The 57,671-nt window shown below is 71.7% G+C and carries 29 protein-coding genes and 1 pseudogene (2 of these 30 running past the window's edge); 9 read left to right on the top strand and 21 right to left on the bottom strand.

Going from position 1 to position 57,671, the window contains the following annotated elements:
* The 4 genes from BJ979_RS04520 to BJ979_RS04505 all read right to left on the bottom strand — a co-directional run.
* Window positions 1-1,133: the 5' portion of a mechanosensitive ion channel family protein gene (locus BJ979_RS04520; RefSeq protein ID WP_343046596.1), read on the bottom strand. It extends 124 nt beyond the left edge of the window; the window shows 1,133 of its 1,257 coding nt (coding positions 1-1,133); it begins with the start codon at window positions 1,131-1,133; the stop codon falls past the left edge of the window.
* A gap of 271 nt (window positions 1,134-1,404) precedes the next feature.
* Window positions 1,405-8,259 carry an ExeM/NucH family extracellular endonuclease gene (locus tag BJ979_RS17510; RefSeq protein WP_246286684.1) on the bottom strand — a complete coding sequence of 2,285 codons (6,855 nt, stop codon included), beginning with the start codon at window positions 8,257-8,259 and terminating at the stop codon, window positions 1,405-1,407.
* A gap of 290 nt (window positions 8,260-8,549) precedes the next feature.
* Window positions 8,550-8,879, bottom strand: coding sequence for an AzlD domain-containing protein (locus BJ979_RS04510; RefSeq protein WP_179565614.1), 330 nt, complete (start codon window positions 8,877-8,879; stop codon window positions 8,550-8,552).
* Window positions 8,876-9,730, bottom strand: a complete 855-nt coding sequence (locus tag BJ979_RS04505; RefSeq protein ID WP_218853433.1) for an AzlC family ABC transporter permease — start codon at window positions 9,728-9,730, stop codon at window positions 8,876-8,878. The genes BJ979_RS04510 and BJ979_RS04505 overlap by 4 nt, the downstream gene beginning before the upstream one ends.
* A gap of 316 nt (window positions 9,731-10,046) precedes the next feature.
* Between BJ979_RS04505 and BJ979_RS04500 the strand changes: the two genes are divergently transcribed.
* Together BJ979_RS04500 and purL are read left to right on the top strand one after the other, a co-directional pair.
* A complete protein-coding gene (locus tag BJ979_RS04500) occupies window positions 10,047-10,925 on the top strand; it encodes a hypothetical protein (protein WP_179565613.1) in 879 nt (292 codons plus the stop codon).
* A gap of 236 nt (window positions 10,926-11,161) precedes the next feature.
* Window positions 11,162-13,531: a phosphoribosylformylglycinamidine synthase subunit PurL gene (gene purL, locus BJ979_RS04495; protein ID WP_179565612.1), complete on the top strand. Its 2,370-nt coding sequence runs from the start codon at window positions 11,162-11,164 to the stop codon at window positions 13,529-13,531.
* 93 nt (window positions 13,532-13,624) lie between these two features.
* Here purL and BJ979_RS04490 read toward each other — a convergent pair whose 3' ends face one another.
* Window positions 13,625-14,128, bottom strand: a complete 504-nt coding sequence (locus BJ979_RS04490; RefSeq protein ID WP_179565610.1) for a MarR family winged helix-turn-helix transcriptional regulator — start codon at window positions 14,126-14,128, stop codon at window positions 13,625-13,627.
* Window positions 14,129-14,443: 315 nt separating this feature from the next.
* On the opposite strand from BJ979_RS04490, the gene BJ979_RS04485 reads away from it, so the two are divergent.
* Both BJ979_RS04485 and BJ979_RS04480 read left to right on the top strand, forming a co-directional pair.
* Complete coding sequence (locus tag BJ979_RS04485) at window positions 14,444-15,070, top strand: M73 family metallopeptidase (protein WP_218853432.1); 627 nt, start codon at window positions 14,444-14,446, stop codon at window positions 15,068-15,070.
* 384 nt (window positions 15,071-15,454) lie between these two features.
* On the top strand, window positions 15,455-16,960 hold the full coding sequence (locus tag BJ979_RS04480; RefSeq protein ID WP_179565608.1) for a LamG-like jellyroll fold domain-containing protein: 1,506 nt from the start codon (window positions 15,455-15,457) through the stop codon (window positions 16,958-16,960).
* A 549-nt stretch (window positions 16,961-17,509) separates the two neighbouring features.
* Here BJ979_RS04480 and BJ979_RS04475 read toward each other — a convergent pair.
* From BJ979_RS04475 to BJ979_RS04445, 7 genes and pseudogenes are all read right to left on the bottom strand, one after another.
* A complete protein-coding gene (locus tag BJ979_RS04475) occupies window positions 17,510-18,961 on the bottom strand; it encodes a cadherin-like beta sandwich domain-containing protein (protein WP_179565606.1) in 1,452 nt (483 codons plus the stop codon).
* Window positions 18,962-19,190: 229 nt separating this feature from the next.
* Window positions 19,191-20,837, bottom strand: coding sequence for a DHA2 family efflux MFS transporter permease subunit (locus BJ979_RS04470; protein ID WP_179565604.1), 1,647 nt, complete (start codon window positions 20,835-20,837; stop codon window positions 19,191-19,193).
* On the bottom strand, window positions 20,834-21,421 hold the full coding sequence (locus BJ979_RS04465; protein WP_179565602.1) for a PadR family transcriptional regulator: 588 nt from the start codon (window positions 21,419-21,421) through the stop codon (window positions 20,834-20,836). Before BJ979_RS04465 ends, BJ979_RS04470 begins: the two co-directional genes overlap by 4 nt.
* Before the next feature lie 280 nt (window positions 21,422-21,701).
* Window positions 21,702-22,073, bottom strand: a complete 372-nt coding sequence (locus BJ979_RS04460; protein ID WP_179565600.1) for a chorismate mutase — start codon at window positions 22,071-22,073, stop codon at window positions 21,702-21,704.
* 93 nt (window positions 22,074-22,166) lie between these two features.
* Complete coding sequence (locus tag BJ979_RS04455) at window positions 22,167-23,507, bottom strand: FtsX-like permease family protein (RefSeq protein WP_179565598.1); 1,341 nt, start codon at window positions 23,505-23,507, stop codon at window positions 22,167-22,169.
* A 260-nt stretch (window positions 23,508-23,767) separates the two neighbouring features.
* Window positions 23,768-24,439: pseudogene (locus BJ979_RS04450) on the bottom strand (ABC transporter ATP-binding protein); the annotation flags it as partial.
* A 196-nt stretch (window positions 24,440-24,635) separates the two neighbouring features.
* On the bottom strand, window positions 24,636-25,274 hold the full coding sequence (locus BJ979_RS04445; RefSeq protein ID WP_179565588.1) for a hypothetical protein: 639 nt from the start codon (window positions 25,272-25,274) through the stop codon (window positions 24,636-24,638).
* 208 nt (window positions 25,275-25,482) lie between these two features.
* On the opposite strand from BJ979_RS04445, the gene BJ979_RS04440 reads away from it, so the two are divergent.
* The gene (locus tag BJ979_RS04440) at window positions 25,483-26,343 is read left to right on the top strand and encodes an NAD-dependent epimerase/dehydratase family protein (protein WP_179565586.1); all 861 of its coding nucleotides are present in this window, start codon (window positions 25,483-25,485) and stop codon (window positions 26,341-26,343) included.
* A gap of 170 nt (window positions 26,344-26,513) precedes the next feature.
* Here the strand turns inward: BJ979_RS04440 and BJ979_RS04435 are convergent, their stop codons facing one another.
* The 3 genes from BJ979_RS04435 to BJ979_RS04425 form a co-directional block, all read right to left on the bottom strand.
* Entirely contained in the window at window positions 26,514-26,813 is a 300-nt protein-coding gene (locus BJ979_RS04435) for a Dabb family protein (protein WP_179565584.1), read from the bottom strand.
* 281 nt (window positions 26,814-27,094) lie between these two features.
* Window positions 27,095-27,757, bottom strand: coding sequence for a GNAT family N-acetyltransferase (locus tag BJ979_RS04430; protein ID WP_179565582.1), 663 nt, complete (start codon window positions 27,755-27,757; stop codon window positions 27,095-27,097).
* Between the two features lie 433 nt (window positions 27,758-28,190).
* Entirely contained in the window at window positions 28,191-29,477 is a 1,287-nt protein-coding gene (locus tag BJ979_RS04425) for an adenylosuccinate synthase (RefSeq protein WP_179565580.1), read from the bottom strand.
* 147 nt (window positions 29,478-29,624) lie between these two features.
* Here BJ979_RS04425 and BJ979_RS04420 point away from each other — a divergent pair, with 147 nt between their 5' ends.
* The 3 genes from BJ979_RS04420 to BJ979_RS04410 are packed head-to-tail and all read left to right on the top strand — an operon-like array spanning window position 29,625 to window position 33,384.
* Window positions 29,625-30,380: a TetR family transcriptional regulator gene (locus tag BJ979_RS04420; protein ID WP_179565578.1), complete on the top strand. Its 756-nt coding sequence runs from the start codon at window positions 29,625-29,627 to the stop codon at window positions 30,378-30,380.
* Window positions 30,377-31,207 carry a hypothetical protein gene (locus tag BJ979_RS04415; protein WP_179565576.1) on the top strand — a complete coding sequence of 277 codons (831 nt, stop codon included), beginning with the start codon at window positions 30,377-30,379 and terminating at the stop codon, window positions 31,205-31,207. The genes BJ979_RS04420 and BJ979_RS04415 overlap by 4 nt, the downstream gene beginning before the upstream one ends.
* Window positions 31,208-31,209: 2 nt before the next feature.
* Window positions 31,210-33,384 (top strand): YhgE/Pip domain-containing protein, encoded by a 2,175-nt coding sequence (locus BJ979_RS04410; RefSeq protein ID WP_179565574.1) that lies wholly within the window; start codon window positions 31,210-31,212, stop codon window positions 33,382-33,384.
* A gap of 109 nt (window positions 33,385-33,493) precedes the next feature.
* Here the strand turns inward: BJ979_RS04410 and BJ979_RS04405 are convergent, their stop codons facing one another.
* From BJ979_RS04405 to BJ979_RS04390, 4 genes are all read right to left on the bottom strand, one after another.
* Complete coding sequence (locus BJ979_RS04405; protein WP_179565572.1) at window positions 33,494-34,828, bottom strand: Glu/Leu/Phe/Val family dehydrogenase; 1,335 nt, start codon at window positions 34,826-34,828, stop codon at window positions 33,494-33,496.
* A 111-nt stretch (window positions 34,829-34,939) separates the two neighbouring features.
* Window positions 34,940-35,395, bottom strand: coding sequence for an FxLYD domain-containing protein (locus tag BJ979_RS04400; RefSeq protein WP_179565570.1), 456 nt, complete (start codon window positions 35,393-35,395; stop codon window positions 34,940-34,942).
* On the bottom strand, window positions 35,392-53,790 hold the full coding sequence (locus BJ979_RS04395) for a DUF7507 domain-containing protein (RefSeq protein ID WP_179565568.1): 18,399 nt from the start codon (window positions 53,788-53,790) through the stop codon (window positions 35,392-35,394). The genes BJ979_RS04400 and BJ979_RS04395 overlap by 4 nt, the downstream gene beginning before the upstream one ends.
* A 251-nt stretch (window positions 53,791-54,041) precedes the next feature.
* Complete coding sequence (locus BJ979_RS04390; protein ID WP_179565566.1) at window positions 54,042-54,698, bottom strand: TrmH family RNA methyltransferase; 657 nt, start codon at window positions 54,696-54,698, stop codon at window positions 54,042-54,044.
* Between the two features lie 72 nt (window positions 54,699-54,770).
* Between BJ979_RS04390 and BJ979_RS04385 the strand changes: the two genes are divergently transcribed.
* Window positions 54,771-55,766 (top strand): DNA-methyltransferase, encoded by a 996-nt coding sequence (locus BJ979_RS04385; RefSeq protein WP_179565564.1) that lies wholly within the window; start codon window positions 54,771-54,773, stop codon window positions 55,764-55,766.
* An 18-nt stretch (window positions 55,767-55,784) separates the two neighbouring features.
* Here BJ979_RS04385 and BJ979_RS04380 read toward each other — a convergent pair whose 3' ends face one another.
* Window positions 55,785-56,207, bottom strand: a complete 423-nt coding sequence (locus BJ979_RS04380; RefSeq protein WP_179565562.1) for a DUF5684 domain-containing protein — start codon at window positions 56,205-56,207, stop codon at window positions 55,785-55,787.
* Between the two features lie 127 nt (window positions 56,208-56,334).
* On the bottom strand, window positions 56,335-57,671 hold the 3' portion of the coding sequence (locus tag BJ979_RS04375; RefSeq protein WP_179565560.1) for an MFS transporter. 289 nt of this gene lie beyond the right edge of the window; the window shows 1,337 of its 1,626 coding nt (coding positions 290-1,626); its start codon lies off the right edge, out of view; the stop codon is at window positions 56,335-56,337.

The raw sequence follows: 57,671 nt of genomic DNA, 5'->3' as shown, positions 1-57,671 counted from the left end.
GCCGGGGGCTCGCGGCGGCGGGCCGGCGCGGCATCCACCATCTCGACCCGCTGACGCGGCAGCCCGGCGGGCTCGCTGTGCCGCACCCACTCCACGAGCTGCTCGCGCACGTAGCAGCGCAGGTCGAAGAGGTCTCCGGCGTTCTTCGCCGAGACGAGGATGCGCACGTGCACCTGGCCGCCCACGGCATCCGTGACCTGCAGCACCTTCGTGCGGCGGTCCCAGAGCTCGGTGCGGCTGAGCACGAAGTCGAGCTCGTCGCGCATGGCCGTCGGGCTCACGCCCCAGTCGAGGTCGAACTCGACCGCGCCGAGCAGGTCGCTGCTGTGCCGAGTCCAGTTCTCGAAGGGCGTGGTCGTGAAGTAGGTGCTCGGCAGCACGAGTCGGCGGTCGTCCCAGAGGTGCACGACGACGTAGCTCAGCGTGATCTCCTCGATGCGGCCCCACTGCGTCTCGACCACGACGACGTCATCGACGCGGATCGCATCCGAGAACGCCAGCTGCACGCCCGCGAAGAGATTGGCCAACGTCGACTGCGCGGCGAGGCCCGCGACGACGCTGACCAGCCCGGCCGAGGCGAGCAGACTGCCGCCGAGCGCCTCGACGCCGGGGAAGGTCAGCAGGATCGCGCCGACCGCGATCACGACGAGCACGACCATCGAGATGCGGCGCAGCAACAGCACCTGGGTGCGGATGCGGCGGGCGACCCGGTTGTCCTCCACGTCGGTGGGGTAGCGCGCGAGCACCCCGCCGAGCGCCGCGGACACCGCTCCGGCGATCAGCCAGGCGGTCGCCGCGATCACGAGGATCTTCGCGCCGTGCTCGAGGCGCGGCAGCCACGTGCGCTCAGGCAACGCGACCTCGACGGCCGACCACAGGAGGATCACGAGCAGCAGCACCCGGAACGGTCGGCGGATGCGGCGCAGCGCGGTCGGCTCCCACTGGCGGCGCTTCGCGAGCAGGCGCACCGGCAGGGTCACGACGACCGTGATGATGAGCGCCACGACGATCGCGACGGCGACCGCGATCGCGAAGGCCGGCCACGACGGCACCGGGATGAGCGGGGCGGCGGCGGGCATGGCGGCGGACTGAGCGGATGCGGATGCGGATACGGCGAGCACGGGGTGCGTCACGGGTGGGACCTCCTTCGGCGACCCGTGTTCGGCGACAGGCCGCCGCATCCACGCTAGGAAGCTCCGCCCCGCGCCCGCAGGCGGTTCAGCACCTACGGAGGGGACGCCCACGTTCGGCCGCATCGTCTCCGCGAGAGTACGCAGTTTGTCGTCGCCCGAGCTGGTCCGGCCCCGCAAAGCACGTACTTTCGCGGAGAAGCCAGCGGGAGAACGCGGAAGCGGCCCGCCCCCGGTCGGGGACGGGCCGCTTCGCGTGCGGGGTGAGGCGAGGTTACCGCTCGACCGCGGCGCGGCGACGGCGGATGACCACCAGGGCCGCACCGGCCAGGAGCAGCGCCAGGGCGCCGATCATGCCGGCCGTGGCGTCGACACCCGTCGCGGCGAGGCCGCGCGAGCCCGAGGCGGTCGCGTTCGACGAGCCGGAGCCGGTCGAGCCCGTGCCGCCGTTGCCGGCGCCCGGGGTGCCGGGGTCGGCCGCGGCCAGGACGGTGAAGGCCGTCCAGCCGAGCACGTTGCCCTGCGCATCCTGAACCGCGATGCGGTGGTCACCGGCGGGGGCGTCGGTCGGGATCGTCACCGAGATGGTGCCGTCCGGCGCCACCTGCTGCCAGCCGCCCAGGGCGACCGGGGTCGAGTGCAGCCAGGCCGAGACCCAGGTGCCGGCGAACTCGATGCCGACGTAGATCTTGATCGTCGCGCCCGGCTTCGCCGAGGTGATGTCGATCGTGATCTTGCCCTGCAGGTCGATCGTCAGCTTGCTGTCGTCGGCGCCCACCGGGGGCGTCGTCGGCTCGGTCGGGTCGGTCGGCGGGATGACGACGGCCTGCTTGACCGTGACCGGCACCAGCACCTTCGTGCCGCTCTCCGTCGCGGTGAGCGTCACGAACTGGGCCCCGAAGACATCCTTCGGCACCGTGATCGTGGCCGTCGCGGCGCCCGCCGAGACCGGGAAGGTCTGCGGTGCGGCGGTCGAGCCGGCCCAGGTCGCGGTGAGCTCGGTGTTGACCGGGCTGCCCTGCGAGGTGAGGTCGAGCTGCGCGACGTTCACCGTGAACTGCGAGCCCTGCTCCTGCTCGCCCGTGGGCGTGCCGGTCAGAACCGCCGAGCGGCGGGCGAAGTCGGGCGAGACCGGCTTGTTCGCCGTCAGGTAGTCGATCCACGCGTCGCGGTCGACCAGACCCGAGTCACGTGCAGCCGAGCCCAGAGCCAGGGTGCGGAAGTTGTCTCCGCCCGAGGTCAGGAAGCTGAACGTGCCGATGCGGTAGGTCGCAGCCGGGTCGATCGCCTTGCCGTTCACGGTGATGCTCGTGATGTGCGAGCCGCGAGCCGCGTTCGGGTCGTAGGTGTAGGCGACGTTCTTCGACAGGCCCAGCTTCAGGAACGGACGCGAGGGAACCGTTCCGTCGGCGTTGGTCTGCCACTGCTCCTCGAGAACCGTCTTGAACTGGGCGCCGGTGAGCGACGTGGTCCAGAGGTTGTTCACGAAGGGCAGCACCGCGTTGGCCTGCTCGTAGGTCACGTCGCCCGCCGGGAGGTCGGCACGCAGGCCGCCGGGGTTGACGACGCCGATCTCGGCGCCGCCGCGGTCGGCCGACTTGAGGCTGGCCACGAGGGAGTCGGCGACCAGGTTGCCCAGGGTCGACTCGCTCGCGCGGTCGTCACGCGCACCACCCGAGAAGGCGGTCGTGATCGGAGCCGTGGTCTTGCCGATCACCTGGCTGCCGATGACCTTCGCGTCAGCGAGGGCCTTGTCGACGATCTTCTTGACGTCGGCGACGGCCGGGTACGCGCTCACCAGAGCGGCGTCGTCGGTCGTGACGCGGGCGACGTTCGCCGTGGTGTACGAGAGCACGCTCTTCGACTCCGGGTCGATCGTCAGAACCGTCTGGCCGATGTTCTCGCCGTAGCTGCCGGTCTGCAGAACCGGACGGGTCTTGCCCGCCTGGCCGGTGATCGGGGCATCCCACGCGTACTGCTTGTGCGTGTGACCCGTGAAGATCGCCGCCACCTTGGGGCTCGTCGCGGTCACGATCTTCGCGAAGGCGCCGCCCGAGGCGATCTCCTTCTCGATCGTGGCGCCCTCGGGGGTGCCGAAGCCGGCTCCCTCGTGGTACTCCGCGATCAGCACGTCGGCCTCGCCGTTGCTGAGGTCGCCGTCGGTGAGCTTCGTGGCGACGCGGTTGACCGCATCCACCGGGTCTCCGAACTCGAGACCCTCGATGCCGGCGGGCGACACCAGGGTGCCGGTCTCCTGCGTGACGGCGCCGATGACGGCGACCTTCAGGCCGTTGACCTCGATGACCTTGTACTCCGGCAGCGCCGGGGTCGTCGTGCCCTTCTCGTAGACGTTGGCACCCAGGTAGTCCCACTTGGCGGCGTTCTTCACGCGACCGGTGAGGTCGGCGTAGCCCTGGTCGAACTCGTGGTTGCCGACCGCGGAGGCCTGCAGTCCGAGCGCGTTGAGCACGTCGATCGTGGGCTGGTCCTGCTGCGACGCCGAGGCGAAGAGCGAGGCGCCGATGTTGTCGCCGTCGGAGAGGAAGAGCGAGTTGCCCGCCCCGGCCTCGGCCTTGAGCTTCTCGATCGTGCCGGCGAACTTGACCGTGTTGGCATCGATGCGACCGTGGAAGTCGTTGATGTTCAGCAGGTTGAGCTTCACCGGGGGAACGACCGTCTTCTCCACCGTGACGGGGATGGTGATGGTCGTGCCCGAGGGCTTCGCGACGATCGTGAGCGTGGATGCGCCCGTCACGTCCTTCGGCACCGTCACGGTCGGGGTGGCCGCGCCGTTGGCGACGGTCGCGGTCTGAACCGCGTCCTTCGAACCGGCGAAGCTGATCTCGAGCGAGGTGTTCGCGGGGCTGCCGAGCGAGGTCAGGTCGAGCGACGAGACGGTGAGCGGCAGCTTCGCGCCCTGCTGCAGGCTGCCGGCCGGGAGACCGGTGACCGCGGCGGAGCGACGCGCGAAGTCGGGCGAGACGGGGTTGTTCGCCTTCAGGTAGTCGATCCAGGCGTCGCGGTCGATCAGACCGGAGTCCTTGGTGTCCTTGCCGTTCGCGAACTCGCGGAAGTTGTCACCGCCGGCGAGCAGGAAGCTGAACGATCCGATGCGGTAGTTCGCCGCGGGGTCGTACGCCTTGCCGTCGATGGTGATGCTCGTGATGTGCGAGCCGCGGGCCGCGTTCGGGTCGTAGGTGTACGACACGTTCTTCGACAGACCGAGCTTGAGGAAGCTGCGCGAGGGCACCGTCCCGTCGGCGTTGGTCTGCCACTGCTGCTCGAGCGCCGCCTTGAACTGCGCACCCGTGAGGGTGGTCGTCCAGAGGTTGTTCACGAAGGGCAGCACCGCGTTGGCGTCGGCGTAGGTGATCGTGCCGGCCTTGGTGAAGTCCGCGCGCAGACCACCCGGGTTCACGACGCCGATGGTGGCGGCGCCGCGGTCGGCCGACTTGAGGCTCGACACGAGCGAGTCGGCGACCAGGTTGCCGAGCGTCGACTCGCTGCCGCGGTCGTCACGGGCGGCGGCGATGTAGGCCGTCGTGATGGGAGCGGTCGCGGCGCCGACCGGCTGGTTGCCGATCTCGGCGGCCTTGGCGAGCGCGGCATCCACGATCGTCTTGACCTGCGCGACGCGCGGGTAGGCGTTCACCAGGTCGGCGTCGGCCGTCGTGACGCGGGCGACGTTGCCGACCGAGTAGGTCGTCACCGACTTGGTGTCGGGGTCGATCGTCAGAACGGTCTGGCCGATGTTCTCGCCGTAGCTGCCCGTCTGGAGAACCGGACGGGTCTTGCCGGGCTGGCCGGTGATCGGGGCATCCCACGCGTACTGCTTGTGCGTGTGACCCGTGAAGATCGCGGCCACCTTGGGGCTCGTCTTCGTCACGATGTCGGCGAAGGCGCCGCCGGCGGCGATCTCCTTGTCGATCGTCGCGCCGTCGGGGGTGCCGAAGCCGGCGCCCTCGTGGTACTCGGCGATGACGACATCCGCCTCGCCGTTGGCGGCGTCACCATCGGTGAGCTGCGTCGCGACGCGGTTGACGGCCTCGACCGGGTCTCCGAAGTCGAGGTCCTTGATGCCGGTCGGGGTGACGAGGGCCGGGGTCTCCTGCGTGACCGCGCCGACGATGGCGACCTTGAGGCCGTTCACCGTCTGGATCGAGTACTCCTGCAGGGCCGGGGTCTTCGTGCCCTTCTTGTAGACGTTCGCGCCGAGGTAGTCCCACTTGGCGTTCTTCGTGTCCTTGCCGATCACGCGATCGGTGAGGTCGCTGAAGCCGCCGTCGAATTCGTGGTTGCCCACCGCCGAGGCCGTGAGGCCCAGCGCGTTCAGCACGTCGATCGTGGGCTGGTCCTGCTGCGACGACGAGGCGAAGAGCGAGGCGCCGATGTTGTCGCCGTCGGAGAGGAACAGGGTGTTCGACTCGCCGGCATCCTTCTTCAGCTTCTCGATCGTGCCCGCGAACTTCACCGTGTTGGCATCGATGCGACCGTGGAAGTCGTTGATGTTCAGCAGGTTCAGCTTGATGGGCGCGGCCTTGAGCGACAGTCCGACGATGACCGGGTCGTGGTCGCTCGCGCGGTACTGGTCGGCCGTGTAGAAGTTCGTCGCGTTGTAGTTGTAGCGGCTGTACTCGTAGGCGATCGACTGGCCGGAGTTGATGTTCCAGATGTCGGTGCCCGTCACCGAGGCCTTGCCGGCCGCGTTGGTGAGGATGTGGTCGAGCGAGCCGCTCTGACCGCTGAACGAGTAGCTGTACTTGCCCGAGAGCGGTCCGAGGTCGGTGTAGCCGCCGTCGACGAGCGCCTGGATCGGGTCTTCCTTGCCGTAGGCGTTGAAGTCGCCGAGCAGGAACACGCGCTTGATGCTCGTGGCGCTCTGACGGTCGCTCGCGAACTGCAGCAGGGCCTTCGCCTGAGCGACGCGCGAGGCGTTCGAGGCGCCCTGTCCGTCGTTCTGGTCGGCGTCGGCGCCCGATCCCGAGCCCTTCGACTTGAAGTGGTTCACGATCGCGAGGAACGCGGTCGCGTCGCTCGCGCCCTTGACCTTGAAGCCCTGGGCGAGCGGCTGGCGGGCGTTCGTGAACGCGGCGCTGTCGGTCAGCACGACCGAGTCGCCGACCGTCTCGACGCTGGCCTTCTTGTAGATGAAGGCGGTGCGGATGACGTCCTGCGAGCCGAGGGCCGGCAGCTTGTCGGCGGCGGGCGAGGGGACGTAGGCCCACTCATCCGTGCCGGCGGCCGCGTTGAGCGCGTCGGTCAGGGTCTTGAGCGCGAAGTCGCGGTCCTTGCCGAACTTGACCGAGTTCTCGATCTCCTCGAGCGAGACGACGTCGGCGGTCAGCTTGTTGATCGCGGTGACGATCTTGTCCTGCTGACGCTTCAGGTTCGCCGCGTCCCAGGCGCCGCGGGGGCCGGAGTCGCCGCAGCTGTTCACGGTGACCTTGTTGCCCGCGCGGTCGGTGTAGGCCGAGTTGCAGCCCGCGACCGAGTCGCCCGTGGTGGGGAAGTAGTTGAGCACGTTGAAGCTCGAGATGCGCAGGTCGCCGTTGAGGGTCTTCGGCGCCGGGGTCAGCACGTTCGAGAACGTGGCCGGGGCCGTGCCGGCGGCGGTGAGCTGCGTGGTCGGCTGGAACTTCCAGGTGTTGTTGCGCCAGTCGAAGATCACCGGGGAGGTGAAGGTCGCCGCGGCGCCCACGCTGATGTGGTTGTCCTTGGTCAGGTACGGCAGCGGGATGTCCTTGTTGCCGCCGTTGCCGCTCGCGAGGAAGTTGATGCTCGCGCCGTCGTCGAGGGTCACGCCGCGCTTCGCGTTGTCCGCGACCGCCGCCGTGTACTCGGCGGTGCCGGGGCGTGCGATCTCGGTCGGGGTGATGAGCGGGGTCGTGCCCGACGCCAGGCCGATCTCGGCGTACTGGTTGGTCGAGTAGGTGTTGCTGACCGTGAAGTCGCCCTGCGGCAGCACGAGCATGCTCTCGAGCGACTCGCGCTGGTCGTCGGTGGCCGGGAAGCCGACCTTCGCCGGCGTGACCGGAGCGGTCGCGGCGCCGAGGTTCTTCAGGCCGGCCGCGCTCGAGACGGTGATCTCGGTGAGCGAGCGGCTGTCGGTCGAGCCCTTGAACTCGCTGACGGCGCCGGTGACCTGCACGAGGTCGCCGATCTTCACGCTGCCGACGGTCGAGGCCGAGTAGATGTAGATCGCATCCGAGGCCTTGTGGGTGGCGAGGTCGACGTCGCCGCCGGTGCCCTCCGTCTGGATGGTGTAGCCGTTGAATCCGCCGGTCGCGTACGTCGCGGTGACGACGCCCTGCGTGGTGACCGTCTGGCCGGCGAGCGGCGAGGTGTCGGTCGTGCCCTGGATGTCCTTGATCGCGGTGACCGTGCCCGGGTCGGTCGGGGTGCCCGTGCCGGGGTCGGTCGGGGTGCCCGTGCCGGGGTCAGTCGGGGTGCCGGTGCCCGGGTCGGTCGGGGTCGTGCCCGACTTCTGCGGGGTCGGGGTGCCCTGGTTCGTGATGTCGGCCGAGTTGACGTCGGTGTCCTTGTGGGCCGCGTCGCGGTTCAGCGAGTTCGGCACGCCGTTCGCGCCGTCGACCGCGACAACCGATCCCTCGAAGGTGTTCGAGGCGCCGTAGCCGATGAGGTCGGCGACCTGCGGGTTGCCGGTGACCGAGCCGGTCGGCAGGGTCAGCGCCGCCGTGGTCTTGGCGAGCCAGATGGTGCCGGTCGTGCCGCTGGCATTGAATCCGCCGCCCTGCTGGTCGGAGCCCGCGAGGTCAGCGCCGGTCGTGCCGTTGCCCGTGAACTGGACCAGGAAGTAGTCCTTCGGGGCGATCGTGCCGTCGAGCGCGAAGTTCGCGCTCGGGGCGCCGGCGCCCGTGGCCGAGCGGTACTGCAGCGACCATCCGGTGAGGTTCACCGCACTGTCACCGCTGTTGTACAGCTCGACGAACTTCTTGCTGAAGGGGGCGTTGGCGCTGCCGCCCTTCAGGTAGGCCTCGTTGATGACGACACCCGTGCCGTCAGTGCTGGCGAGGGCGGGCGACGCAGTGAGGGCCGCGGAAGCGACGAGTGCGGCGCCGAGAGCGGCTGCGACCGCACCTCTCAGCACACCGGCACGGCTCGAGGGCATGACTCTCCTTGGGAGGATTCGGGGATTCCTGAGTAGAAAGCCAGAGTCCCCCATCCGGGGGGTGAACGAAAGGGTTACGACAGGTGTCGTCGAGGAATCCGCACGGTCGGACTACCCCCGCATGGGGGATACGCGACATCTGTCGCGCGCGTGTCGTGCCGCGGGGTGCCGTGCGGGGTTCACCCGGCGGGGGTTGCGCGGGGCGCGAGAGCGTGATCCGGGTCGCGCGGCGGAGGCGACGGTGCGGCCGCCGAGTCGGTGCGGCCGCGTCGCCGCCGAGTCGTCGACGCCTACCCGTCGATCCCCGGGAAGATCAGCCGCAGCAGCGCCGTCACGAGCGCCGCGCTCACCACGATCACCGGGAACGGCGCCTTGACGATGGCCAGCGCGCCGGCGACCGCGACGCCGATCGGACGCGCCCATCCCGCGAACTGCCCCGCCTCGAACACCGCGCTCGTCACGGTCAGCGCCGACAGCAGCACGATCGCACCGTCGTCGAGCAGGTCGTCGACGAAGCGCGGCAGCCGCACCCGCCCGTGCACGGCCGGCCCGACGATCCGGAAGGCGTAGGTGCCGACGGCCAGGATGAGGATCGGCAGCAGCAGCGCCGTCGCGCTCATCGCAGACCTCCCGCCGGGCCGAAGGGATGCGCATCCCCCAGCTCGTCGAGGCCGCCGCCCGACCCCGGCCCGCCGCCCGCGGAGCGACGCCCGCCCGGCCCGTCGGGTCCGTCGCCGCCGCGCCGCCGCCACCGTGAGCGCAGCACCACGACGAGCGCGAGCAGCGAGATCAGCACGGGCACGCCGGCCGGCAGGAACGGCGTCGCCCCGACTGCGAGCACGGCGCCGACCGCGGCGGCGATGCGCAGCGCCGCATCCTTCAGCGCGGGCACGACGAGCGCGATCAGCACGGCCGGGAACGCGGCGTCGAGTCCGAGCACGTTCGTGTCGCCGACGATCGTCCCGAGCAGCGCGCCGAGGGCGACCGCGACGTTCCAGGCGAAGAACAGGGCCACGCCGCTGACCCAGAACAGCGCCCGGCGGCGCGCGGGATCGTCGGAGCTCAATGTGAACGCGGTCGACTCGTCGGTGATGATCTGCGCGCCGAGCAGGCGACGCCACCAGCCGGGGCCCAGCGCATCCGCCGCCGCGAAGCCGAAGGCCAGCAGCCGGGCGTTGAGCACGAGCCCCGCCGCGACGGCCGCGGCCGGGTCGCCGCCGGCGAGCAGGATGCCGAGGGCCGCGAACTGCGATCCGCCGGCGAAGACGAGCAGCGACATGGCGATCGGGACCCACACCGGCATCCCGCCGCCGACCGCGATCGCGCCGAACGAGAGCCCCACGATCGCGTCGGCCACGACGACGAGCCCGATGTCCTGCAGGGCGCGCCGATCGAGCAGCCCGATCATCGCCCGCACGCCCCGCGCACCTCGCGCACCCGAGCCCGCCTCGCTCGCGCCGCTCTCGCCCATCCCGCGATCCTCCCAGCCCGGCCCTCCCCCGCGCGCGATCCACCCCCGCGCCCCTGGCTCCCCGTGCTCCCCTGGTCTCGCCTGTCCGCGGGGTGGCCAAAAGCAGCACGCCTGCGCGGCGTGTCGCGTGCACTTTCTGGCCACCCAGGACGAGCCCCCGTCGAGGGTGGCCAAAAGCAGCACGCCTCCGCGGCGTGTCGTGTGCTGCTTTTGGCCACCCCCCGCACAGGGCTGTGGATGATCAACGACGCGGCGAGCGCGACACGAGCACTCTGGGCCGATGAATGCGCTTCGTGACCTCGATCCGGCGTTCACCGTGCGCGCCGGGCGCGATGCAGGGCTCAGCCGGCGCACGCTGTACGGAACCAGCGTGGACCGCCCGCACCAGGGCATCCGCGGCACCCTCTGGCGCGACATCGACGCCGCCCGCGATCTGCTCCCCGCGCTCAGAGACGGCGATCGGCTGAGCCACTCCACGGCGGCTCGCCTCTGGCCGCTGCCGCTTCCGCGCGACCTCGAGAGCGAGCAGTCCCCCGTCCACGTCTCTGGCCCCAAAGACGCCAATCGTCTGAGGCGCCCCGGCGTGATCGGACATCGCACCGTGCACACGACCTCGATCGAGAGGAACGGGTTTCTGCTGAGCGACCCTGCCCGTCTCTTCCTCGAGCTCGCTTCCGAATTGTCGGTCGCCGATCTCGTCGCTGTCGGCGACCAGCTGGTGCGAGAACCGCCGATCGGCGATCCGCTCGATCCTCGGCCCTGGCTGCCCATGCACGACCTCCACGAGGCGGTGCGTCGTGCGCGCACGCCTCGAGCCGAGAAGGCGCGCCGTGCAGTGGCCCTGGTGCGCGAGGGCAGCGACTCCCGACGAGAGACACAGTTGCGTCTCGCAGTCGTCGCGGCCGGGTTGCCCGAGCCCGAGCTGAACACCATGGTGCTCGACCGACGTGGCGACGAGATCGGACGCTTCGATCTCCGGTGGCGGCGATTCCGCGTGCTCGCCGAGTACGACGGAGATCAGCATCGCACCGACCCCGTGCAATATGACCGCGACATCTCGCGCTTCGATCGGGCGACGATGGCCGGCGAACGAGTCCTGCGATTCCGAGCACGCCACCTGCGATCGGGCGGCGGGCAGGCGGTGCACACCATCTCCGAGGCGCTGGCCGAGCGCGGCTATCGCGGTCGGGCCTGACGAGCGGACCGACCGCATCCCGCCCCCTCGCTGATCAGCGGGTGGCCACGAACGACACGCATCTGCGGCGTGTCGCGTGCAGTTCTTGGCCACCCTCGTCTCCCCGCGAGCCGGGGTGGCCAGGAACCGCACGCCATGACGGCGTGTCTCGTGCACTTCGTGGCCACCCTCGGGCTTCGCGGGGCCACCCAGGGCGGGCGCCGCGCGGCCGGAGGGCGCGTGCGCGCGACGGTAGGATGGGCGGGTCCGCGCAGGCGGGCGCCTCCCCTTGCGAAACGGAGCCTCGTCGCGTGTCCGACACCTCGACCGCCCCCGCCATCCCCGCCCCCGATTCGGTCGAGAACGCACTCGCGACGCCCGACAAGGAGCAGCCCTACGGCGCGCTCGGGCTGAAGGATGACGAGTACCAGCGCATCCGCGAGATCCTCGGCCGCCGCCCCACGAGCGGCGAGCTGGCGATGTACTCCGTCATGTGGAGCGAGCACTGCTCCTACAAGTCGTCGAAGGTCTGGCTGCGCCAGTTCGGCCAGAAGGTCAGCGACGACATGAAGAAGAACCTCATGGTCGGCATGGGCGAGAACGCCGGCGTGCTCGACATCGGCGAGGGCTGGGCGGTCACCTTCAAGATCGAGAGCCACAACCACCCGAGCTACGTGGAGCCCTTCCAGGGCGCCGCGACCGGCGTCGGCGGCATCGTGCGCGACATCATCTCGATGGGCGCACGGCCGGTGGCGGTCATGGATGCGCTGCGCTTCGGCGCCGCCGACCACCCCGACACGCACCGGGTGCTGCCCGGCGTCGTGAGCGGCATCAGCTTCTACGGCAACTGCCTCGGCCTGCCGAACATCGGCGGCGAGACCTGGTTCGACCCGATCTACCAGGCGAACCCGCTCGTCAACGCCCTCGCGGTGGGCGTGCTCAAGCACGAGGACCTGCACCTGGCGAACGCCCGCGGCGTCGGCAACAAGGTCGTGCTGTTCGGCGCGCGCACCGGCGGCGACGGCATCGGCGGCGCCTCCATCCTCGCCTCCGACACCTTCACCGAGGGCGGCCCGACGAAGCGCCCGGCCGTGCAGGTCGGCGACCCCTTCGCCGAGAAGGTGCTCATCGAGTGCTGCCTCGAGCTGTTCCAGGGCGGGCTGGTCGAGGGCATCCAGGATCTCGGCGCCGCCGGCATATCGTGCGCCACCAGCGAGCTGGCGTCGAACGGCGACGGCGGCATGCGCATCTCGCTCGACGACGTGCTGCTGCGCGACCCCTCGCTCACGGCCGAGGAGATCCTCATGTCGGAGAGCCAGGAGCGCATGATGGCGGTCGTCTCCCCCGACAAGCTCGAGGGTTTCCTCGCGGTGACGAGCAAGTGGGATGTCGAGACCAGCGTGCTCGGCGAGGTCACCGACACGGGCCGCCTGATCATCGACTGGCGCGGCGAGGTCATCGTGGATGTCGACCCGCGCACCGTCGCGGTCGACGGCCCGGTCTACGAGCGCCCGATCGTCTACCCGAAGTGGCTCGACGACGTGAACGCCGACAGCGCATCCGTTCTCGACCGCCCGACCGAGGGTCCGGCGATCAAGGCGCAGGTGCTGCAGCTGCTCGGCAGCGCGAACCTCGGCGACAAGAGCTTCATCACGAGCCAGTACGACAAGTACGTGCTCGGCAACACGGCCCTCAGCTACCCCGACGACGGCGGCATGGTTCGCGTCGACGAGGAGTCGGGTCTCGGCTTCGCCGTGGCGACGGATGCGAACGGCCGCTACTGCTACCTCGACCCCTACCAGGGTGCGCAGCTGGCCCTCGCGGAGGCGTACCGCAACGTCGCCGTGACCGGCGCGACCCCCGTCGGCGTCTCGGACTGCCTCAACTTCGGCAGCCCCGAGAACCCCGAGGTCATGTGGCAGTTCTCGAAGGCCGTCGAGGGCCTCGCGGACGGCTGCCTCGAGATGGGCATCCCGGTCACCGGCGGCAACGTCAGCTTCTACAACCAGACCGGCGACGTGCCGATCCACCCGACGCCGGTCGTCGCGGTGCTCGGCACGATCGACGATGTCGCACGCCGCGTGCCCTCGGGCTGGCAGGACTCGGGCGACAACCTGTACCTGCTCGGCACCACCGCGCTCGAGCTCGACGGCTCGGCCTGGGCCGGCAGCATCCACGACCACCTCGGCGGACGCCCGCCGAAGGTCGACCTGACCCGCGAGAAGGAGCTCGGCGAGCTGCTCGCCGCGGCCGCGCACGAGGGCCTGTTCAACGCGGCCCACGACCTCGCCGACGGCGGCCTCGCGATCGCGCTGGCCGAGGGCGTGCTGCGCTTCGGCGTCGGCGCCCGCGTGTTCCTCGACGAGCTCATCGCCCGTGACGGCGTGGATGCGGCGACCGCCCTGTTCAGCGAGTCGACCGCCCGGGTGCTGGTCGCCGTGCCGCGCGAGGAGGACGTGAAGTTCACCCGCCTGTGCGAGGGCCGCGGCTTCCCGGTCGCGCGCATCGGCGTGACGGATGCCGGCGCCGGTCGCGGCGAGGGCGAGCTCGAGGTGCAGGGCCTGTTCACCGCGTCGGTGAGCGAGCTGCACGACGCGTGGAAGAGCGTGGCGGCGACCTTCGCCTGAGCGACGCGCCCGCGCACTGACCGCGCGACGCCGAAGAGGCCCGGAACCGTCTGACGGTTCCGGGCCTCTCGCGTACGGCTGGGTGGTGACGGGTCAGGCCTTGGGGTCGAGCTCGTCGGCGGCGGCGCCGAGGTGCTCCGAGAGCCCGACGAAGGCGCGGTGCACGGCGTCGTAGTCGGCGGGCGCGACGGCGGCCGAGAAGGCGTCGGCGTAGGTCTGGCCGTTCCGCTTGACGAGGTCGCGGCCCGCATCCGTCAGCTCGAGCAGGAAGCTGCGGCGGTCAGTGGGGTTGTTGGTGCGCTGCATGAACCCGGCGGCCTCGTTGCGGTCGACCAGGCTGGTCATGGCGCCGGTGGTGAGGCCGAGGTACTCGGCGACCTTCTTGGGCGTGACGTCGTCGTTGCCGCCGACGTAGAACAGAGCGCGCACGTCGGTGGTCGTGATGCCGGCGCTGGCGGCGAGGTTGCCGACGAGCTTCGCGTTCTTCGAGCGCAGCACGACGAAGGCGTTCATGACGTCGGCGATAGTCGCCTCCCCCACCGCGTGCAGCTGAGGGGCATCGCCCGGCGTCTCTTCGATCGCATATGCGTCGGTCACGATATGTCCTTTCCTTGCGCGGAGGGCTGGCGGGTGGATGCGCGACGCCTGTCGGCGATCGAGCGAGCGAGCCTGGTGACGGCCTCGCTGCGTCAACTGTTGCACAGGAGAACCCCGTGATCCCAATGCCCAAAACGTATTGGCCCCCTCACTGGGGACATTGCTTATCTATCCGACTGTCTAACCATCCGATAACTTGATGATCGTACTACTCGACCGGGGGAATAACGGACGAGCAGAACACTGGGGGATCGAGCCGCCGAACGGATCGAACCCATTCCCGGCCCGACATAGACCATCTGGAGATCACGAACCATGTCCCGTCACATCGCCCGTCCCACCCGCCGCGCCGCCAAGCTGGCCGCGTGGATCGCCGTTCCGGCCGCCGTGCTCATCTCGGGCGCCGCCGTCGCCGGCGGCTCGTACTCGGCCTTCTCGGCCACGACCTCGAACCCGACCAACAACTGGTCGGCCGGCACCGTCGCCCTCACCGACGACGACGCGAACGTCGCCATGTTCAACACCACCGCGGCGAGCGCCGGCAACCTGAAGCCCGGCTCGACCGGCACCAAGTGCATCCTCGTCACCTCGACCGGCTCGCTGCCCTCGGTCGTCAAGCTCTACGGCTCCTCGGCCGCCACGACCAACGCGCTGTCGAGCTACATCGACCTCACCATCACGCAGGGCTCCGGCGCCACCAGCTCGAGCTGCACCGGCTTCACGCCGCTCGCCTCGGGCTCGGCCGTCTACTCGGGCACGCTCGCCAACTTCGGCAGCAGCTACTCGAGCTACGCCAACGGCATCACCAGCTGGACCACCACGGGCGCCGCCTCGGAGACCCGCGCCTACCAGTTCACCTACACCGTGCAGTCGACCGCGCCGAACTCGGCGCAGGGCGGCACCGCCGCTCTCGGCTTCACGTGGGAGGCCCAGAACAGCTGACCGCTGTTCTGATCTGCTTCGGCGGGATCTGGGGGGATTCCCTGCCGAACCGCCGACCATCTCGCCCGGTCCCTCGTAGAGGGAGATCGACGGGCCGGGCGAGAAGGCCGGCAGCACCACCAGCACCACCGCACGGCCCCGCTCCTCGAGCGAGTGGGGAGGTCCGGATGCCGCCTCACCCACGACCCGGATGTGCAGCTCCCGGTTCCCGCGGCAACTCAGCCGCCGCGGGAACCGGGCCACGACTCGCCGGAAGAACCCCGGCCCGCCGCCCGCAGCGCATCCGCCGGGCCGCCGCCGCAGCCCCGGCCCTCAGAACCACGGTCACCCGAACGACCAGCCGCACCACCCGCCCGCAGCACCGCCCGAGCACCCGAGGACATCATGACCAGCGCACCGAGCACCGCGACCTCCACGGTCGCCGAGGTGCTCGCGCCGGTCACCGGGTCGATCGAGCAGGTCGTGGCGCGCGTCGCCCGCCGCGAGATCGCCTGGGGCGACTGGGCCCGACTCGTCTTCGCGACGCTCGCCCGCACGCTGCTCTTCAGCATCATCGGCGCCCTGCTCTGGACCGCCCTGCCCACCGCCTTCGGCTGGACCAGCACCACCGTCATGAGCAACTCGATGGCGCCGCGCTTCTTCGCCGGCGACGTGATCGTCTCGATGCCGGCCGCGAAGGCCGACCTGGTTCCCGGCCGCGTCATCCTCGTCGACGACCCCGACCACGAGGGCCGCCTGCGCATGCACCGCCTCGAGCGCGTCGAAGACGGCAAGTACTTCACCAAGGGCGACGCCAACCCCGAGGCCGACTCGAGCCCCGTGACGCTCGCGCACATCCACGGCATCGCCGTGCTGCGCGCTCCGCTCGTCGCGCTGCCGATCGTCTGGACCGCCGAGCACCGGTGGATGCTGGATGCCGCCGCCGCCATCGGCCTCGCCTCGCTCGTCATCCTCGCCGGCACCGACCGCCACCTGCGCCGCCGCCGCGACGAGAACGACGTGCCGATCAGTCGCCCGCGCCGTCGCAACCGCGGCCGCACCGCGCGCCTCGGCGTCGGCGTCGCCGCCCTGCTGACCACGAGCGCGATGCTCGTCGCCGGTCAGGCCCACTCGGCCTTCGCCTCGACCGGCGCGAGCAACGCCGCCAACGGCTTCGCCGCCCAGGCGCTCGGCAACGACTGGTGCGCGGGCACGACCGGCGTGACCGCTCCGCTCGACTCGCCCACCTTCTCGTGGCGCTTCAACGAGGGCGGCGGCACCGTCGCGGGCGACACCACCGCCAACGCGCGCACAGGCACCTTCTCGACGAGCGGCGTCGCCCGCGTGGCCGGCGCGTGCTCGGCGGGCGGCAGCTACATCACGCTCAACGGCTCGGGCAGCGTCAACCCGACGAGCGCGACCGCCACGGCGACCCCGAACACGTACAGCATCGAGGCCTGGTTCAACGCGCCGACGAACTCGACCGGCGGGCGCATCATCGGCTACGGCAACTCGCAGACCGGCACCTCGGGCAGCTACGACCGCCACGTCTACATGAACAGCCTCGGCCAGCTCACCTTCGGCGTGTACAGCGGCGGCTACAAGACCGCCACCAGCCTGCTCTCCTATAAGGACGGCGCCTGGCACCACATGGTCGCCGTCATGGACGGCACGACCGGCGGCGCCGGCACGGGCATGAAGCTCTACGTCGACGGCACCCTCGTCGCGTCGCTCGCGCAGGCCACCTCGGAGGGCACGACGGGCTTCTGGCGCGTCGGCGCCGACAACATCGGCGGCTGGCCGCTCGCGACCACGCCCGGCGGATTCGTCGGCTCGATCGACAACGCGGCCGTCTACTCGACCGCGTTGACGCAGGCGCAGGTCACCGCGCATAAGAACGCCGGCCGCTGAACCGCGGCAGCGCATCCACCTCAACTGCACAGACCCCGGCGCCGCGGACCCAGCTGCGGCGCCGGACCTCAGCCCCGGTTCCCGGCGCGCCTCACCTCAGCCAGAGGCGCGCCGGGTTCCGGGCCCGGGATGCGCGGCGGCCTGCACGCGCCGCGCATCCCCCACACGCTCACACCGACCTCAACTCAACAGACCACCGCTCCGACCGCCCTCCAGACGGGCGGAGCGGGACGATGACGGCGCTCGGCTTCGGGTCCGATCGTCGTCGTCAGACAGCCGGACCGGGGCACCGGTGACGCTGTCATCGACGGACACCGGGGACACCCGGAACGCCGTCACCCGCGTCGCCGTACCCCCGGTGTCGCGCGCGGAGTCCTCCTCCGCACGGTGGTCCCGAGCATTTCGGGCGCTCGGGACCACCGCACACTCTCAGGTCGCGTCGCGGATCGAGCTCGGCTCTCCGCGTCGCTCGCTTCGACCCCGATTCGAGTCCGGTCCGGCTCCAGTTCGAGCCCGGCCGACCGCGCTGGCCGGCCAGACCCGAGGGGATCAGTCCCGGCGTCCGGCGGATGCCCAGCGCGAGCCGCGTGTCACCAGGAGGCCGCCGACGAGCAGCGCGATCGCGACCAGCAGGCCGAGCAGCGCATCGGAGCCGGTGCTGGCGAGCGCGTGCGGGTCGGCGCCACGACGCGGCGGGGTCGACGGCGCCGTCGTGGATTCGGCATCCACTCCGCTGCTCGGCGAGGGGCTGGGCGCGGTCGTCTCCTCGGCATCGACGCTCGGCGTGACGCTGGGCGACGGCGACGGACCGGTCGAGGGCTCCTCCGAGGGCTCCTCCGACGGCTCCTCCGACGGCTCCTCCGAGGGGCCCTCGGAGGGCCCCGTCGACGGCGATGCGCTCGGTGACGGCGATCCGCTCACGCCCGGCGACGGGCTGGCCGAGGGGCCGGTTCCCGCGGCCCGCACGATCGTGATCGTGTGGATGCGCGAGGTGAGGCCGTCTTCCGCGGTCGTCGTGACCGTCACGACCGTGCGCCCGGTCGGCAGCTCGATCGCGGCGAAGACGAAGCGACCGGACACCAGCGGACGTCCGTCGAGCTCGATCGAGGCCTTCGCGGCCGGATCGAGCGTCTCGGCCGCGATCCAGGTCGTCGAGTTCCAGTTCGGCAGCTCGAGCTCGTAGTCGAGCACGTCGGCGTCGAAGTCGGGAGTCATTCCGCTCGGCAGCACCACGAGCGCCCCGAGGCGGGTGTCGTCGGAGGCGAGACGCTCGACGGTGACGCGATAGGTCGCCGTCGTCACCCCGTCGGCGGCGGTGACCGTGACCGGCAGCACCTTAGTCCCGAGCGGGAGCTTGAAGTACTGCCAGTTCGTGCTGCCGTCGGCGCGCCCGGCGATATCCACCGTGGCTGCTCCATCGGCGGCGACGGCCTCGAGCACGAGCTCGGAGACGCCCGGCGCGAGCTCGACGCGGTACTCGGTCGTCGCGGGCGCGAAACCCGGGCTGAGAACGGCGCCGCCGGCCTCGTGCAGGGCGAGCGTCGCCAGCGCGGCGTTCGAGGAGAGTGCGGCGGCCGGGACGGCGGCCGCACTCGGGGCCGGGGCAGCCGGAACCGCGGAAGCGGCCGGGACCTCGCGCGCGGCGGAGTCGTCGGCGGCCGGGCCGGATGCGGTCGGCGCCGACGGCGTCGAGGCCGGGGCCGGGTTCGGTGCGGCGGGATCGCCGGCGGGCGAAGCCGGCACCGCGGCGTCCGGAGCCGGAGCCGGAGCAGGGATCGGGGGTGCGATCGGGCCGAAGGGGATCGGCGGAGCCGGCGGGACAGCCGGCGCGGGGACGCCGGTCGAGCCAGGATCAGCGGAGGCCGATCCGCCGGAGTCGGCGGCCGGGGCCTCGGTGCTGCTCGAGGATGCGACGCCCGTGGTCGCATCCGGCGAGGGATTCAGCGCATCGGCGGAAGCCGATGACGGCGCCACGACGAGGGCCGCGACGATCGCGGTCACGGCGCCGAGGGCAGGCAGAACGGGGGACGGTCGTCGGGTCGACCGCGGTGTGGGGGTCACGCGCGCAACATAGCCGACGCGCGCTCAACTCACAGCACCCCCAGAACGGGGGTGGACAGAACGCGGCTCCGGGCTCGCCCCGAGCCCGATCGCGGAACGCAGAAGCGCCCCGGCGATCACTCACCGGGGCGCTTCGGGATGGATGCGCGACCTCACCCGCGCATCCGGCTCACTCCTTGGTCGTGAGGTCGTGCGAGCCGGTCACGGCTTCGACCGCCTCGACCGGGGCCGCTCCGGCGGCGGCCGCACCGGCCCCGCCTACGACCGGCTGACCGGCGGTCTCGATCACGGCATCCGTCAGCGACAGGGATCCCGTCGTGTTGCCGGCGCCCGAGCCCCAGCCCTCGCGGCGCTTCGGCTTGGCGAACCAGACCACGATGATCGCGGCGAGCAGCGCGCCGAAGGCCGGCAGCAGGATCGCCTGCGACATCGCATCCGTGAAGCCCTGCTTCAGCGCCTCGGGCAGGGCGCCCCCGCCGAAGCTGGCCTCGCTGACCTTGCCGCCGCCGGGCATCGCCGGCAGGTTCGCGGCGAGACGCGACTCGATGAGCGCGGCGATCGACGCCGAGCCGATGACCGCGCCGATCTGGCGGGTCGTGTTGAAGACGCCCGAGCCGGCGCCCGCCTGCTGCGGGGCGAGGTTGCGCGTCGCGGTGTTCGAGATCGGCGCCCACATGAAGCCGTTCGCCACACCCATGATCGCGCTGGGGATCAGCAGCCAGGCCCACTGCGTGTCATCCGGCGTGAGCATGCGGGAGTAGAGGAACAGGGATGCCGAGAGCAGCACGGTTCCGATGATCGCGAAGTTGCGCGGGTTCATCGTGTCGAGGCGGCGGCCCACGAAGGGCGCGATCGCGGTCGAGACTACGGCCATCGGCACGAGCATGAGCGCCGACTGCGTGGGCGAGTAGCCGTAGACGATCTGGAAGAAGAACACGAGCGGCAGCGACAGGCAGGTGACGGTGAAGCCGACCGCCGTGATGGCGCCGTTCGCGAGCGAGAAGTTGCGGTCGCGGAACAGCTTCAGCGGCAGCAGCGGCTCCTTGCGGTTGAGCGCCTGCCAGATGACGAACAGGGCGAGCACCACGATGCCGGCGACGATCATCGCCCACTTGACGCCCGTGGCGATCGAGTCGCTGTTGAGCTCCTGGATGCCGAAGACGAGCAGGAACATGCCCGCGCCGCTGAGCACGACGCCGAGGATGTCGAAGCTGTGCTGGTGGGTCTCGAGCTTCGGCACGAAGCGCAGCGCCAGGAAGAATCCGACGACGCCGATGGGCAGGTTGATGAAGAAGATCCACGCCCAGCCGAGGCTGTCGACGAGCACGCCGCCGAGGATCGGGCCGACGAGCGTGGCGACGCCGGCGACCGAGCCCCAGATGCCCATCGCCGCGCCGCGCTTGTCGGGCGGGAAGATGCGGGTGATGACGGCCATCGTCTGCGGCGTCATGAGCGCGGCGCCGAGGCCCTGCGCGATGCGGGCGACGATCAGCATCTCGATGGTGCCGGCGAATCCGCACCAGAGCGACGAGAGCGTGAAGACGACGAGACCGGCGAGGTAGAGGTTCTTCGGTCCGAAGCGGTCACCGAGGCGGCCGGTGATGAGCAGCGGCACCGCGTAGGCGAGCAGATAGGCGCTCGTGACCCAGATGACGGCGTTGATGTCGGTGCCGAGGCCCTCCATGATCTTCGGGTTGGCGACCGAGACGATCGTCGTGTCGATGAGGATCATGAAGAAGCCGACGATCAGCGACCAGAGCGCCGGCCAGGGCTTGGCGACAGGCGGGGCGCCGTGGGCGCCGGGGATGGTGGTCATGGTCTGTTGCTTTCTTTCGTGTGTTCCGGATTCCAGGTGAGGTCGCCGCTCTGGAGGCGGGCGATGGTGGCCTGATGCCACTCGATCTCGGTCTGGAGGAGGGTGATCTTGTAGTCGATGTCGAGCCAGTAGGCCTCGGGCAGTCCCTTGGCCGTGACCGTCTGCCGGCCGACGTGGTAGTCGGCCAGCTCCTGCCGCAGGCCCGCGAGGCGGGCCTCCAAGAGGGTCGCGACCGCATCCGGAGCCAGGTTGTGGCTCTCGCCGATGGCGAGCGGGAAGACGGGGTACTCGTTGACGTACTCGCCGAGCATCGCGCTGAGCCGCGCCTGGAGCGCGACGCTGCCGGCGTCGGTGATCTCGTAGGTCGTGCGCTCGGGGCGGTTGCCCTCGCGCTCGGTGCCGGTCGCGCGCACGTGGCCGCCTCGGGCCAGGCGATCGACGGCGTGGTAGAGGGATCCGGGGCGCACCTTGAGCAGGCGATCCTCCGACCGCTGCATGAGCACCTGGTACATCTCGTAGGGATGCATCGGGCGCTCTTCCAGCAGGCCGAGGGCAGCGACGGCGAGGGGCGTGAGCTCGGACATGGTTCCTCAGACGGGAGCCGGCCGGGTGGTGGGCGGTCGGCTCGGGTGAGCGTGGTGGATGTGGTTGTGCTGCGGGAACAGGCGGATCACTCCGTCAGAACTATTCCACGTGGAATATACGCCGCGGAATAGTTACGGCGCAACTTCTTCTTCGTGAAGCCGCGGTGGCATCCACGTTTCCAGTAGCCGCCGACACGCAGACGACCCCGCCGGGCCGGAGCCGGGCGGGGTCGTCGGGACGTGCGGGGAGCGCGGGTGCGCCGAGCGAGCGCGGCGGCGCTCAGGCCTCCGACTGCAGGCGCTCGTGGTGGTGGATGACCTCGGCCACCACGAAGTTGAACCACTTCTCGGCGAAGGCGGGGTCGAGCTGCGCCGCCAGCGCCAGCTCGCGCAGGCGGGCGATCTGCTTGCGCTCGCGGTCGGGGTCGCTCGGCGGCAGGCCGTGCTTCGCCTTCAGCACGCCGACGTTCTGCGTGAACTTGAAGCGCTCAGCCAGCAGGTGGATCAGCGCCGCGTCGATGTTGTCGATCGAGAGGCGGATGCCCGAGAGCTGCTCGAGCGCGGCGGCGCGGGCCGCCTCGACCTCGCCGCTCTCGGCGCTGCCGGCACCCGAGGTGCCGTCGCTGTCGGGGTTCTGGGCCGCATCCACCATGCCCGCGAGCCTACCGATCGAGCCCGCTTCGCCGCGCGCCGCAGAGGGCGCACGGCGAGGCGGGAAGGTGGGAGAGCCGGTCGTCGATCGCGATCAGGCGGATGCCGCCGCCGGCTCGGTCGAGAGCGCGCGGGCCTGCAGCGGGCGGGTCGCGAGCAGACCGAGCAGCACCAGGCCGACGCCGGCGAGCAGGGCGACCACGATCATCCCCACCGACAGCGGAGCCAGCACGAGCGCGAGCCCGGCGAGCGGCAGCACCACCACGACCGCGGCGACGGCGGCCGTGATCGACGTGGTCAGCAGCGGCACCACGACCGTGCCGAGGCGGGCGCGCTCGATCACGCTCAGCGGCGTTCCGAGGTGGCCGAGGCTGCGGTTCACCTCGATGCGGTCGAGGATCGTCGCGGCCTGCGTCACGCCGACGGCGCACGCGACCATGAGGAAGGTGCCGACGACCGTGACGATCACGCCGGTGCGGATGTCGACGGCGAGCAGCGCATCCTGGTCGCGCAGATCCTCGCCGTTCATGATGTTGAGCAGCGAGGCGCCGGTGCCCGCGAACACCGCGACGAAGCTCGCCGTCGCGCTCGCGCTCACCTGACGCCAGGCGGCCTTCGGCGACTCGAGGATCGCCCGCGCCGCCAGCAGCTTCGCCGGGGTGGATGCGCTGCGCACCCGCCGCCGGGCGACCACGCCGATCAGCCACGGTCCGATCAGGTTCATCAGCGCGAGAGCGCCCGCGAAGGCGGCGCCGGCCATGACGATCATGACCACGACCGAGCCGGCGGCCCCCAGCGCGGAGGAGAGGAACGACGCACCCGCGATGCCGAGCACGCCGATCACGACGGCGATCCAGCCCTGACGCGGGGCGTCGGTGCGCATCCGCACGCCGAGCGGCGACAGCACGACCTTGCGCAGACCGAGCACGGCCGAGGCGATCGCGACCGCGACGACGCCGGCGACGACCGCCACGATGCCCCACGGCGCGACCAGCACGTTGAGGGCGCCGAGCGGATGACCGAGGAAGGGGATGAGGCCGACGAGCGGGGCGACGGCGAGCGAGAGCACGCCCCCGGCAAGGGCTCCGGCGAGCGCGAGGGCGCCCGACTCGAGCACGGCGACGGCGCTGACGGTCGCGGTGCTCGCGCCGAGGAGGCGCAGCGTGGCGAGCCGGTCGTCGCGGCGGCGGGCGGCGAGGCGGGCGGCTGCACCGCCGAGGCTCAGCAGCGGCACGACGAGCAGCGCGAGCGCCACGACCGTGAGCAGCTGGTAGATGAAGCGGATGTCGCCAGGAGCGTTCCACAGCGTCTGCGCGCCGCCGATCACGGTCAACAGCAGCGTCGTCACGACCGCGAAGGCGATGATCGGCAGCAGGGTGAGGCCGAGGCCGGCGCGGCCGGGGCGCGCGAGCATCCAGGTCAGGCGGGCGATCATCGCTGCGACTCCTCGGCGTCGGTGGCGGGGGTGGCCCCGAAATGCGGGCCGGTGTGGTGCGAGCCGGCGCCCGGGTGCTGCACAGGCGGGGTCGCGGCCGGGGTCCAGGGCGCGGTCGCCTCGGGCCAGGTCGCCGGCTCGGCAGGTCCGGCCGGGGTGGGGACGAGGGCGTCAGCCGCGACGGCGGATGTCGCGCCGGTGAACGGCGCGCCCGGCGCGGGAGCCGACCCCGCGACCGGGGCGGCCTGTGCACCCGGTGCGACCGGCGCATCCACGATCCGCCCGTCGCGCATGTGCACCGTGCGGGTGCAGCGGGCGGCGACGTCGGCGTCGTGGGTGACGACCACGAGCGTGCGGCCGTAGTCGGTGACGATGCGCAGCAGCGCATCCATCACCTCGCTCGAGGTGTGCGAGTCGAGGGCTCCGGTCGGCTCGTCGGCGAAGATCACCGGAGCGCCGGTGACGAGGGCGCGAGCGATGGCGACGCGCTGCGCCTGCCCGCCCGAGAGCTGGCCGATGCGGCGCTGCTCGAGACCCGAGAGCCCGAGGTCGGCGAGCCAGCCGAGGGCGTGCTGCTCGGCTTCACGTCGGCCGACGCCGCCGACCATGAGCGAGAGCGCGACGTTCTCGATCGCGGTCAGCTCGGGCACGAGCAGCCCCTGCTGGAACACGAAGCCGAAGGCCTCGCGGCGCAGGCGCGAGCGCTCGCCCTCCGACAGGCCGGCGACCTCGACCGAGCCGCCCGGACCGGCGAAGCGGATGCTGCCCGCATCCGGCGGCACGATGCCGGCCAGGCAGTGCAGCAGCGTCGTCTTGCCCGATCCGGAGGCGCCCATGATCGCGACCGCCTCGCCGCGGCCGACCGCGAGGTCGACGCCGCCGAGGGCGACGGTCTGACCGTAGGTCTTGCTCAGGCCGGAGGCGGCGAGCACCGGATGCGGATCGCCGCCCGGCACGGACGGGCGGTTCGGCGCAGCCGCGGCGGCGCGGTCGGCGAAGGAGGTGGGGGTCTGATCGCTCATGGGTCCCATCCCACGCGGATGCGCGTCGCCGGGCGTCGGCACCAGGGCGGGTTTCGCTCGGTCACGTCATCCCGCGGGCGTCATCCGCCCGGATGACCCCGACGCGTCAGCGCATGGGAGCAGCCGTGAGCGCCCGCGGCCGGTTCATGAGGTGCCCCACCAGCCAGCCGAGCGCCACGACGACGCCGACGAAGGCGGGCGCCGCGACCAGCACGGCGGCGTTCGGCGCGATCACGACCCCGAGCACGGGACCGATCAGCAGCAGCGCGAGCAGCCAGCCCGCACCGCGCACGCCGAAGACCCGGAACACCCCGACCACGATGAGGCCTCCCGCCACGAGCACGGCGAGCGCCGCGGCCATGCGCACGTTCTGCTGCAGCACCCCGCCGAACACGGTGGCGAGCGCCGCGGCGACCACGAGCGCTGCGATCGCGAAGACCCGCCGGCCGAGACCCGCCGGACTGATGAGCAGTCCCGCGAGGATGAGCACGGCGCCGACGACGCCGAGCAGCAGCCAGGTGCGCACGAAACCCGCATCCACCGCGAACTCCCGCGCGACGCCGGGGCCCAGCACGAGCCAGGGCAGCACGACCGTCGAGCCGAGCACGATGACCACGCCCGCCAGCACACGACGCCAGAGCGGTCCGGCGGGGGCGGGGATCGGGCCGCCGCCGTTCGAGCCGGGCGACCCGCTGAAGGCATCCGGCGCCGGGTACGAGCGCGGGGGCTGGGTCGGATCGGTCATCTCGGGGCACCTCCGTCGCACGCCGACCGCGCGTCTGATCGAGCGATTCTCACCGGAAGGCTAGCGAACGCCTGCACGTGCCGGCGGCGCCGGGCTCGGGATGCGACGCTGAGAGACGCGCCGGATGCCGTCGGGGAATCGCGCCTCGCCGCATCCGGTTGGATCGCACGTACGCACGAGTACGCCAGCACGCAACGGAAGGAACCCCATGCGCGTCCTGCTCACCGGAGGCACCGGCCTCATCGGCACCGCCACCCTCGCCGCCCTGCTCGATTCCGGTCACGAGGTGACCGCGATCGTGCGCAGCAACGAGTCCGCGGCGAAGGTCAGCGCGCACGGCGCCACGGCCGTCGTCGGCGACCTCAGCGACAGCACCTGGCTGGCGACGAAGCTGCGCGAGGTCGACGGGGCCATCCACCTCGCCACCGACAACCAGGGCCCGGCCCTCGACGACGCCGTCGTGGATGCGGTCATCGCCGGCTTCGCGGGCACCGACAAGCCCTACGTGCACACCGGCGGCATCTGGGTCTGGGGATCCGGCGCCGACATCAGCGAAGACGACGCCCAGAACCCGCCCGCGATCACCGGGTGGCGCGCCGGACCTGAGGGGCGCATCCTCGGCTCCGACATCAAGGCCACGCTCATCGCGCCCGCCGTCGTCTACGGCCCCGGCGGCACCGGCATCCCGGCTCTGCAGAAGGATGCGCCGCGCGACGCCGACGGCGCGCTGCAGCTGATCGGCTCGGGCGACCAGCACTGGACGACCGTCTCGACCGGCGACCTCGCCGAGCTCTACGTCATCGCGCTCGAGCGCAGCGAGGGCCACACGACCTACATCGGCGCGAGCGGCGAGAACCCGACCGTGCGCGAGATCGGCGAGGCGATCGCCGGACCCGACGGCTCGGTCGTCGCCGGCTCGGTCGAGTCGGCGCGGGAGCGGCTCGGCGAGGCGTTCGCGGATGCGCTGCTGCTCGACCAGCAGGCGCGCGGCTCGAAGGCCCGCAGCGAGCTCGGCTGGGAGCCCAACAGCCGCTCGCTCCTCGCGGAGCTGGCGGCGGCCCGCGGCTGAGGTCGGCCGGGCGCGGCTGAGGCGTCCGCGCGCGGCTGACACGGAACTCTGCGTCGTAACTCAGGAGATCCGGCACCATCCGGGCCAGAACGGCTCGGATGAGGCGGATTCTCCTGAGTTACGTCACCCCGCGGACGGCGTCGATGACGTCAGCGTCGACGACGCCGGCGTCAGAGCGTGAAGTCGATCGCGGCACGCGATGCGACGAGGGTGCCGATGAACTTCGCGACCTCGACGTGCGCCGGGTGGTCGATGTAGGCCTGCAGCCCGGCCGCGTCGTCGAAGTCGGAGTCGATCGCGAAGTCGCCGTTGCGCGGGATGCCGGTCGAGTCGGCCGGAACATCCATGCGCTTGATCTCGGGGATGACGTCCATCAGTCCGACGAGCTTGGCGCGGATCTCGGCCACCTGGTGCGCCTTCTCGGTCGGGTCGTCGGACTTGAGCGTGAAGATCAGCACGTGGCGCAGCATGGGCCGAGCCTACTGAGCGCACGAGGATGCGTGCCCGCGCCGCCCAGTCGAGTGCCATGGCACCGGGGCGCGCAGCATCGACCGCGGGCGGCACCGGGTGCACAGCGTCGGCCGCAGAGACACACCGCGACGTGATGCGGGGCGGCATCGGCGCTGATCCGACATCGTGCGGACGCGCGATCCCGCGCGATCCCGCACGGTCCGACCGCAGGGGCCGGCCGCATGCGGACGCGCGGTGCGGCCCGGTCGGGCCGCCCAGCCGTATGGCTCAGTCAGGCGGCTCAGCTCCGGTCGGCGAGCTCGACCGGAGCCGTGTGGCGGGCGAGGCGCTGCTCGAGGCCGGCGCGCACCGCGGGCCACTCGTCGATGAGGATCGAGTGCACCGCCGTGCCGCTGAAGGTGCCGTCGGCGCGCACGCGATCGCGGCGCAGAACACCTTCGAAGGTGGCGCCGAGCTTGAGGATCGCGGCGCGCGAGCGCTCGTTGGCGCTGTCGGCCTGGATCTTCACGCGCCCGTAGCCGTGCGCGAAGGCGTGCCCGAGCAGCAGCAGCTTCGTCTCGGGGTTGACCGCGGTGCCCCAGACCCGCGGGTCGTAGCCGGTCCAGCCGAGGTGCACCTCCTCGCGGTGCTCGTCGAGGTCGCCGAGCGTCGAGGCGCCGACGATCGTGCCGCCGGCGCTGCCGGCATCCTCGTCCGCGGAGTCGCCCACGAGGCGGACCACGAACTTGCGGGCATCGGCGGCGTTGCCGTAGCCGGTGACCCATTCGCCGAAGGCCGGGCGGTCGGCGGGCAGTCCCGCCGGGCCGCCGCCGTATCCGCCCGCGAACACCTCCGGGTGCGCGAGTGCGGCGAACAGCCCGTCGGTGTGCGCGTCGGCGTCGAAGGGCTCGAGGCGCACGAAGCGGCCGGTCAGCACGGTCGGGGCGGGGCGCGTGGCAGTCACCCGCCCATCCTGGCGAGGGATGCGCCGGGCGCGCCAATCACGCCGCGGTCCACCGCGCATCCGCTGGCCCGGCCGCGCGCGGGCCGGGCGAGGGATGCGCCGGGCGCGCCAATCACGCCGCGGTCCACCGCGCATCCGCTGGCCCGGCCGCGCGCGGGCCCTCGCCGATCCGCGTGGCTCTCTCGCGATACTGGCGAGACGTCGCGTCAGCGCCGCCCGCGACCTCGCCCGCCCCGTTGAGCAGTATCCGCGTGCCCCCTCGGCAGTATCCGCGCACCCCCGGCCGACCAACCTGCGGCAGGTCGCACACGGCACCGGATACTGGCGACATGTCGCAGCAGCGCCGCCCGCGACTTCACCTACCCCGTTGAGCAGTATCCGCGCACCGCCGCTTCAACGCAGCGAGCGCGGATCACGCGCGAGCGCCCGTCGCTCAGTCGAGCAGGTCGTGCCGCACGACGATCGCGTCGCGGCCGGGGCCGACGCCGATCGCCGACATGCGGGATCCGCTGAGGTCCTCGAGCGCGAGCACGTAGTCCTGCGCGGCCTTCGGCAGCTCCTCGAACGAACGGGCGCCCGAGACGTCCTCGCTCCAGCCGGGGAACTCCTCGTAGATCGGCTTCGCGTGGTGGAAGTCGCTCTGGTTCACCGGCAGCTCGTCGTGACGCACGCCATCCACGTCGTAGGCGACGGCGACCGGGATGGTCTCGAGGCCGGTGAGCACATCCAGCTTGGTGAGCACGAAGTCGGTGACGCCGTTGATGCGGGCCGAGTAGCGGGCGATCGGCACGTCGTACCAGCCGGTACGGCGGCGGCGGCCGGTCGTGGTGCCGAACTCGGCGCCGCGGTCGCTGAGGAACTCGCCCCACTCGTCGAAGAGCTCCGTCGGGAACGGGCCGGCGCCGACGCGGGTCGTGTACGCCTTGACGACGGCGATGACGCGGTCGAAGCGGGTCGGCGCGACGCCCGAGCCGGTCGCGGCGCCGCCGCTGGTCGCGTTCGACGAGGTGACGAAGGGGTAGGTGCCGTGGTCGACATCGAGCATCGTCGCCTGGCCGCCCTCGAACAGCACGGTCTTGCCGGCATCCAGCGCCTGGTTCAGCACCAGTCCGGTGTCGGCGACCATCGGCTGCAGGCGGTCGACGTAGCTCAGCAGGTCGTCGATGACCTCGTTCGCCTCGATCGCGCGGCGGTTGTAGACCTTGACCAGCAGGTGGTTCTTCTGGTCGAGGGCGCCTTCGACCTTCTGGCGCAGGATGTTCTCGTCGAAGAGGTCCTGGATGCGGATGCCGACGCGGTTGATCTTGTCGGCGTACGCGGGGCCGATGCCGCGGCCGGTGGTGCCGATCTGGCGCTTGCCGAGGAAGCGCTCGGTGACCTTGTCGACCGTGCGGTGGTAGTGCGTGATGACGTGCGCGTTGGCGCTGACGAGCAGCTTCGACACATCCACGCCGCGGGTCGCGAGGGCCTCGAGCTCCTGGAACAGCACCTCGATGTCGACGACGACGCCGTTGGCGATGACGGGCGTGACGCCGGGTGTGAGGATGCCGCTGGGCAGCAGGTGCAGCGCGTACTTCTCGTCGCCGACCACGACCGTGTGGCCGGCGTTGTTGCCGCCGTTGAACTTGACGACGTAGTCGGTGCGGCTGCCGAGCAGGTCCGTCGCCTTGCCCTTGCCTTCGTCACCCCACTGAGCGCCGATGAGCACGATTCCGGGCATGCCGATCTCCCATTCCGTTCGTGAGGGATTACACCCCACCGTACCAATGAGTGCGTTTCGACCCTGTGACGTGACGTCCAGGTGGATGCGCGCCGCACATCCACACGTTAACTTGCACAACGGTGTGCAAGTTCGTACGATGGGGGCGTGAGAGAGAACCGAGCCCCGCGCCGCGACGCGGCCGCCAACCGCGAGGCGCTGCTCGACGCCGCGCGTGTGCTGCTCAACCGCGAGCCGAACGCCTCGCTCGAGGCCATCGCCGCAGAGGCGGGCCTGACCCGCCGCACGATCTACGGGCACTTCCCCAACCGCGATGCGCTGCTCGACGCCCTCGCGCAGCGCGGCAGCGAGCGCGTGGTCGCCGCGATGGACGGCATCGACGAGACCGACCCGATCCGCCGCCTCGCCCTCATCGCCGTGCGCGCCTGGGACGAGATCGCCGGCGTGCGGACCATGGCCATCACGACCGTGCGGGGACCGCGCGCCGAGATCGTCGATGCCGCCCTCACCCCGTTGCGCGTGCGCATCGCGGCCGCGCTCGAGGAGGGCGCCGCCGCCGGACGCCTGCGCGACGACATCCCCGCCGCCCTGCTCGCGCGCCTCGTGGAGGACGCCGCTCTGTCGGTCTTCGCCGCGAGCGTGCGCGAGGGCCTCTCCGACGCCGCGAGCCGGCGCCTCGCCGCCTCGCTCGCGCTGACCGCCGCCGGGCTCGGCTGGCGCGACGCCGCCGCGCTCATCGACGGCGACCCCGAGCTCGTGGCCGCGCCCGACCGCGTCGACCCGCTGTGGCCCGCGACGCAGGCGATCGACCTGGTGCCGGCCGAGGAGGCCGTCAAGCTGGATGCGGAGGCGGCCGGACACGGCACCGCCGACGACGCGCTGGATGCGGAGGTCTCGCGATGAGGATCACCGCCCGCCGCCTCGCCCTCGGCGAGGGCCTGGCCGCCGCCGTTCCCGCGATGGATGTCGTCGCCGAGACCAGCGCCGCGCAACCCGCCGCTCCGATCGCGCTCGCCGTCGAGACCGCCGAGCGCCCGCAGCTGCTCTCGCTGCTGCTCGGGGGGCGCCTCAAGCCGACCGCCGGCGAGGTGCTCATCGACGGCTCGGATGACACCGCCGAGCTGCGCCGCCGCGTCGCCCTCGTCGACACCCCCGGCACGAGCGAGCCGAGTCCCGGCGTCGCCCTGCGCACGGTCGTGGCCGAGGAGCTCGCCTTCGCCGGAGCGCCGTCGTCGCGACGGGCGGTGGATGCGGTGCTCACCAAGCACGGCCTCGCCGACCACGCGCGCGTGCCGCTGCGGGCGGTGCCGGCGGCGCCGCGCATCCGCCTGCTCAGCGAGCTCGCGCTGCTGCGCGACGGCATCGAGGCGCTCGTCATCACCTCGCCCGAGCGCCACGGCGGCGACCCGCGCGGCTGGTTCGGCGAGGTTCGGCAGGTCGCCGCGCGCGGTGTGCTGACGATCGTCGTGACCGACGAGGCGACGGCGGCGCTGCTGCGCGCGGCCGGCGCGAGCGACGGGTCCGCGCCCGCCGCGCATCCGGAGCCGGAGCCGGCCGCACCCGCACCCGCACCCGCACCCGCACCCGCACCCGCACCCGCACCCGCCGCATCCACGACCCCCGAGGCGCTCTCCGCCTCCCCCACCGCCGACGACGAAGCCGGCTCCACCGCAACCGCGAGCGCGACGGCCGACCCGGCCGCCGCACGTCCCGCCGCTCAGGAGCACTGACGATGTCCACCTTCTTCCGCACGATCACGACGAGCGTGCGCGCCGAGTTCGCGCGCCTCGTGTCGAGCCGCATGGCCGTGCTCGCCCTCGTGGCGCTCATGACCATCCCGGTCGTCTACGGCGGCCTGTACCTCTGGGGCAACAAGGACCCCTACGGCTCGCTCGACAAGGTGCCCGCCGCGATCGTGGTCGCCGACGAGGGCGCGAAGGTCGACGGCGAGCAGCAGAACTACGGCCGCGAGGCGGCGAAGACCCTGCTCGACGGCAAGAAGTTCGCCTGGCACGAGGTCAGCGCGGTCGCCGCGAGCCGCGGGGTGAAGAACGGCACCTACGATTTCGCGGTCGAGTTCCCGGCCGACTTCAGCTCGCGCATCGCCTCCGCGTCGGGGGATGCGCCGGCGCCGGCCCGCCTCGGACTCATCACGAGCGACACCAACAGCTACCTCTCGTCGACGATCGCGACGCAGGCGACGACGACCGTGCGCGCGGCGATCGTCGAGAAGGTCGGGCGCGCGGCGACGCTGCAGCTGCTCGATGGCGTGCAGTCGCTGCGCGACGGCCTCTCGGATGCCGCGGACGGCGCCCAGCAGCTCAGCGACGGAGCGCACACCGCATCCGACGGCGCGACGAAGCTCGCCTCCGGCGCGAGCGAGGTGGATGCGGGGGCCGGCAGGCTCACGGCGGGTGCGCAGACCGCATCCGACGGAGCATCGAAGCTGGCCGACGGGGCCGCGAGCGCGTCGTCCGGTGCGGCGAAGCTCGCCGACGGCGCGGCCGCGACCGCGTCCGGCGCGCAGGCGGTGTCGACCGGCATCGGCACGATCGCCGACAAGCTCGCCCTCGTGAGCACGGGGCTCGCCGAGCTGACCGCGAAGACCGCGGAGCTGCCGACCGCTGCGGCCGCCCTCGCCCAGGGCACCGGCTTCGTCGCCGGGCAGGTGACGACCCTGCACGGCACCGCGACCGATGCCCAGACGCGGCTGGCCGCGGCGCTCGCGAGCTCGACCATCAGCGACGCCGACAAGGCCGAGCTGACGCGCCTGGTCGCGGCGCTCGCAGACGACACGGCCACCGGTTCGCCGCTGCAGACCGCCACGGCGGGCGCCGCCGCCGGCGCCGCCGATCTCTCGGCCGCCGCCCCGGCGCTGAAGAAGGCCGTCTCCGACGCCTCGGCCGGCGCCGCGGCGCTCGCCTCCGGTGCGCAGACCGCGAAGTCCGGCTCGGCCCAGGTGGCCGACGGGGCTTCGCAGGTGTCGACCGGCGCATCCGCGCTGAAGGACGGCACGGCGCAGCTCGCGACCGGCGCGACCGCGCTGAAGTCGGGCACCGCCCAGCTCGCGAGCGGCGCGAGTACTCTGAAGACGGGCACGGGTCAGCTCGCGAGCGGAGCATCCGACCTCGCCGACGGCACGACCAAGCTCGCCGACGGCGCCGACACCCTGCACGGCAAGCTCGTCGACGGCGTCGCGCAGACCCCGTCGAAGACGGATGCCCAGCGCGCCGCCGCGGCGAAGGCCGTCGCCGATCCGGTGAACGTGAAGCGCACCTCGCAGACCGAGGCCGAGAACTACGGCGCCGGGCTCGCGCCGTTCTTCATCAGCCTAGCCGCGTGGATCGGCATCTACGCGCTCTTCCTGCTCGTGCGTCCGCTGTCGCGGCGCGCGCTGACGGCGGTGCGGCGTCCGGTCTCGACCGCGCTCGCAGGCTGGGCGACGCCCGCGCTGCTCGGCGTCGTGCAGATGGTCGGGCTGTTCCTGGTGCTCGCCGGCCCGCTGGGACTGAAGATGGCGCATCCGGTCGAGCTGCTCGGCTTCATGGCGCTCGTCACGGTCACCTACGCGGCGATCGTGATGGCGCTGAACGTGTGGCTCGGCAGCGTCGGGCAGTTCCTCGGACTCGTGCTCATGGTCGTGCAGCTCGTCACCGCCGGCGGCACCTTCCCCTGGCAGACGCTGCCCGCGCCGCTCGCCGCCCTGCACCAGGCGCTGCCGATGTCGCACGCCGTGGACGGCATCCGGGCACTGCTCTACGGCGGCGGTGCGGCCGGGCTCTCGAGCGCGCTGCTCACCCTGGTGATCTGGCTGGTCGTGGCGCTGGCGCTGTCGATCGCGGGCGCCGCGAAGCAGTCGCGCTTCCGCACGCTGCGCGAGCTGCGCCCCTCGCCGATCGGCGGCTGACCCGCCGACTGACCGGGCACCCGGCACTCGGCTTCTCAGCAGCATCCGTCGCGTCCGCCACTTCGATGGCACAACGAACGGATGCTGCTGAGATACGGAAAGCGGCGGATCAGGGGTAGAGGCCCCGCAGCTTGTGGGCTTCGGCGACGCGCTGCACCGCGAGCGCGGTGGCCGCGGTGCGCAGGGTCAGGTCGTGGCGGCGGGCGTGGTCGGCCACGTTCATCCACGCCTCGCTCATGCGCGACGCGAGCCGGTCTTCGACCTCCTGCGCGCCCCAGCGGTAGGCCTGATTGGCCTGCACCCACTCGAAGTACGACACGAGCACGCCGCCGGCGTTGGCGAGGATGTCGGGCACGACGAGCACACCCGAGGCGTTGAGGATGCGGTCGGCCTCGCCGGTGGTCGGGCCGTTCGCGCCCTCGACGATGACCTTCGCGCGCACGTCGGCGGCGTTGCCGCCGTGCAGCACGCCCTCGACGGCGGCGGGCACGAGCAGGTCGACGTCGAGCGTGAGCAGCTCGGCCGCGTCGAGCTCGTCGGCACCGGAGGAGCTGCCGCCGAAGCCGACGACCGAGCCGGTGCGGTCGACGTGCTCGGCGAGCGCGGGGATGTCGAGCCCGGTCGAGGCGTACACGGCGCCGTACTGGTCGCTCACCGCGACGACCTTCGCACCCGCCTCGGCGAGGAACTGCGCCGCACCCCGCCCGACCTTGCCGAAGCCCTGCACGGCCGCCGTCGCACCCGACGGGGTGATGCCGACCGAGCGCAGCGCCGCATCCGCCACGTGCACGACGCCGCGGCTGGTCGCGCTCGGGCGGCCGAGCGAGCCGCCGAGGCTGAGCGGCTTGCCGGTGACGACGCCGGGCACGGTATGACCGCGGGCGACCGAGAAGGTGTCCATGATCCACGCCATGGTCTGCTCGTCAGTGCCGATGTCGGGGGCCGGGATGTCCTGCTGCGGCCCGATGATCGGCAGGATCTCGCTCGTGTAGCGGCGGGTGACGCGCTCGAGCTCGGGGGTGCTCAGCGCGCGCGGGTCGACGGCGACGCCGCCCTTCGCGCCGCCGTAGGGCACGTCGAGCAGGGCGCACTTCCACGTCATCCACATCGCCAGCGCCCGCACCTCGTCGAGGTCGACGTTCGGGGCGTAGCGCAGTCCGCCCTTCGCGGGCCCGCGCGAGATGTTGTGCTGCACGCGGTGGCCGGTGAGCACCTCGATGCGTCCGTCGTCGTGCCGCAGCGGGATGCTCACGGTCATCTCGCGGCGCGAGGTCGCGAGCATCGCGTGGGTGCCCTCGTCGTAGCCGAGCAGCTCGATGGCGGCGGCCAGCTGGGCGCGCGCGTCGACGAGCGGGGAGGGATGCGCGGGTGCCGCGGCAGCGGCGACGGTCGGGGTGGATGCTGACGTGCCGGTGGCGAGGGACGGCTCGACGGTGAGGCTCATGCCGTCGAGGCTAGGAGCGCCCGCGCGCGGGATCCCCTGCCGTTTCGGCATGGCACCAGAGCGATTCGACAGAACGTCTCTTGCGAGTCGGCGATCCGTCGGAACGGCGGGTCAGGAGGCGGGGTAGCGCTCCACCCGCAGCACGCACTGCAGGTTCTTGCCGTCGACGGCGATGTCGGCGTTCCAGTCGGCGCTCTTGCCGGCCTCGACGCCATCCGAGTTGACCTGCTTGAGGCCGAGGGTCGCGCTGTCCTTGTCGAGCAGCGAGACGTAGATGCGGTAGTTCGCGGTCGCCTCGCTCGAGTTGGTCACGGTGCCCGAGATCGCCCAGCCGCCGTCGGCCGGCTCGCACTTCTTCACCTCGACGTCGTTGCGCGCTCCCTCGAAGCCCTCGCCCGTGCCCGGCGCGTCGCTGACCTCGGTCACCTGCGACGGCGCCGTCGACGGCTTCGGCGATGCCGACTTCTTCGCGGTGGAGTCGTCACCTCCCGTGCATCCGGCCAGCGCTCCGGCGACGAAGGCGACGCCGGCGAGTGCGGTCAGAGTGCGAAGGGCGGTGGACTTCATGCGTTCTCCTTACGTCGGCGCCGGACGTTCCAGCCGACCAGCGCTCCACCCCAGAGTAGGAGAAGCAGCGCGAGAAGGCCCGGGTAGGTCGGGTCGATGCCGGTGTGGGCGAGGCCTCCGTTGCCGGGGAGGCCGGGGATGCCGGGAACACCCGGACGCTGCGGCAGCTGGATGTCGGCGCTCGACGCCGACGTGACCTGCTCGTCGGGGTCGGGTCCGACCGCGGTCACCGTCGAGGTGCCCGGCACGAGCGTGCCCTCGTCACCCGGCTGGATGACGTACGGCGCCGTGACGGTCACGCTCTCGCCGGGGGCGAGCACGCCCGCGACGCCGCCCGGCCACGGACCGTAGCTGAAGGCGCCGAGGCCCTTCTTCGGGTCGGTGAGCACGATGTCGTGCAGCGTGGTCGAGCCGGTGTTGGTGATCACGTAGGTGTAGATCAGCGTGTCGCCCGCGAACCCGGCGGCGCCGTCGGCGAGGCGCACGCTCTGCGTGAGCTTCACAGCCGAGCCGTGCGGCACGGCGACGGTCGCCGAGCCGGATGCGGTGGGCTGCGTCGTGCCGTCGGGCGCGGTTCCGGTGGCGGTCGCGGTGTTCGCGATCGCTCCGGCATCCACGTCGGCCTGGGTGACCGTGTAGCTCGCGGTGCCGGTGACCGTCTCACCCGGCAGCAGGCGGCCGTTGGCGCCGGGCCAGCCGTAGCTGATCTCGGTTCCGGCGAGCAGCGGGTCGGTGACGGCGACGCTCTCGAGCGTGACGTTGCCGGTGTTCTCGACGACGAAGGTGTAGTCGATCACGGTGCCGAAGGTCGGCGAGGCGCTGCGCGGCGTGGCCGTCTTCGTCAGCGTCAGCGCGGGGCCGGCCGCGATGACCACCGGGGCGGCGTCAGTGGCGCTCACCGGAGCACCTCCGCCCATCCCCTCGCCGCCGGTCTCGGCGACCGTGTCGAGCACGCCGCGGTCGACCTCGGGCTGGGTGAGCGCGTGCTCGGCGGTGATCGTGGCGACCTCGCCCGGCTTGAGCACGCCCGGCGTTCCCGGCCAGGTGTACTTCCAGTTGCCGAGGTCGGGCTGCGGGTCGCCGACGGTCACGTTCTCGAGCGTGACGTTGCCGGTGTTGGTGACGGTGAACGTGTAGTTCACGGTGTCGCCGGCGCGACCGGTCGAGCCGGGCGCGAGCGCCGCCTTCTTGTCGATGCCGATCTTCGGCGCCGCCGGGGGCGTGTTGACGACCGACACCGGCGAGGTGGCGCTGAGGCGCGTGTTCGACGGGTCGAGGGCGGATGCCGAGGCCGTGTTGCGCACACTGCCGCGGTCGACGTCGGCCTGGGTGACCACGTAGGTCGCCGACGCGGTGACCTCGTCGCCGGGGCGCAGCACGCCCGCGGTGCCGCTCGGCCAGGTGCCGTAGGCCAGCGTGCTGACGCCGGGCAGTCCGTCGACGATGGTCGCGTCGTGCAGCGTCTGCGTGCCGTTGTTGGTGAGCGTGAAGGCGTAGTCGATCGTGTCGCCGACGCGCGCATCCTGACGCGGGGTTCCGACCTTGGTGAGGTCGAGCTCCGTCGTCGCGGTCGCCAGCGGCAGCACGACCTCGGGGGCCGCGTCGCTGACCTTGCTGCCCTTCGGGTCGGATCCGCTGCCGGTGGCGACGTTGCGGATCACGCCCGCGTCGACATCCGCCTGCGTCACGTCGTGCTTCGCCGTGATCGTGACCGACTGGTTCGGCGCGAGGGTGCCCGCGGTCTGCCCGGCCGGCCAGGTGTACTGCGCGTCGCGCAGGCCGGCCACGGTGTTGGTGACGTCGACGCCGCTCAGCGAGGTGTTGCCGGTGTTGGTGATCACGAAGGTGTAGTCGACCGTGTCGCCGAGCTTGCCGGTCTGACCCGACTCGAACACGCCGGTCTGCGTGGTCGAGATGCGCGGCCGCGAGGTGGCGGTGTCGAAGGTGAAGGTGTTCGACGTGGTCGACACCGGGGCGCCGTTCGGCGCAGCCGTGCCGGACGCGGTCGCCGTGTTCGCGACGCTGCCCTTGTCGACGTCGGCCTGGGTCAGCGTGTAGTCGCTGTACCCGGTGGCCGAGGCGCCCGGGGCCAGCACGGGCTGGCCGGTCGGGAAGGTCATCGTCGGAACCCCGGCGCCCTGCAGCTGCTCCTGCACCGCGAGGCCACTGAGGGTCACGTTGCCGGTGTTCTTCAGCGTGAAGGTGAAGCGCACGACGCTGCCGGCGTTGCCGGTGCCGCTCTGCAGCGCACCGCCCTTGACCAGGCTGAGCGCCGGGGCGGGGGCCGCGGTCGGGATGCTGGTCGGCGCCGACTGATTGGTCACGGTGCCGCCGGCCGGGTTGCGCCCGGTGACGGTGGTGAGGTTATCGACCTTGCCGGCATCCACATCCGCCTGCGAGATCTGGTGCGTGGCGGTCGCGGTGGCCGACTGGCCCGGCTTGAGCACGCCCGGGTTCGCCGGGTCGGGCCAGGTGTAGCTCGGCACCGTGAGGCCCACGACCGTGTTGCCGAGCGTCACGCCGGTGAGGGTCGTGTTGCCGGTGTTGGTGATCGTGAAGCCGTAGTCGATCTCGCCGCCGAGGCCGTTCTGGCCGGGCTTGTCGAGCTGCGCGGTCTGGGCGACGGTGATCGTCGGGCTCGCCGTGACCGGGATGGTCGCGGTGGCCTGGGCGGTCGCGTTCGCGCCGACCTTCGGCGTGCCGGTGGCGGTGACCTGGCTGATCGGGCCGCCCGCATCCACGTCGCCCTGGGTGAGCGAGTAGGGCGCGGTGACGGTGACCGAGGCTCCCGGCGCGAGCACGCCGGCCGGGCCGGTCCACGCGTAGGTCGGAGCGCCGATCGGCAGCGTGTCGGCGACCGCGACACCGGTGAGGGTGACGTCGCCGGTGTTCTTCACCACGTAGGTCCAGGTGGCGGCGCCGCCGGCCTTGTTCTGGTCGGGGGCGTTGAGCGCGCCGGCGTCGGTGACGCTGAGGGCGGGCATGCCGGCGAACACCGGGGTGACCAGCTGGTTGCTCTGCGCGCCGACCGGGCTGCTGTCGCGGGCCGAGGTGCCGTTCGCGGCGGCGCGGTTGGTGACGCTGCCGGTGTCGACGTCGGCCTGGTCGAGCACGTAGGTGGCCTTGCCCGTCGCGGTCGCGCCGGGCGCGAGCGAGCCGTCGGCGGCGAGGCCGGTGGTCGTCACGCCGCTGAGGCGCGGCAGCGGGTCGGTGACGGCGAGGCCCTTGACGGTCACGTTGCCGGTGTTCTTGGTCGTGATCGTGTACGTGATCGTGTCGCCGACCTTGCCGGTTCCGCCGACGCTCGCCGCCTTGGTGACGGTCAGCTGCGGCACGGCCTGCTCGGTCGTGACGCGCACCGTGTTGGTCGCGGCCTCGGCCTTGTTCGCGTCCGCCTGGCCGGTCTTCGTGCTCCAGGCGGCGACGTGGGCGGTGTTGTCGATGTAGCCGCGGTCGACATCCGCCTGGGTCAGCGCGTAGTCGGCTTCGCCGTGCACGACCTCGCCCGGAGGCACGGTGCCCTCCTCGGCCGTCGGCCAGGTGATCGTCGGCGTCTGCAGACCCGGCAGGGGGTCGAGCAGGGTGCCCTGGTAGAGGGTGACGTTGCCGGTGTTGGTGATGTCGACCGTGTAGCGCACGGTGTCGCCGACGGCGCCGAGGCCGCTGACGAGCGAGCCGCTCTTGACCGCGCTGAGGGCGCGGCGCGCCTCGATCGGCACGTTCGCCGTGGCGGCGTCGGTCACCTTCGTCGAGCCGGAGGATGCCGAGGTTCCGGTCACCGTCAGGTTGCTGCGGATCGTGCCGGCGTCGACGTCGCTCTGCTTGAGCGTGTAGTCGCCGACCGCGATGGCCGTCTGGCCGGGCAGCAGCACGCCGGGCTTCGACGGGTCGGGCCACTCGGTCACGATCGGGGCGGCCGAACCGCTCAGTCCCTCGGCGAAGGTGACGGCGGTGAGCGTGGTGTTGCCCGAGTTCGTCGCGCGGTAGAGCCACTGGACATCGTCGCCGGCGACGCCGGTGGCGCCCGGCTGCAGACGTCCCTCATCGGTCGCGGTGATCGCCGGGCCGGCCGCGACGGTCGTCGCGGTCGCAGAGGCGGAGGCCGGCGGTGCGTTGCCGCCGCGCACGCCCACGGCGGTGCTCGAGGCGGTGTCGCTGATGCTGCCCGCATCCACGTCGCTCTGCGTCACGATGTAGGTGCCGGTCGCGCGGGCGACCTGTCCGGGGGCGAGCACACCGGCGGCGCCCGGCCACGAGATCGCCGACACGGTCATGCCGGGCAGCGTCGTGGCGAGGGTCGTGTCGGTGACCGTGATGGTGCCGCTGTTGGTGATCGTGATCGCGAAGCTCACGGCGTCGCCGACGCGGAGGCCGCTGGCGGGCGTGGGCGTCTCGGTCACGGTGATCTTCGGCGCGGTGGTCGCGCCGCCGACGGTCACGTTCGAGGTGTTCGACGACTGGCTGATCTTGTCGCCGACAGGCGGCTTCGCGGTCGAGGTGGCGACGTTCGCGACGCTGCCCTTGTCGATGTCGTTCTGGGTGATCGTGTAGTTCGCGGTCGCGGTGGCCGTCGCGCCGGGCACGAGGGTGCCCGCCGGGCCGGAGCTCGGCCAGGTGATGACCGGGGTGCTGACGCCGCCCAGCGAGTCGACGAGGTCGACCAGCGTGAGGGTGACGTTGCCGTCGTTCTTGATCGTGAAGGCGTAGTCGATCACGCCGTTCACGGCGCCGACTCCCCCGCCGCGCACGGTGCCGTCCTTCGTGACGACGAGCTTCGGCGCGGCCGCGATGGTCACCCCGGCGGTGGCGCTGTCGGTGACCTTGGTGCCGTTCGGCGCCGTGCCGGTTCCCGTGACGGCGCTCGAGATCGAGCCGCGGTCGACATCCGCCTGGGTGAGGCGGTAGGTGCCGGTCGCGGTGATCGTGGTGCCCACCGGGACGGTGCCCGCCGGGTTGCCCTTCCAGTCGTAGGCGATCGGGCCGGTCAGGCCCAGCGCATCGGCGAGCGCCGACTGGGTGAGCGTCACGTTGCCGTTGTTGGTCAGCGTGTAGGTGAAGTCGACCAGGTCGTCGGCCTTGCCGGTGGCGCCCGGGGCGAGCGCGGCCGACTTGGTGACGGCGATACCGGGGCCGCTGCCGACCGTCGGCACGGTGGCGCCGGCGTTCACCGGGCCGACGGCGCTGCCGTCGCGGGCGGACGTGCCGCTCGCCTGGCTGGTGCGCGAGGTCGCGCCCGCATCCACATCGGCCTGGGTGAGCACGGTCGTGCCGGTCACGGTGAGCGAGGTGCCCGGAGCCAGGGTGCCGGCCGGGTTGCCGCCCCAGGTGGTGGTCACGTTCGCGAGGCCGGCCGTGCTGGCCGCGGTCAGGGCGACGTTGTTCACCGTCACGTTGCCGTTGTTGGTGACCGTGATGGTCCAGGTGACGGTCTTGCCGACGGTGCCGGGCTGCGGCACCGAGCCGGTCTCGTTGATCGAGAGCGACGGGCGCGACTGGGCGAGCGGCGTGACGACCTCGTTCGAGGGCACGTCGAGGTGCGGGTCGCTCGCGCTGCCGGTCGGCGTGAAGTAGAACCGCGCCGTGGCGATGTTCGACTTCGAGCCGGCATCGACATCCGCCTGGGTCACGACGTAGTTCGCGACGCCGGTCGCGGTCTGCCCCGGCTGGATGACGCCCGGCTGAGCAGGGTCGGGCCAGGTCGGGTTCTGTGTGCCGAGGCCGGGCAGCGGGTCGATCAGCTGCGCACGGTAGAGCGTGACGTTGCCGGTGTTGGTGACGGTGAGCTTGTACTCGATCGTGTCGCCGACCTGCCCGGTGCCGCCGTTCAGGAAGCGGGCGCTCTTGAGGTTGGTGAACGCCGGGCGGGCCTGGATGCTCACGGTCGCGGGCGCCGTCGCGGTGACGACGGTCGACGAGGGCGCCGGTCCGGTGCCGCGCGTCGAGACGCCGCTCGTGACGGTGCCGCGGTTCACGTCGGCCTGGGTCAGCGTGGAGGTGGTGGTCGCGGTGACGCTCTGACCGGGGGCCAGCGTTCCGGTCGCGCCGGGCCAGGCGCCGTAGCTGACGGCGGTGGCGTTCGTCTGCGACTCGGATGCGGTGACGCCGGTGAGGGTCACGTCGCCGGTGTTGGTGATCACGTACGACCAGGTGACCTTGTCGCCCGCGACGCCGGTGGCGCCGGGCGCGAGGGCGCCCTGATCGGTCACGCCGATCTTCGGCCCGGCCACGGTCGGGGTGACGGTCGCGGGGGCGTCGCCCGAGACCGTGACGCCCTTCGGGGAGGTGCCGCTGACCGTCGCGATGTTCTGGATCGCTCCCGCGTCGACGTCGGCCTGGGTCACCGTGTACGGGATCTGCCAGGTGACGGTCTGCCCGACGCCGAGCGTGCCCTGCTGGCCGGGCCAGGTGGGAACGGGGGTGCCGAGTCCGGCCAGGGAGTCGGCCAGCGTGACGCTGCCGAGCGTCACGTTGCCGTCGTTCTTGCCGGTGACGGTGAAGGTGACCTGGTCGCCGACCTTCACGCCCGTGGTCGGCGTCGCGGTCTGGGTGACGGTGATCTTCGGCGCGGCCGGCGCGACCGTCGTGATGACCTGGCCGGAGCTCACGAAGATCGTGTCGCCGACCGGCGGCTTGCCGCTCGCGGTGGCGGTGTTGGTCACCTGCCCGGCGTCGACATCCGCCTGCGTGATCGAGTACGACGACGTCGCGGTGGCGACCTCGCCGGGCTGGAGCACGCCCGGCTCGGTCTTGTCGGGCCAGACGAACGACGGGGCGCTGACGCCCGGGAGCGAGTCGACGAGCGAGATCAGCGACAGCGAGACGTTGCCCGTGTTGGTGATCGTGAAGCCGTAGCTGATCGGGGCGTTCACGCCGCCGGATCCGCCGACGGTGCCCTTCTTGACCAGGGTCATCCCCGGCTTGGACACGATGTCGACGCCGGCGGTGCTGGTCGAGGTGACCTTCGTGCCGCGCGTGCTCGTGCCGGTCGTGGTGGCCGGCGACTCGCTGCGTCCCGCATCCACCTCGGCCTGCGTGACCTTGTGGGTCGACGTGGCGCTCACCGTCGCGCCCGGCGCCAGGGTGCCGGCGGTGCCGCCGGGCCAGGCGCCGAAGGTGATCGTGGTGTCGGCGAGGGTGTCGGCGATGGCGACGCCGCTGAGCGTCTGGTTGCCGTTGTTGGTGACCAGGTAGGTGAGGTTCACCGTGTCGCCGGCCTTGTCGGTGAAGCCGGCGGCCTTGGTGGCGGTCTTCTGGATGCCGATCGACGGTCCGGCGGTCGCGGTCGGGGCGGCGGCGTTCGCCGTCACCGGCCCCACGGCCGAGCCGTCACGGGCCGAGGTGCCCTGCGCGCTCGAGGAGTTCGTCGCCTGGCCGGCGTCGACATCCGCCTGGGTGATGACGGTCGTACCGGTCAGCGTGACGCTGGTGCCGGGCGCGAGCGAGCCGGCCGGGTTCGCACCCCAGTTCAGCACCGGGTTCTGCAGCGCCGGGTCGGTGACGACGACGTTGTTCACGGTGACGTTGCCGTTGTTGGTGACGGTCACCGTCCAGGTCACGTTCTTGCCGACGTTCGCCGGGCTGTCGGGCACGCCGGTCTCGGTGATCGAGAGCAGGGGGCGCGACTGCGCGAGCGGGGTGACGACCGTGTTCGACGGCTTCTGCACCGTCGCGCCGGCCGGCGTCGAGAAGGAGACGCCCGCGGTGTTCGTGATCGAGCCGCGGTCGACGTCGGCCTGGGTGACCGTGTAGTCGGCGTAGCCGGTGGCGCCCTTGCCAGGCGGGATGACGCCGGGCTTCGCGGGGTCGGGCCAGGTCGGGAACTGCTCGCCGAGACCGGGCAGGTGATCGGTGAGTGCCGCGTTGCTGAGCGTGACGTTGCCGGTGTTGGCGACATCCAGCGAGTAGCGGATGACGTCGCCGACATTGCCGACGCCGCCGTTCCGGAACTCGGCGCGCTTGATGACCGTGAAGGCCGGGTTCGGCGCGACGGTGACCGAGGCGGTCGCGTTCGCGGTCGGCTTGGCGCCGGTCTGCGGGGTGCCGACGGTCGCGACGTTGCTCGTGACCGAGCCGCGGTCGACATCCGCCTGCAGCAGCTTGTAGGTCGTGGTCACCTGAGCGCTCTGGCCCGGCGCGAGCACGCCGGTGGCGCCCGGCCAGGTGTACTGCGGGGCGGTCGCGTTCGTCTGCGACTCGGTGACGCCGACGCTCGAGAGCGTGACGTTGCCGGTGTTGGTGACGACGTAGGTCCAGGTGACGATGTCGTCGGCCTTGCCCGCCGATCCGGCCGGCAGCGCGCCCGAGTCGGTGATCGCGATCGTCGCGCGCTGCGGGTCGGTCGTGATCGTCAGCGCCGAGTCGTTCGAGCGCACCGCGGTGTTGGCCGGGTTGAGGCTCTCGCCGTGCGCGGTGTTCGCGATCGAGCCGGCGTCGACATCCGCCTGGGTGACCGTGTAGTTCGCGCGGGCGGTGGCGCTCTCGCCGGGGGCGAGCACGCCGGCCTGGCCCGGCCAGGTGTAGGTGATCGCGCCGAGTCCGGCGTGCGCGTCGACGGCGGTGACGCCGTGCAGCGTCTGGTTGCCGGTGTTGGCCAGCACGACGCGGTAGCGGATGACGTCGCCCACCTTCGCGCCCGAGGTGACGTTCGCGGCCTTGGTCGCCGTCAGGGCGGGAGCGGCCGCGACCACGGCGGTGGTCACCGGGCCGGCGGTCGCCGTGACCGGAGTGCCGGAGGCCGTGCCGGTGACGGTCGCGGTGTTGACGATCGACTGCCCGTCGACGTCGCTCTGCGCGATCGTGTACTTCGCCGTGGCGACGACGCTGGTGTTGGGCGGCAGCGTTCCGGCGGTGACGGTCGGCCAGGTGCCGTAGGTGATCGTGCCGAGGCGGGCCAGCGGGTCGTCGATGACGACGCCGGTGATGGTCTGGTTGCCGGTGTTCGAGGCCGTGAACGTGTAGGTGATCGTGTCACCGACGTTGCCGGCCTTGTTGCCGTCGATGGCCGCGGTCTTCGTCAGCGCGATGCTCGGCTGCGCGGAGGTCGCGACGGTGGCCGTGGCGGTGCGCGTGAGCTGCGCGCCGCGGGCGGGGTTCGCGGTGATGGTCGCCGAGTTGACGATCGAGCCGGCGTCGACATCCGCCTGCGTGACCTTGTAGTTCGCGGTCGCGGTGCCCGAGGCGCCGGGCGCGAGCGAGCTGTTCGCGCCGAGGCCCGTGTAGGTCAGGCCGGTCACGGCGAGCTGGTCGGCGATGGCGATGCCGCTGAGGGTCACGTCGCCCGTGTTGCTGAAGGCGAAGCTCCACACGACGGTGTCGTTCAGCTTGAGTCCGGTCGTCGGCGTGCCCGACTTGGTGAACGAGATCGACGGGTTCGCGGCGGCGGTCGTGGTGCTGACCGTCGCGGACTGGCCGCTGACCGTGATGTTCGTCGGGGTCTTGCCGGTGACGGTCGCCTGGTTGTCGACGCGGCCGAGGTCGAAGTCGGCCTGGCTGACCACGTGGCTGGCGGTCGCGGTGACGGTCGCGCCCGGCGCGAGGGTGCCGGTGGTGCCGCCCGGCCAGGTGCCGTAGCTGATGTCGCTCGCGCCCGGGAACATCGGGTCGGTGACGGCGACGCCGGTCAGCGTCACGTTTCCGGTGTTCCGGACCGTGAAGGTGTAGGTGATCGTGCCGCCGCGGGCGACGCCGCTCGCCGGGCTCGCGCTCTTCGCGATCGAGACGGCGCCGGCCTGCTGGCCGGTGGCCACCGTGACCGAGTTCGAGGTGCCGGTGACGGCGGTGCCCTGCGGGTTGACGGAGTTCACCGTCGCCGTGTTGGTCACGGTGCCCGCGTCGATGTCGGCCTGGGTGATCGTGTAGCTCGCCGACGCCGTGGCGCTGGCGCCGGGGGCGAGCGAGGCGCCCGTGCCGAGTCCGGTGTAGGTGATCGGGGTCGAGCCGAGGCGCGGGTCGGAGACGGCGACGCCGGTCAGCGTCGTCGCGCCGGTGTTGCGCAGCGTGAAGCCGTAGGTGATCTTGTCGCCGACGGCCGCGTTGGCGGGAGCCGTTCCGGTCTTGACGATCGAGATCGTCGAGGCCGGCGTCAGAGCGACGGTCGCCGGCGCGCTGGCCGTGACGTTCGCCCCGGTCGGCGGGGTGCCCGCGGTGGTCGCCGGGTCGGTGACGCTGCGCGCATCCACCTGCGCCTGGGTGAGCTGCGAGGTCGCCGTGGCGGTCACGCTCTGCCCGGGGGCGAGGGTGCCGGCGGTGCCGCTCGGCCAGGTGCCGAAGACGGGCGCGGTGATGCCGGCCAGCGTCGGCGACAGCGTCACTCCGGTGAGCGTCGTGTTGCCGTTGTTGGTGATCGTGAACGACCAGGTGACGGTGTCGTTCGCCTTGCCGGTGGAACCGGGCGCGAGCGCGCCGGTCTGGGCGAGCTGGATGCTCGGGGCCCGGGTCGCGAGCGGCGTCGTGATGGTCGCCGAGTTCGACACGTTCGCGCCCGTCGGCGGAGTGCCGGTGCTGGTCGCGGTGTTCGTGATGCCGCCGTTGTCGACGTCGGCCTGCGTGACCGTGCGCACGGCCGTCGCGGTGACGGTCTGCCCGGGCTGCAGCAGACCGGTGGTCCCCGAGGTCCAGGCGCCGTAGTTGATCTGGGCGGGCGTGAACATCGGGTCGCTGATCACGACGCCGGTGAGCGAGACGTTGCCGCTGTTCCGCGCAGTGATCGTGTAGGTCACGCGGTCGCCGACGACGCCGCCGTCGGAGACGGCCGCCGTCTTCGTGGTCGTGATGCTCGGCGCGGCCGCGACGGTCGAGGTCGTGACGGTCGGCGAGGAGGCGGTCGGGTTCTGGCCCGCGGGCGTGCGCCCGGTGACCGACGCGGTGTTCGCGATCGAGCCGCGGTTCACATCCGCCTGGGTCACCGTGTAGGTCGCGGTGCCGGTCAGGGTTCCGCCGGGAGCGAGGGTGCGGCTCTGCGTGCCGTACTCGACGCGGCTGAGGCCGGCGAGCGGGTCGCTGATCGTGACGCCGCTGAGGGTCACGTTGCCGGTGTTCGTCGCGACGAAGGTGTAGGTGACGACGTCGCCGAGCTTGACGTTGCCGCTGGGCGAAGCCGACTTGCTGAGGCTGAGCGCGCCGGTCGCGGCGAGCGGCACGGTCGCGCTGCCCTGCGTGGTGACGGCGGCGCCGGTCGGCGGGGTGCCGGTCGCGGTCGCGGTGTTCGCGATCGAGCCCGCATCCACGTCACTCTGCTTGACGGTGTAGGTGCCGGTTCCCGAGACGGTGCCGTTCGGCGCCAGGGTGCCGGCGACTCCGCCCGACCAGTTGCTGAGGGTGACGCCGTTGGCGCCGAGCAGGGGGTCGCTGATGCCGACGCCCGTGAGGGTCACGTTGCCGGTGTTGCGGAGGGTGAAGCTGTAGGTGACCGTGGAGCCCGCCGTGGTGCCGGATGCTGAGCCGGTCTTCGTGAGCGCGAGGCGCGGGGCGGATGCGGCGGTCGGGGTGGTGACCTGCGGCGACTGGGTCGAGAACTCGGTGCCGCCGGTGATCTTCGGGGTGGCGAAGCCGGTGGCGCGGTTCTGCACGAAGCCGCGGTCGACGTCAGCCTGGGTGATCGTGTAGGTGGCCGTCGCGGTCACGCTGTCACCGGGGTTGAGGGTTCCCTGCGGGGGCGCGTTCGGCCACTGGTAGGTCAGCGGGGAGAGCTGCGGAAGCGGGTCGGCGATGCGCGCCCCGGTGACGGTGACGTTGCCCGAGTTGGTGAGCTTGAACGTGTAGGTGATGACCGAGTTGACGCCGCCGTTGCCGGTCGTGATCGCGGCCGTCTTGGTCAGGTCGATCGCGGGCGCCGCCGGGGTGGCGGGCACGCTGACCGCGGCCGTCGACGAGACGGTGCCGCCGGTCGGGGTGGTGCCGCTGACGCTGGCGCTGTTGTTGACCCGGCCGGAGTTCACGTCATCCTGCGTGACCGTGTAGGTCGCGGTCGCGGTGACCTGCTCGGCGGGCGCGAGCACGTTGGCGGTGCCGCCGGGCCAGGGGCCGTAGCTGATGGTCGAGAGGCCGACGTGCGGGTCGGTGATCGCGACCGCGGTGAGCGTGACGTTGCCGGTGTTGCGGGCCACGAAGGTGTACGTGATCGTGTCGCCGACCTTGGCGCCGCTGGCGACGCTGGGGGTCTTGGTGAGGCTCAGCGAGGCGGAGCTCTGGATGGTCACGGTCGCCGACACCTGCTGGCTCGTCGCCGGCCCCGACTTCGGCGTGGTGCCCACGCCGGTCGCGGTGTTGACGACCGAGCCGCCGTTGACGTCGCTCTGCTTGAGCACGTAGGTCGCGGTCGCCGTGGCGGTCTGGCCCGGGGCGAGGGTGCCCGCGGTCTGGCCGGACGGCCAGGTGTAGGTGCGCGCGGAGATGTCGACGAGCGGGTCGTTGATGACGACGCCGGTGAGCGTGACGTTGCCCGAGTTGCGCACGGTGAACGACCAGTTGACGGTGTCGCCGGCCTTGCCGGTGGCGCCGGTCGCGAGCTGGCCGGTCTTGGTGACCACGACGCCAGGCGCGGCGGTCGCGGTGTTCGTGACCGTGCTGCCGGTGTTCGTGACAGCCGCGCCGGTCGGCGGGGTGCCGGTGACGCTGGCGGTGTTCGCGACGCTGCCGTTGTCGACGTCGCTCTGCTTGATCGTGTAGGTCGCGGTGGCGGTCGCGACCGCGCCGGGTGCGAGCACCCCGGCGGTCGACGTCGGCCAGGTGTAGATCGGGGCCGACAGTCCGCTCAGCGGGTCGGTGACCGCGACGCCGCGCAGCGTGACGTTGCCGGTGTTGGTGATCGTGAAGGTGTAGTTGATGACGTTGCCCGCGTTGCCGGCCGCGCCGCCCGCGATCGCGCCCGACTTCTGCACGGTGATCGCCGGGGCGGAGGCCGCGAGCGTCACGCTCGCCGGCGACGACGCGCCGGTGACGGTTCCGCCGGAGGGGTTGCGCCCGGTGGTCGTCGCGGTGTTCGTGACGGTGCCCGCATCCACGTCGGCCTGCGTGACTGCGTACGTCGCCGTCGCGGTGACCTGCTGGTTCGGGGCGAGGGTGCCCGCGGTCTGCCCGGTCGGCCAGGTGTAGCTCAGCGCCGAGAGGCCCGAGAGGGAGTCGGTGACGGCCACGTTGGTGAGGGTCACGTTGCCGGTGTTCTTGGCGACGATCGTCCAGGTGATGGTGTCGCCGACCTTGCCGGTCGCGCCGGGTGCGAGCGCACCGGCCTTCGTGACGTTGAGCACGCCGACGCCGGCGAGCGGCACGGTCGCGCTCGAGGTGCGGGTGATCGCCGCGCCGGTCGGCGGGGTGCCGGTCGCGGTCGCGGTGTTCGAGATCGAGCCCGCATCCACGTCGCTCTGCTTGACCGTGTAGGTCGCGGTGCCGGTGACCTGGTCGCCGACGCGCAGCGTGTTCGCGGTGCCGCTCGGCCAGGCGCCGTAGGTGATGGAGCTCAGGCCCGAGAGCGGGTCGCTCGCGCTCACGCCGTTGAGCGTGACGTTGCCGCTGTTGCGCAGGGTGAAGGTGTAGGTGACGGTCGAGCCGGCGGTCGCGCCCGCGGCCGATCCGGTCTTGGTGAAGGTGAGCGCGGGAGCCGCGGTGGCGGTCGCGATGCTGACCTCGCCCGAGCTGCCGGTCACGGCGGCGCCGGTCGGCGGAGTGCCCGCGACGGCGGCGGTGTTGCGCACCGAGCCGGCGTCGACGTCGGCCTGCGTGACCGTGTAGGTCGCGGTGGCGGTGACCTGCGTGCTCGGCGCGAGAGTTCCCGTGGTGCCGCTCGGCCAGGTGCCGTAGGTGATCGTCGAGAGTCCCGCGTGCGGGTCGCTCACGGCGACGCCGGTCAGGGTCACGTTGCCGGTGTTGCGCGCGACGAAGGTGTAGGTGATGACGCTGTTCACGGCGCCGGAGCCGCTCGTGTACGCGGCCGTCTTCGTGACGGTCACCGCGGGAGCCGGGGCGACCGTCGTGACGGTGACCTGTCCCGACGACGCCGTCACGGTGGCCCCCTTCGGCGTCGTGCCGCTGACGCCGGCGGTGTTCTTGATCGAGCCCGCGTCCACGTCGCTCTGCTTGACCGTGTAGGTCGCGGTGCCGGTGACGGTCGCGCCCGGCGCGAGGGTGCGCGAGCCGCTGTAGGTGATGGCGCTGAGGCCCGCCAGCGGGTCGGTGATCGTCGCCGTGCTGACGGTCACGTTGCCGGTGTTGCGCACCAGGAAGGTGTACGTGATCGTGCTGCCGGCGGTCGCGCCGCTCGTCACGCTCGGGGTCTTGGTGATCGACAGGCTGCCGGTCGGCGCGACCACGACGGTGGCCGTGCTGGCGCTGCTGACGCGCACCGCGGTGGGCGAGCTGCCCGAGCCGGTCGCGGTGTTGATGACCGAGCCGGAGTCGACATCCGCCTGCGACAGGGTCGAGGTGCCGACGGCCGTGGCTGTGGCGCCCGGCGCGAGCGAGGAGTTCGCGCCGAGCCCCGTGTAGGTGAGGGCGCCGATGCCGGCGAGCGAGTCGGCGACGCTGACGCCGGTCAGCGTGACGTTGCCGGTGTTGACGAGGGTGATCGTCCAGCGCACGGTGTCACCGGCGACGCCGGTCGAGCCGGCGACGAGGGCGCCCGCCTTGGTGGTCGAGATCGCCGGGGCGGCGGCGGCCGTGTTCGTCGTCACCTGGCCGCTCGTGTTCGTCGCGGTGCCGCCCGTCGGGGTCGTGCCAGTGACGGTCGCGGTGTTCTTGACGTTGCCGGTGTCGACGTCGCTCTGCTTGATCGTGTAGCTGGCGGTGCCGGTCGCGGTCGCGCCGGGCGCGAGCGTGCCGGCCGTGGAGGTGGGCCAGGTGTAGGTGATCGTGCCGAGGCCCGCGAGCGGGTCGGTCACGCCGACGTTCGTGAGGGTCACGTTGCCCGAGTTGCGCAGCGTGAAGGTGTAGGTGATCACGTTGCCTGCGTTGCCGGCCGCGCCGCCGGCGATCTGGCCGGTCTTCGCGATCGTGACGCCCGGGTTCGCCGCGCTCGTCTGCACGGTCGCGGTGGGCGAGGCGCCGCTCACGGCGCCGCCGCCGGGGGTGCGCGCAGTGACGCTGGCGGTGTTCGCGACACTGCCCGTGTCGACGTCGCTCTGCTTCACCGTGTAGTCGGCGGTCGCCGTGGCGGTCGCGCCCGGCGCGAGCGTGCCCGCGGTGCCCGGCCAGGTGATGACCGGGGTGCCGAGACCCGCGAGCGAGTCGGTCAGGGTGACGCCCGAGAGCGTCACGTTGCCGGTGTTGCGGAAGGTGATGCTCCAGCGGATGACGCTGCCGACGGCGCCGGTGCCGCTGAGGTACGCGCCCGACTTGGTGACCGCGATGGTGCCCGTCGGCGCGACCGGCACGGTCGCGCTCGAGGTGCGGTTGATCGCGGCGCCGGTCGGCGGGGTGGCGACGGCGGTCGAGGTGTTCGCGACCGAGCCCGCATCCACGTCGCTCTGCTTCAGCGTGTAGGTCGCGGTGCCGGTGACCTGGTCGCCGACGTTGAGCCGGCCGGCGGTGCCGCTCGGCCAGGCGCTGTAGGTGATCGCGCTGAGGCCGGCGAGCGGGTCGGTCACGCCGACGCCGGTCAGGGTCACGTTGCCCGTGTTGCGCAGCGTGAAGGTGTAGGTGACGACCGAGCCGGCGGCCTGGCCGTTCGCGGTGCCCGACTTGGTGAAGACCAGGTTCGGGGCGGATGTCTGCGGGGCGATCGTCGCGTTCGCGGTCGCGTTCACGGCGGTGCCGGTGGGCGAGGTGCCGGCGGCGGTCGCGGTGTTGGTGATCGTGCCGGCATCCACATCCGCCTGCGTCACCGTGTAGGTCGCCGTGGCGGTGACGGTCGCGCCGGGCGCGAGCGTGCCCGCGGTGCCCGGCCAGCTGTAGGTCAGTGCCGAGAGGCCCGCGTGCGGGTCGGTGATCGCGACGCCGGTGAGGGTCACGTTGCCCGAGTTGCGGGCCGTGAAGGTGTAGGTGACGACGCTGCCGACCGCGCCGGAGCCGGTCGTGTAGGCGGCGGCCTTCGTGGTCGTGATCGCGGGGGCCGCGGTCGCCACCGTCACGGTGCGCGACGAGGTGGCCGTGACAGCCGAGCCGGTCGGCGGGGTGCCGGTCGCGGTGGCCGTGTTCGGCACGTTGCCGCGGTCGACGTCGGCCTGCTTGATCGTGTAGGTCGCGGTGCCGGTGACCGAACCGCCCGGGTTGAGCTGGCCGGTCGTGCCCGAGCTCCAGGTGCCGAAGGTGATGGCCGACAGACCGGAGAGCGGATCGGTCACGCCGACGCTCTTCAGCGTCACGTTGCCTGTATTGGTCACCACGAAGCTGTAGTTGATGGTGTCGCCGACCTTGCCGGTGGCGCCGCTCGCGAGCGCGCCCGTCTTGTTCAGCGTCAGCGCCGGGGTCGCGGCGACGGGCTGGGTGCGCGCCGCGGTCGCGGTCGGCTTGACGCCGCCGTCGGCGTCGGTGCCCGTCGTGGTCGCGGTGTTCGCGATCGATCCGGCGTCGACATCCGACTGCTTGAGCACGTAGGTGCCGGTCGCGGTGACGGAACCGCCCTGGTTGAGGGTGCCGCTGGTTCCCGAGCTCCAGGTGCCGTAGACGAGGTTCGTGATCAGCGGATCGGTGATCGTGACGCCCGTGAGCGGGCCCGAGCCGTCGTTGGTCGCGGTCAGCGTGTAGTTGACCGAGTCGCCCGCCTTGCCGGTGGCGCCGGCGGCGAGCGCGCTCGACTTCGCCAGCGCGATGCTGCTCTTCGCGACCGTGGTCGAGTCGGCGCCCTCCGCCAGGTAGCCGCCGACCACCGTGGTGGCCGTGGCTGTCGCGGTGCTCGTATAGCCCGCTGTGGTGTTGTTCGTCGCGGTGCACGTGTAGGTCGTCGTCGCGAGCGGGGCGAGGGTGATCCCGGTCAGCGTGCGCGAACAGTCGGCCTGGTCGTCGACGACCTTGATGTTCTGCAGGATGCCCGCGCCGGTGTTCTGGATCGTGATCGTGAAGGTGGCCTTCTCGCCGGCGGTGCGGTACTGGATGTCGTCGGTGCCGTTGTAGCTCTTGGTGACCTGCAGTCCCGCCGTCGGGACCGACAGCACCGCGTTCGTCAGCAGGTAGGAGTCGCCGCTCGTGCCGAGTCGCAGGGTCACCTTCGAGTCGCCGGCCACGACGTTCGTCAGGTTGGCGGTCGCGACATCCACGCTCTGGTTCGTGAAGGCGCTCGTGTCCGACGTGTTCGTGTAGCGAACCGAGCCGCTCGCTCGGCCGATGCCGATGTTGCCGTTGACGCCGGCGTTGTTGCCGGCGCTGTCGAGCGCGGCACTGTTCGGGATCTCGGTGAACGTCGTCGAACCCGCCCGCGCGTACGACGCGGCGTCTCCGGTGATGCCGCGGTCGCCCTCGTACAGCGTGAAGCCGGCGCGGGTGCCCTTGTCGACGGCGGTGAATCCGTTGAAGTCGACGCTGAGCGCCGCGTCGTTGCGACCCTCGCGTACGTGGCCTTCGTAGTAGATGACGCGGTGCGGCACCGAGTTGGCGTTGCCGACGATGTACGTGCCGTAGTCGTAGACGACGGTGACCGACCAGCCCGCGTAGCATCCGGCGCCCTGAGGAGCCCAGAGGTTGCCGGCCGAGACGGTGACCGACGATCCGGTGGCGACGCTCGCGAACGCGGTCGTCACGTCAGCCGATGCGCTGTAGTAGCGCGCCGTGGCCTGGCTCGCCGCATCCTCGCGCAGGCTGTCGGGCGCGTACGCGGCGATCGCGCCCGAACCGACTCGGAACTGCACCGCCCGGGTCTGGTATCCCGTCGCCGACCCGCTGGGCAGCGTCGCCTGGGAGCTGGTCGTGTCGTAGGCGCCGCACAGCGGACGGGTGTCACCGGTGTAGACGCCCGTGTTGGCCGACCAGTTCAGGAACGCCTTGACCACCTTGGCCCCCGACGGCACCGTCAGCGTCGCGCTCGAGGAGTTCGTCGTGAACCCGTTCACCGTGTTGCTGTTGATCATGTTCGCGTAGTCGTTGACGTTGGGGTTCGTCGTCGACGGCGCCGTGGCCGCGTGGAGATTCGCACAGCTGCCGGCGTTCGACACGTACATCGAGGTGCAGGCGAGCACGCCGTTGCCGGCATTGACGAAGTCGCCGTTGACGGTGGCCTGGTAGTTCGGCTCGGTGCCGCCGTTGGTGCCCCATTCGACGACGACGGCGTTCGCGATGGCGGTGGGGAGCACCGCGCCGCTGAGAGCGCCGACGACGACCGCGAGGGTCAGAGCGAGTATGCGGGCGAATCGCGAGAAGTACGAGGCACCGGGCTCGCCCCAGTTGCTCTCGTTCTTGAAGATGCGAATGCGTGCTCCGCGACGCGGCGACTTCTGTCGCTGCGCGTCGGCGGGCTCCCCCCACGTCGACACGATGGTGCTGCTCCCCGATGCTGTGCTGCCTGCTGCGGTTCTTCGACGCCCGATGCTGAACGGTTTGGTCTGGTCAGGACCACGGCATGGAAATCGTTTGCTTCTGACAAACAACATAGGTCACCTGCGTCACGAGATGAAGGGTTCTCCACCGCTGTCAAGGGGGTTACCTCGGGGGTGACCATCTGCCGTCACCCCCGATCGCCCCCATTTCGGGGGCCGCGCGTGGCCGAGGCCCGACACGGAAGCCGTCAGCGGGTGTGCTCCCGGATCCAGGCGTGCATCACGATCGCCGCCGCCGCAGCCGCGTTGATCGAACGGGTCGAGCCGAACTGCGGGATCGCGACCACCGCATCCGCCGCCGCGATCGCCTCCGAGCTCAGCCCGGGCCCCTCCTGGCCGAACAGCAGCAGGCTCGCCGGCGGGAAGGCGTAGTCGTCGACGCCGACCGAGCCGGGAACGTTGTCGACCGCCACGATCGTCAGGCCGCGGGCGCGCGCATCCGCCGCCAGCTCATCGATCGAGGGATGGTGCTCGACGTGCTGGTAGCGGTCGGTCACCATCGCGCCGCGCCGGTTCCAGCGGCGCCGGCCGACGATGTGCACGCGGGCCGCGAGGAAGGCGTTCGCGCTGCGCACGATCGAGCCGATGTTGAGGTCGTGCTGCCAGTTCTCGACCGCGACCTCGAAGGGATGCCGGCGCCGGTCGAGCTCGGCCACGATCGCCTCGAGCCGCCAGTAGCGGAACTCGTCGACCACGTTGCGCCGGTCACCGAGCTCGAGCAGCTCCGGGTCGAGGCGGGCATCGTCGGGCCACGCCGCGCGACCGCCGGGCCACGGGCCGACGCCGACCTCGAGCTGCGCCTCGGCGGGCTCGGGCGTCTCGTCGTGCTCGGCACGCTCATCCACCCCGACATTCTCGCTGAGGGGTCGGCGGCGGGGCAGCGGGGGCGGATGCGCGGGCGCTGTTAAAGTCTCGGCATGGCCCGGCGACGCACGACTTCCGCGCCGCTGTGGACCGCCGACTCCCCCGACACGATCGTGCACGGCGACAACCTCGCCGCGACCGCGCAGCTGCCCGACGGAGCGTTCCAGCTCGTCTACCTCGACCCGCCGTTCAACACCGGGCGCGAGCAGCGCTTCCAGAGCATCTCGACCGTGCGGCGCCCGACCGCTGCCGCCGCGGGGTCGACGGATGAGGAGCCGCTCGCCGAAACGGGCGACGACGCCTCCACGATCCTGCGCCGCGGCTTCGGCGGACGCGACTACACGGCGATCAAGCGCACGCTCATCCGCTACGACGACCGCTTCGCCGACTACTGGGAGTTCCTCGAGCCGCGCCTCGCCGAGGCCTGGCGGCTGCTCGCCGACACCGGAACCCTCTACCTGCACCTCGACTACCGCGAGGCGCACTACGCGAAGCTCGCGCTGGATGCGCTGTTCGGTCGCGAGTGCTTCCTCAACGAGCTGATCTGGGCCTACGACTACGGCGCGAAGACCGCGCGCCGCTGGCCGGCGAAGCACGACACGATCCTCGTCTACGTGAAGAACCCGCGCTCCTACTACTTCGACGCCGAGGCGGTCGACCGCGAGCCGTACATGGCGCCAGGCCTCGTCACGCCCGAGCAGGCCGAGCGCGGCAAACGACCCACGGATGTGTGGTGGCACACGATCGTGCCGACCTCCGGCCACGAGCGCACCGGCTACGCCACGCAGAAGCCCGAGGGCGTGCTGCGTCGCATCGTGCAGGCCAGCTCGGCGCCCGGCGACTGGGTGCTCGACTTCTTCGCCGGCTCGGGCACGACCGGCGCCGTCGCGACGCAGCTCGGCCGCCGCGCCCTGCTGATCGACCAGCATCCGGATGCGGTGCGCATCATGCGCCAGCGCATCCCCTCGGCCCGGGTGGTCACCGTCGACGGCACCGAGCTGCCGACCGCGTCGCCTGAGCCGGAACTCGCCGCCGAACGCACGGCCTGACCCGGCGCAGCCGAAGACTCAGTTCGCCTCCACCGCCGGCTCGGTGCGGAAGCCGGCGTCGTCGAGCGGGCGGAACTCATCCCGACTCCAGCCGACGATGAAGAAGCCGATCGGCGCGAGCAGGAACAGCAGGAAGAAGCTGAACCAGCCGCTGCGGCCGAAGGCGTCGCCGATGCGCACCGCGCAGAAGATCGTGAACAGGATGTTGACGAACGGCACCAGGAACAGCAGCACCGCGACGCCGCTGTATCCGGCGATCTTCACGAGCACGTAGATGTTGACGATGGGCACGAAGCCGAGCCAGGGCGGGTAGTCGGCTTTCGCGAACACGGGCCAGAACGCGAAGGCGGTCAGCACGAACCAGAAGCCGCTGCCGGCGACGGCCGCCCACGACTGCAGCAGCGAATCCACGCCGCCGTTCAGATCGGGCCAGATGGTCACGGCCCCACCGTAGACACATGCCGTGAGGGGGCGCAAAGGCCCCGCAGGCGCTCCGATCCGGGCGTGCGGCGGGGCCTTCGCGACCCCTCATCGAGAATCACAGGAGAGGTGCGGCGCGGCCGGACGGCTAGCGCTTCGCCGCGGTTCCGGCGGCCTCGCGGCGGGCGCGGTCGGCGGCGATGCGCTCCTCGTGGGCTCCGTCGAGGAGGTCGAGCGGCATCGTCGAGAGGTCGAGCAGCGGGTTGTCGTCCTGCGTGGCGACGAGCTCGCGGGCCTCCTCCTCGGTCTCGACCGACGGCAGGGATCCCGGCATGGGGCGCCGCGACGACTCCTTCATGAAGAAGACGCCGATCGCGCCGAGCACGCTCGTTCCCATGAGGAACCAGGCCGGCGCGAGGTTGCTGCCGGTGAGCAACAGCAGGCCCTGGATCATGAGCGGCGTCGTTCCGCCGAAGACGGCGATCGCGATGTTGTAACCGAGCCCCATGCCGCCGTAGCGCGACGAGGTCGGGAACAGCGCCGGAAGCGACGCGGCCTGGTTCGACACCCACAGCGCCGTCATCACGGCGACGAGTGCGAGACCGAGCAGGGTCGTGCCGATCGAGTCGGCGCCGATCAGCAGGAACGCGGGGATCGACAGCACGATCACGCTGATCGCGCCCGTCCACATGACCGGGCGGCGGCCGAATCGGTCGGAGAGCTTGCCGGTGAGCGGCAGCAGCGCGGCCAGCAGGAACAGCACCGGGATCGTCAGCAGCGTGCCGTGGATCGGGTCGTAGCCGAGCGCATCCGTCAGGTAGGTCGGCATGTAGCTGGTCAGCGCGTAGCCGACCGAGTTGGATGCGGCGACGAGCGCGATGAGGATCAGCAGCGAGCGCCAGTGCAGCGCGATGAGCGCGAAGATGTTGCGCGGGCGGCCCTGCGCCTCGGCGATCTCGGCGCTCGCGTGCTCCTGCGCGTCCTGGGTCGCCTGGAACGCCGGCGACTCCTCGATCTTGAGGCGGAAGTAGATCGCGACGGCGCCGATCGGGCCGGCGATCAGGAACGGCACGCGCCACGCCCACGCCTCGAGACCCTCCTGGCCGACGGTGAGCTGCAGCGCCGACACGACGCCGGCGCCGAGCGCGAAGCCGATGTAGCTGCCGGTGTCGAGGAAGCTGGCGAAGAAGCCGCGCTTGCGGTCGGGCGAGTACTCGCTGATGAACGTCGTGGCGCCGGCGTACTCTCCGCCGGTCGAGAAGCCCTGGGCGAGCTTGAGGATCACGAGCAGCACCGGAGCGAGCGCACCGGCGAGGGCGTAGTCGGGCAGCACGCCGATCAGCAGCGTCGACGACGCCATGAGGATGAGAGTGGTCGCGAGCACCTTCTGGCGGCCGATGCGGTCGCCGATGCGCCCGAAGACGATGCCGCCGAGCGGGCGGGCCACGTAGGTGGCCGCGAAGACACCCAGGCTGAACAGGATCT

This window comes from Schumannella luteola, assembly GCF_013408685.1.
GTDB classification, from domain to species: Bacteria; Actinomycetota; Actinomycetes; order Actinomycetales; family Microbacteriaceae; genus Schumannella; species Schumannella luteola.
The sequence above is the reverse complement of the archived record's forward strand: the minus strand, read 5'-3'. Positions and strand labels throughout refer to the sequence as shown.

Bases quoted from the DNA above. Each gene is read 5' to 3' on its own strand.
- BJ979_RS04460 (WP_179565600.1), bottom strand. From the start codon at position 22,073: ATGGTGGATGCGGCCCAGAACCCCGACAGCGACGGCACCTCGGGTGCC.
- BJ979_RS04505 (WP_218853433.1), bottom strand. From the start codon at position 9,730: ATGGGCGAGAGCGGCGCGAGCGAGGCGGGCTCGGGTGCGCGAGGTGCG.
- BJ979_RS04465 (WP_179565602.1), bottom strand. From the start codon at position 21,421: ATGTCCGAGCTCACGCCCCTCGCCGTCGCTGCCCTCGGCCTGCTGGAA.
- BJ979_RS04425 (WP_179565580.1), bottom strand. From the start codon at position 29,477: ATGCCCGGAATCGTGCTCATCGGCGCTCAGTGGGGTGACGAAGGCAAG.
- BJ979_RS04485 (WP_218853432.1), top strand. From the start codon at position 14,444: ATGTCCCGTCACATCGCCCGTCCCACCCGCCGCGCCGCCAAGCTGGCC.
- BJ979_RS04415 (WP_179565576.1), top strand. From the start codon at position 30,377: ATGAGGATCACCGCCCGCCGCCTCGCCCTCGGCGAGGGCCTGGCCGCC.
- purL (WP_179565612.1), top strand. From the start codon at position 11,162: ATGGGCGGGTCCGCGCAGGCGGGCGCCTCCCCTTGCGAAACGGAGCCT.
- BJ979_RS04405 (WP_179565572.1), bottom strand. From the start codon at position 34,828: ATGAGCCTCACCGTCGAGCCGTCCCTCGCCACCGGCACGTCAGCATCC.
- BJ979_RS04455 (WP_179565598.1), bottom strand. From the start codon at position 23,507: ATGATCGCCCGCCTGACCTGGATGCTCGCGCGCCCCGGCCGCGCCGGC.
- BJ979_RS17510 (WP_246286684.1), bottom strand. From the start codon at position 8,259: ATGCCCTCGAGCCGTGCCGGTGTGCTGAGAGGTGCGGTCGCAGCCGCT.
- BJ979_RS04470 (WP_179565604.1), bottom strand. From the start codon at position 20,837: ATGACCACCATCCCCGGCGCCCACGGCGCCCCGCCTGTCGCCAAGCCC.
- BJ979_RS04385 (WP_179565564.1), top strand. From the start codon at position 54,771: ATGGCCCGGCGACGCACGACTTCCGCGCCGCTGTGGACCGCCGACTCC.
- BJ979_RS04480 (WP_179565608.1), top strand. From the start codon at position 15,455: ATGACCAGCGCACCGAGCACCGCGACCTCCACGGTCGCCGAGGTGCTC.
- BJ979_RS04410 (WP_179565574.1), top strand. From the start codon at position 31,210: ATGTCCACCTTCTTCCGCACGATCACGACGAGCGTGCGCGCCGAGTTC.
- BJ979_RS04400 (WP_179565570.1), bottom strand. From the start codon at position 35,395: ATGAAGTCCACCGCCCTTCGCACTCTGACCGCACTCGCCGGCGTCGCC.
- BJ979_RS04440 (WP_179565586.1), top strand. From the start codon at position 25,483: ATGCGCGTCCTGCTCACCGGAGGCACCGGCCTCATCGGCACCGCCACC.
- BJ979_RS04510 (WP_179565614.1), bottom strand. From the start codon at position 8,879: ATGAGCGCGACGGCGCTGCTGCTGCCGATCCTCATCCTGGCCGTCGGC.
- BJ979_RS04435 (WP_179565584.1), bottom strand. From the start codon at position 26,813: ATGCTGCGCCACGTGCTGATCTTCACGCTCAAGTCCGACGACCCGACC.
- BJ979_RS04445 (WP_179565588.1), bottom strand. From the start codon at position 25,274: ATGACCGATCCGACCCAGCCCCCGCGCTCGTACCCGGCGCCGGATGCC.